The organism is Burkholderia sp. MSMB1459WGS (assembly GCF_001534535.1).
Classification (GTDB): domain Bacteria; phylum Pseudomonadota; class Gammaproteobacteria; order Burkholderiales; family Burkholderiaceae; genus Burkholderia.
In genome coordinates, this window is sequence record NZ_LPMU01000044.1 from 114,132 (window position 1) to 170,616 (window position 56,485).

General features: G+C 67.5%; 52 protein-coding genes, 1 pseudogene and 1 riboswitch (2 of these 54 only partly in view). Of the genes and pseudogenes, 38 read left to right on the forward strand and 15 right to left on the reverse strand.

The features are described 5' to 3' along the window. From andAc to WT97_RS17245, 5 genes are all read left to right on the forward strand, one after another. Positions 1-38, forward strand: partial view of an anthranilate 1,2-dioxygenase large subunit AndAc gene (gene andAc / locus WT97_RS17225; RefSeq protein ID WP_060353908.1) — the final stretch only. 1,234 nt of this gene lie to the left of the window's left edge; the window shows 38 of its 1,272 coding nt (coding positions 1,235-1,272); its start codon lies off the left edge, out of view; its stop codon occupies positions 36-38. Positions 39-52: 14 nt separating this feature from the next. Next, positions 53-529 (forward strand): anthranilate 1,2-dioxygenase small subunit AndAd, encoded by a 477-nt coding sequence (gene andAd / locus WT97_RS17230; protein ID WP_059501316.1) that lies wholly within the window; start codon positions 53-55, stop codon positions 527-529. Between the two features lie 35 nt (positions 530-564). Beyond that, the gene (andAb, locus tag WT97_RS17235) at positions 565-891 is read left to right on the forward strand and encodes an anthranilate 1,2-dioxygenase ferredoxin subunit AndAb (protein WP_006479527.1); all 327 of its coding nucleotides are present in this window, start codon (positions 565-567) and stop codon (positions 889-891) included. Beyond that, entirely contained in the window at positions 881-2,101 is a 1,221-nt protein-coding gene (andAa, locus tag WT97_RS17240) for an anthranilate 1,2-dioxygenase system ferredoxin--NAD(+) reductase (protein WP_060353909.1), read from the forward strand. The genes andAb and andAa overlap by 11 nt, the downstream gene beginning before the upstream one ends. 127 nt (positions 2,102-2,228) lie before the next feature. Then, positions 2,229-3,515 carry a DUF445 domain-containing protein gene (locus WT97_RS17245; RefSeq protein WP_060353910.1) on the forward strand — a complete coding sequence of 429 codons (1,287 nt, stop codon included), beginning with the start codon at positions 2,229-2,231 and terminating at the stop codon, positions 3,513-3,515. 33 nt (positions 3,516-3,548) lie between these two features. Here the strand turns inward: WT97_RS17245 and WT97_RS17250 are convergent, their stop codons facing one another. The 4 genes from WT97_RS17250 to WT97_RS17265 all read right to left on the reverse strand — a co-directional run bounded on the left by WT97_RS17250 (position 3,549) and on the right by WT97_RS17265 (position 5,145). After that, positions 3,549-3,851 carry a HigA family addiction module antitoxin gene (locus WT97_RS17250; protein WP_059501307.1) on the reverse strand — a complete coding sequence of 101 codons (303 nt, stop codon included), beginning with the start codon at positions 3,849-3,851 and terminating at the stop codon, positions 3,549-3,551. A gap of 12 nt (positions 3,852-3,863) precedes the next feature. Beyond that, complete coding sequence (locus WT97_RS17255) at positions 3,864-4,142, reverse strand: type II toxin-antitoxin system RelE/ParE family toxin (RefSeq protein ID WP_059501305.1); 279 nt, start codon at positions 4,140-4,142, stop codon at positions 3,864-3,866. 382 nt (positions 4,143-4,524) lie between these two features. Further along, positions 4,525-4,824 (reverse strand): addiction module antidote protein, encoded by a 300-nt coding sequence (locus tag WT97_RS17260; RefSeq protein WP_006490972.1) that lies wholly within the window; start codon positions 4,822-4,824, stop codon positions 4,525-4,527. A 3-nt stretch (positions 4,825-4,827) separates the two neighbouring features. Next, positions 4,828-5,145: a type II toxin-antitoxin system RelE/ParE family toxin gene (locus WT97_RS17265; RefSeq protein ID WP_257128505.1), complete on the reverse strand. Its 318-nt coding sequence runs from the start codon at positions 5,143-5,145 to the stop codon at positions 4,828-4,830. A 395-nt stretch (positions 5,146-5,540) separates the two neighbouring features. Here WT97_RS17265 and WT97_RS17270 point away from each other — a divergent pair, with 395 nt between their 5' ends. The 12 genes and pseudogenes from WT97_RS17270 (at position 5,541) to WT97_RS34925 (ending at position 22,044) form a co-directional block, all read left to right on the forward strand. Beyond that, positions 5,541-7,181, forward strand: coding sequence for an acetolactate synthase large subunit (locus WT97_RS17270; protein WP_034205314.1), 1,641 nt, complete (start codon positions 5,541-5,543; stop codon positions 7,179-7,181). A gap of 29 nt (positions 7,182-7,210) precedes the next feature. After that, a complete protein-coding gene (locus WT97_RS17275; RefSeq protein WP_060353912.1) occupies positions 7,211-8,644 on the forward strand; it encodes an aldehyde dehydrogenase family protein in 1,434 nt (477 codons plus the stop codon). Positions 8,645-8,882: 238 nt separating this feature from the next. Next, the gene (locus WT97_RS17280) at positions 8,883-10,466 is read left to right on the forward strand and encodes a Na+/H+ antiporter (protein WP_060353913.1); all 1,584 of its coding nucleotides are present in this window, start codon (positions 8,883-8,885) and stop codon (positions 10,464-10,466) included. 474 nt (positions 10,467-10,940) lie between these two features. Further along, complete coding sequence (locus WT97_RS17285; protein ID WP_059501299.1) at positions 10,941-12,074, forward strand: hybrid sensor histidine kinase/response regulator; 1,134 nt, start codon at positions 10,941-10,943, stop codon at positions 12,072-12,074. Positions 12,075-12,198: 124 nt separating this feature from the next. Continuing rightward, complete coding sequence (locus WT97_RS17290) at positions 12,199-13,875, forward strand: methyl-accepting chemotaxis protein (protein ID WP_059501297.1); 1,677 nt, start codon at positions 12,199-12,201, stop codon at positions 13,873-13,875. Continuing rightward, complete coding sequence (locus WT97_RS17295; RefSeq protein ID WP_059501295.1) at positions 13,872-14,384, forward strand: chemotaxis protein CheW; 513 nt, start codon at positions 13,872-13,874, stop codon at positions 14,382-14,384. The genes WT97_RS17290 and WT97_RS17295 overlap by 4 nt, the downstream gene beginning before the upstream one ends. After that, positions 14,381-15,799, forward strand: coding sequence for a protein-glutamate O-methyltransferase CheR (locus tag WT97_RS17300; protein WP_060353914.1), 1,419 nt, complete (start codon positions 14,381-14,383; stop codon positions 15,797-15,799). Before WT97_RS17295 ends, WT97_RS17300 begins: the two co-directional genes overlap by 4 nt. A 46-nt stretch (positions 15,800-15,845) precedes the next feature. Continuing rightward, the gene (locus WT97_RS17305) at positions 15,846-16,556 is read left to right on the forward strand and encodes a chemotaxis protein CheW (protein WP_059501291.1); all 711 of its coding nucleotides are present in this window, start codon (positions 15,846-15,848) and stop codon (positions 16,554-16,556) included. Next, on the forward strand, positions 16,553-18,862 hold the full coding sequence (locus WT97_RS17310) for a hybrid sensor histidine kinase/response regulator (protein ID WP_060353915.1): 2,310 nt from the start codon (positions 16,553-16,555) through the stop codon (positions 18,860-18,862). Before WT97_RS17305 ends, WT97_RS17310 begins: the two co-directional genes overlap by 4 nt. Then, positions 18,859-19,878 (forward strand): chemotaxis response regulator protein-glutamate methylesterase, encoded by a 1,020-nt coding sequence (locus WT97_RS17315; RefSeq protein ID WP_034205305.1) that lies wholly within the window; start codon positions 18,859-18,861, stop codon positions 19,876-19,878. Before WT97_RS17310 ends, WT97_RS17315 begins: the two co-directional genes overlap by 4 nt. A gap of 79 nt (positions 19,879-19,957) precedes the next feature. Then, positions 19,958-20,063: riboswitch (Fluoride riboswitch) on the forward strand. A 78-nt stretch (positions 20,064-20,141) separates the two neighbouring features. Next, positions 20,142-21,362, forward strand: a pseudogene (locus tag WT97_RS17320) (voltage-gated chloride channel family protein); the annotation flags it as partial. 346 nt (positions 21,363-21,708) lie between these two features. Beyond that, the gene (locus tag WT97_RS34925) at positions 21,709-22,044 is read left to right on the forward strand and encodes a hypothetical protein (protein ID WP_257128506.1); all 336 of its coding nucleotides are present in this window, start codon (positions 21,709-21,711) and stop codon (positions 22,042-22,044) included. Between the two features lies 1 nt (position 22,045). On the opposite strand, the gene WT97_RS17330 is transcribed toward WT97_RS34925, so the two are convergent. Continuing rightward, a complete protein-coding gene (locus WT97_RS17330) occupies positions 22,046-23,059 on the reverse strand; it encodes an alcohol dehydrogenase catalytic domain-containing protein (RefSeq protein ID WP_060353917.1) in 1,014 nt (337 codons plus the stop codon). Positions 23,060-23,124: 65 nt separating this feature from the next. On the opposite strand from WT97_RS17330, the gene WT97_RS17335 reads away from it, so the two are divergent. Next, a complete protein-coding gene (locus WT97_RS17335; protein ID WP_257128507.1) occupies positions 23,125-24,069 on the forward strand; it encodes a LysR family transcriptional regulator in 945 nt (314 codons plus the stop codon). A 72-nt stretch (positions 24,070-24,141) separates the two neighbouring features. Here WT97_RS17335 and WT97_RS17340 read toward each other — a convergent pair whose 3' ends face one another. Both WT97_RS17340 and WT97_RS17345 read right to left on the reverse strand, forming a co-directional pair. Beyond that, positions 24,142-24,855, reverse strand: coding sequence for a riboflavin synthase (locus WT97_RS17340; protein WP_060035791.1), 714 nt, complete (start codon positions 24,853-24,855; stop codon positions 24,142-24,144). A gap of 212 nt (positions 24,856-25,067) precedes the next feature. After that, positions 25,068-26,930, reverse strand: coding sequence for an ABC transporter ATP-binding protein (locus WT97_RS17345; RefSeq protein ID WP_060353919.1), 1,863 nt, complete (start codon positions 26,928-26,930; stop codon positions 25,068-25,070). Positions 26,931-27,415: 485 nt separating this feature from the next. On the opposite strand from WT97_RS17345, the gene WT97_RS17350 reads away from it, so the two are divergent. Next, the gene (locus WT97_RS17350; RefSeq protein WP_060353920.1) at positions 27,416-28,297 is read left to right on the forward strand and encodes a Dyp-type peroxidase; all 882 of its coding nucleotides are present in this window, start codon (positions 27,416-27,418) and stop codon (positions 28,295-28,297) included. A gap of 94 nt (positions 28,298-28,391) precedes the next feature. Here WT97_RS17350 and WT97_RS17355 read toward each other — a convergent pair whose 3' ends face one another. Both WT97_RS17355 and WT97_RS17360 read right to left on the reverse strand, forming a co-directional pair. Then, positions 28,392-28,793, reverse strand: coding sequence for an OsmC family protein (locus tag WT97_RS17355; protein ID WP_059501281.1), 402 nt, complete (start codon positions 28,791-28,793; stop codon positions 28,392-28,394). 96 nt (positions 28,794-28,889) lie between these two features. After that, a complete protein-coding gene (locus WT97_RS17360; protein ID WP_060353921.1) occupies positions 28,890-29,813 on the reverse strand; it encodes a LysR family transcriptional regulator in 924 nt (307 codons plus the stop codon). A gap of 485 nt (positions 29,814-30,298) precedes the next feature. Here WT97_RS17360 and WT97_RS17365 point away from each other — a divergent pair, with 485 nt between their 5' ends. The 6 genes from WT97_RS17365 to WT97_RS17390 all read left to right on the forward strand — a co-directional run bounded on the left by WT97_RS17365 (position 30,299) and on the right by WT97_RS17390 (position 36,340). Next, positions 30,299-31,360, forward strand: coding sequence for a helix-turn-helix domain-containing protein (locus WT97_RS17365; protein WP_059501277.1), 1,062 nt, complete (start codon positions 30,299-30,301; stop codon positions 31,358-31,360). Next, on the forward strand, positions 31,309-32,625 hold the full coding sequence (locus tag WT97_RS17370) for an Nramp family divalent metal transporter (RefSeq protein ID WP_060353922.1): 1,317 nt from the start codon (positions 31,309-31,311) through the stop codon (positions 32,623-32,625). Before WT97_RS17365 ends, WT97_RS17370 begins: the two co-directional genes overlap by 52 nt. 80 nt (positions 32,626-32,705) lie before the next feature. Continuing rightward, positions 32,706-33,296, forward strand: a complete 591-nt coding sequence (locus tag WT97_RS17375; RefSeq protein WP_059501274.1) for a phosphatase PAP2 family protein — start codon at positions 32,706-32,708, stop codon at positions 33,294-33,296. A 492-nt stretch (positions 33,297-33,788) separates the two neighbouring features. After that, positions 33,789-34,577 carry an SDR family oxidoreductase gene (locus tag WT97_RS17380; RefSeq protein WP_060353923.1) on the forward strand — a complete coding sequence of 263 codons (789 nt, stop codon included), beginning with the start codon at positions 33,789-33,791 and terminating at the stop codon, positions 34,575-34,577. A gap of 37 nt (positions 34,578-34,614) precedes the next feature. Continuing rightward, a complete protein-coding gene (locus WT97_RS17385) occupies positions 34,615-35,631 on the forward strand; it encodes an NADP-dependent oxidoreductase (protein ID WP_059793958.1) in 1,017 nt (338 codons plus the stop codon). Positions 35,632-35,827: 196 nt separating this feature from the next. After that, on the forward strand, positions 35,828-36,340 hold the full coding sequence (locus WT97_RS17390) for a hypothetical protein (RefSeq protein WP_060353924.1): 513 nt from the start codon (positions 35,828-35,830) through the stop codon (positions 36,338-36,340). 46 nt (positions 36,341-36,386) lie between these two features. Here WT97_RS17390 and WT97_RS17395 read toward each other — a convergent pair whose 3' ends face one another. The 5 genes from WT97_RS17395 to WT97_RS17410 all read right to left on the reverse strand — a co-directional run bounded on the left by WT97_RS17395 (position 36,387) and on the right by WT97_RS17410 (position 40,867). Further along, the gene (locus WT97_RS17395; protein ID WP_034205290.1) at positions 36,387-37,439 is read right to left on the reverse strand and encodes an AI-2E family transporter; all 1,053 of its coding nucleotides are present in this window, start codon (positions 37,437-37,439) and stop codon (positions 36,387-36,389) included. 234 nt (positions 37,440-37,673) lie between these two features. Then, the gene (locus tag WT97_RS17400; RefSeq protein WP_059501268.1) at positions 37,674-38,258 is read right to left on the reverse strand and encodes a YSC84-related protein; all 585 of its coding nucleotides are present in this window, start codon (positions 38,256-38,258) and stop codon (positions 37,674-37,676) included. 65 nt (positions 38,259-38,323) lie between these two features. Then, the gene (locus WT97_RS17405) at positions 38,324-38,710 is read right to left on the reverse strand and encodes a YqjD family protein (protein ID WP_059501266.1); all 387 of its coding nucleotides are present in this window, start codon (positions 38,708-38,710) and stop codon (positions 38,324-38,326) included. Between the two features lie 5 nt (positions 38,711-38,715). Continuing rightward, positions 38,716-39,021, reverse strand: a complete 306-nt coding sequence (locus tag WT97_RS34140) for a hypothetical protein (protein ID WP_156440270.1) — start codon at positions 39,019-39,021, stop codon at positions 38,716-38,718. Further along, entirely contained in the window at positions 38,996-40,867 is a 1,872-nt protein-coding gene (locus tag WT97_RS17410) for an ExeM/NucH family extracellular endonuclease (protein WP_060353925.1), read from the reverse strand. The genes WT97_RS34140 and WT97_RS17410 overlap by 26 nt, the downstream gene beginning before the upstream one ends. A 207-nt stretch (positions 40,868-41,074) precedes the next feature. On the opposite strand from WT97_RS17410, the gene WT97_RS17415 reads away from it, so the two are divergent. From WT97_RS17415 to WT97_RS17450, 8 genes are all read left to right on the forward strand, one after another. Then, a complete protein-coding gene (locus WT97_RS17415; protein WP_027782496.1) occupies positions 41,075-41,428 on the forward strand; it encodes a YciI family protein in 354 nt (117 codons plus the stop codon). Positions 41,429-41,553: 125 nt separating this feature from the next. Beyond that, positions 41,554-41,973 (forward strand): YciI family protein, encoded by a 420-nt coding sequence (locus tag WT97_RS17420; protein WP_011548204.1) that lies wholly within the window; start codon positions 41,554-41,556, stop codon positions 41,971-41,973. A gap of 26 nt (positions 41,974-41,999) precedes the next feature. Then, on the forward strand, positions 42,000-42,416 hold the full coding sequence (locus WT97_RS17425; RefSeq protein WP_034205286.1) for a VOC family protein: 417 nt from the start codon (positions 42,000-42,002) through the stop codon (positions 42,414-42,416). Further along, the gene (locus WT97_RS17430) at positions 42,413-43,681 is read left to right on the forward strand and encodes an RNA polymerase sigma factor (protein WP_059501259.1); all 1,269 of its coding nucleotides are present in this window, start codon (positions 42,413-42,415) and stop codon (positions 43,679-43,681) included. The genes WT97_RS17425 and WT97_RS17430 overlap by 4 nt, the downstream gene beginning before the upstream one ends. Before the next feature lie 228 nt (positions 43,682-43,909). Further along, positions 43,910-44,332: a rubrerythrin family protein gene (locus WT97_RS17435; protein WP_006497294.1), complete on the forward strand. Its 423-nt coding sequence runs from the start codon at positions 43,910-43,912 to the stop codon at positions 44,330-44,332. 111 nt (positions 44,333-44,443) lie between these two features. Beyond that, the gene (locus WT97_RS17440) at positions 44,444-45,781 is read left to right on the forward strand and encodes a heterodisulfide reductase-related iron-sulfur binding cluster (RefSeq protein ID WP_059501257.1); all 1,338 of its coding nucleotides are present in this window, start codon (positions 44,444-44,446) and stop codon (positions 45,779-45,781) included. A gap of 26 nt (positions 45,782-45,807) precedes the next feature. After that, positions 45,808-46,389 carry a DUF3501 family protein gene (locus WT97_RS17445; RefSeq protein WP_059501255.1) on the forward strand — a complete coding sequence of 194 codons (582 nt, stop codon included), beginning with the start codon at positions 45,808-45,810 and terminating at the stop codon, positions 46,387-46,389. A gap of 717 nt (positions 46,390-47,106) precedes the next feature. Further along, positions 47,107-48,048, forward strand: coding sequence for a transposase (locus WT97_RS17450; protein WP_059501253.1), 942 nt, complete (start codon positions 47,107-47,109; stop codon positions 48,046-48,048). Between the two features lie 141 nt (positions 48,049-48,189). On the opposite strand, the gene WT97_RS17455 is transcribed toward WT97_RS17450, so the two are convergent. Next, entirely contained in the window at positions 48,190-49,725 is a 1,536-nt protein-coding gene (locus tag WT97_RS17455) for a mannose-1-phosphate guanylyltransferase/mannose-6-phosphate isomerase (protein ID WP_060035780.1), read from the reverse strand. Between the two features lie 431 nt (positions 49,726-50,156). On the opposite strand from WT97_RS17455, the gene WT97_RS17460 reads away from it, so the two are divergent. From WT97_RS17460 to WT97_RS17480, 5 genes are all read left to right on the forward strand, one after another. After that, the gene (locus WT97_RS17460) at positions 50,157-51,530 is read left to right on the forward strand and encodes an undecaprenyl-phosphate glucose phosphotransferase (protein WP_059793960.1); all 1,374 of its coding nucleotides are present in this window, start codon (positions 50,157-50,159) and stop codon (positions 51,528-51,530) included. Positions 51,531-51,604: 74 nt separating this feature from the next. Continuing rightward, complete coding sequence (locus WT97_RS17465; protein ID WP_059501249.1) at positions 51,605-53,017, forward strand: UDP-glucose/GDP-mannose dehydrogenase family protein; 1,413 nt, start codon at positions 51,605-51,607, stop codon at positions 53,015-53,017. A 30-nt stretch (positions 53,018-53,047) separates the two neighbouring features. Beyond that, complete coding sequence (locus WT97_RS17470; RefSeq protein ID WP_059501246.1) at positions 53,048-53,491, forward strand: low molecular weight protein-tyrosine-phosphatase; 444 nt, start codon at positions 53,048-53,050, stop codon at positions 53,489-53,491. Next, a complete protein-coding gene (locus WT97_RS17475; protein WP_059501244.1) occupies positions 53,485-54,663 on the forward strand; it encodes a polysaccharide biosynthesis/export family protein in 1,179 nt (392 codons plus the stop codon). Before WT97_RS17470 ends, WT97_RS17475 begins: the two co-directional genes overlap by 7 nt. A 50-nt stretch (positions 54,664-54,713) precedes the next feature. Further along, a protein-coding gene (locus WT97_RS17480) for a polysaccharide biosynthesis tyrosine autokinase (RefSeq protein WP_059501242.1) crosses the window boundary here: on the forward strand, positions 54,714-56,485 show its 5' portion. It continues 454 nt past the right edge of the window; 1,772 of the gene's 2,226 nt are visible here — the first part of the coding sequence; the start codon lies at positions 54,714-54,716; its stop codon lies beyond the right edge, outside the window.

The window sequence follows — 56,485 nt, forward strand, 5'->3', positions numbered from 1 at the left end:
AGTTCTGGGTCGGCTACCAGAAGCTGATGGGCTATTGAGGCAGGAGCAGAAAATGACGGAAGACATGAAGACGTGGTTCGAGATTTACATGCTCCAGAACCGCTACATCGGGCATCTCGACAATGATCGGCTCGAACACTGGCCGGAAATGTTCACCGAGGACTGCACGTACGAAATCGTGCCGAAGGAGAACGCCGATCTCGGGCTGCCGGTAGGGATCGTGCACTGCACGAACCAGCGGATGCTGCGCGACCGCGTGGTGTCGCTGCGGCACGCGAACATCTACGAAGCGCATACGTACCGGCACATGACGTCGGGCCTGACGATCGTCGCCGAACGCGACGGCGAAATCGACACCGAGAGCAACTACGTGGTCGTGCAGACCCGCAGCAACGGCGAATCGAACGTGTACCAGGCCGGCAAGTACTACGACACGGTCGTGCGCACGCCCGATGGGTTGCGCTACAAGACCAAGCGCGTGATCTACGACACGTCGCGCGTGCAGACGCTGCTCGCGACGCCGATCTGACCGATCCGACCGATCTGAAGAAGCAAGGAATCGACATGACCGAAGCAACGCTGGCCGAGTGGCATCCGCTCGGCGCTTTCGACGAATTCTCCGAAGACGAACCGGCGGCGCGCGTCGCCGGCCAGAAGCCGATCGCCGTGTTCCGGATCGGCGACGAACTGTTCGCGATGCACGACCTTTGCACGCACGGGCATGCGCGGCTGTCCGAAGGCTATGTGGAGGACGGCTGCGTCGAATGCCCGCTGCACCAGGGGCTGATCGACATTCGCACCGGCGCGCCGAAATGCGCGCCGATCACCGAGCCGGTGCGGACCTATCCGATCCGGATCGTCGACGGACAGGTGGAAGTCAATGTCGGCTGATCCGTTCGTGATCGTCGGCGCCGGCCATGCGGCGCGGCGCACGGCCGAGGCGCTGCGCGAGCGCGACGCCGCGGCGCGCATCGTGATGATCGGCGCGGAGCGCGAGTTGCCGTACGACCGGCCGGCGCTGTCGAAGGATGCGCTGTTGAGCGACGGCGGCGAGCAGCGTGCGTTCATCCGCGATGCCGCGTGGTACGACGCGCAACGCATCGAGCTGCGGCTCGGCGCGCGCGTCGAAGCGATCGAGCGGGACGCACGGCGCGTGCGGCTCGACGACGGTGCGACGTTGCCGTACGCGAAGCTCGTGCTCGCGACGGGCTCGCGCGTGCGGACGTTCGGCGGCCCGGTCGACGCAGGTATCGTGCCGCATTACGTGCGTACCGTGGCGGATGCGCGTGCGTTGCGTGCGCAACTTGCGCCCGGACGCCGCGTGGCGGTGCTCGGCGGCGGCTTCATCGGCCTCGAGGTCGCGGCGGCCGCACGCCAGCTCGGCTGCGACGTGACGGTGATCGACCCGGCCGCGCGCCTGCTGCAGCGTGCGTTACCGGAAGCCGTCGGCGCGTATGCGCGGCAATTGCACGATGCGCGCGGCGTGCGTTTCCGGATGGCGACGCTGCCGCGCGCGATTCGCCGCGCGCCGGACGGCGGCGCCGTCGTCGAAACCGATCGCGGCGACGTGCCGGCCGACATCGTCGTGGTCGGTATCGGCGTCGTGCCCAACGTCGAACTGGCGCAGGCCGCCGGGCTCGACGTCGACAACGGGATACGCGTCGACGCGGGCTGCCGCACGGCCGATGCCGCGATCTTCGCGGCGGGCGAGGTGACGATGCACTTCAATCCGCTGCTTGAGCGCCACGTACGGATCGAATCGTGGCAGGTGGCCGAAAACCAGCCGGCCGTCGCGGCCGCGAACCTGCTCGGCGCCGACGAGCGCTATGCCGAGCTGCCGTGGCTGTGGTCCGATCAGTACGATTGCAACCTGCAGATGCTCGGGCTGTTCGGCAGCGAACGCACGACCGTCGTGCGCGGCGATCCCGCGAGCGGGCCGTTCACGGTGTTCGGGCTCGGCGACGACGGCAGGATCGTCGCGGTGGCCGCGGCGAACCTCGGGCGCGACATCGGTGCGTCGCGGCGGTTGATCGCGGCGGGCGCGGTGCCCGATCCGGCGAAGCTGGCCGATCCGGCGGTCAATCTGAAGACGTTCATGTAGCGGCGGCGCGCGCGGCGCGTGTGCGCTGGGTGCGCCGGGCGTGCCGGGCGTGCCGGGCGCGGCGGCGGGTTTGTCGGTTGCGGCGAAATCGGGGATATTAGCGGCATCGCCGATTCGCCCGTCCTCCATGACGCCAGACAAAGCCCTCGAACTGAAACGAAGCAAGCGCCGTGCGCTGTGGCTGCTGCTGGCGGCCGTCGCGGTGTTCGTCGCCACCATCCTGCTGCCGCGCGGCCCGTGGGTCGACGGCTTCAAGGCGGTGGCCGAAGCCGCGATGGTCGGCGCGCTCGCCGACTGGTTCGCGGTCGTCGCGTTGTTCCGCCGCGTGCCGATCCCGTTCGTGTCGCGCCATACCGAAATCATTCCGAAGAACAAGGACAAGATCGCCGACAACCTCGCGGTGTTCGTGCGCGAGAAATTCCTCGGCCCCGACGCGCTCGCCGCGCAGATCCGCCAGCACGATCCCGCGCAGAAGCTCGGCGCGTGGCTCGGCGAGCCGGCGAATACCGACGCACTCGGCGGCTACGTGACGAAGCTGACGAGCTTCGCGCTGGACATGACCGACGACGCGCGGATTCAGTCGTTCGTCCACGATGCGTTCCGCGCGGTGATCGACCGGGTCGACCTGTCGCAATCGGCCGGCGCGATCCTCGACACGCTGACGAAGGACGGCCGTCACCAGGCGCTGCTCGACGACGCGATCGAACAGGTGGTCGACGTGCTCGACAAGGAAGAGAACCGCGAGGTGATCGCGGGCTTCATCGTCGAATGGCTGAAGACGCAATACCCGAAGGTCGAGAAGATCATGCCGACGCAGTGGTTCGGCGAGAACGGCGCGCGAATGCTCGCGAGCGCGGTGAGCCGCGTGCTCGAAGGCGTCGCCGCCGACCCCGAGCACGAGCTGCGGCAACGCTTCGACCGGACGGTCGTGCGGCTGACCGAGCGGCTGAAGCACGACCCCGCGTTCATCGCGAAGGGCGAGGAGATCAAGCGCTATATTCGCGACGGCGATGCGTTCAACGAGTATGTGCGCGACTTGTGGGACCAGTTGCGCGCGTGGCTGAAGGCCGATCTCGCGCGCCCCGATTCGGCGCTGCACAGGCAGGCCGCGACGCTTGGCGGCTGGCTCGGCGCGCGGCTCGCCGAGAGCCCGGTGCTGCGTGCGTCGCTGAACGAGCACGTCGAGAAGGCCGTGCATGAGATGGCGCCCGATTTCGCCGATTTCCTGATGCGTCACATTCGCGACACGGTGCGCAATTGGGATGCGCGCGAGATGTCGCGGCAGATCGAGCTGAACATCGGCAAGGATCTCCAGTACATCCGCATCAACGGCACGCTGGTCGGCGGGCTGATCGGGCTCGGGTTGTATCTGGTATCGCTCGCGCCGCGCTGGGCGGCCGGGTGGCTGCATTGACGCGGCCACGCGAACGAACGACGGACTGCGTGCCTACGCGTGCGTGCGTTCGCGCGGTTCGACCTTGCGGTCGATCTCGCTGCGCGTCGGCAGCGTCTTGAGGTCGTACGTGGCTTGCAGGTTCAGCCAGAATTCCGGCGACGTATCGAAGTAGCGCCCGAGCCGGTAGGCCGTATCGGCCGTGATTCCGCGCCGTTCCTTGACGATTTCGTGCAACCGCGTTGCCGGCACGTTCAACGCGAGCGCCAGCGCGTTGACGCTCAGTTCCAGCGGAACGAGGAATTCTTCCCGAAGGATTTCGCCCGGATGAATCGGGCGCATTCCGTTCTTGAGCATGCGAAGCTCCAGTCAGTGATAGTCGACGATCTCGACCTGGGCGGGGCCATCGTCGCTCCATACGAAACAAATCCGCCATCGCTCGTTGATGCGGATGCTGTGCTGACCTTCCCGATCGCCTTGCAACGCCTCGAGCCTGTTGCCGGGAGGCGCCCGCAAATCGCGCAGTTCCTTCGCTGCGGCAATCATTTGCAGTTTCCGGGTGGCAACCGTTTCGATCGCGCGGAAGCGCTTGGGCGTTTCTCCTGCGAAAAGCAACTGCGTGTCTTTGCATCGGAACGAATCGATCATTACGGTCAGGGTATTACGTTTAGCGTAATACGTCAATGGGAATGAAATGACTTCGGCGGTGCGCGCGCCGAAGCGTTGTCGCGTGAGATGAACAACAGGAGACCTACCAGATTGGAAATCAATGGAGGTCGACGCGTGACGACAGGCGTCGCCGATGCGTGCCCACCGGTTTCTGTCGTCCCGACGAGTATGGAGGTGTTCGATGCCTTTAAGGGGCCGATATACCATCCGGACGACCGGACGCATCGATGGCACGCAGGCCGGCGGGCTGATCGGGCAAGGGTCGTATCGGGTGTCGCTCGCGCCGCGCTGGGCGGCCGGCTGGCTGCATTGACGCGGGCACGGACGTTGCGCGGGCAGCGCGACGCCGTGCGCCGCCAGGTCACGCGGCAGCCTTGGCGCCGTGCAATTGCAGGCCGAGCGCCTTGATGACTTTCAGGATCGTGCCGAAGCTCGGATTGCCGTCGTGCGACAGCGCCTTGTACAGCCCTTCGCGCGACAGGCCCGCATCGCGCGCGACCTGCGACATGCCGCGTGCGCGGGCGATCACGCCGAGCGCGTGCGCGATGAAGGCCGGATCGTCGCCGGCTTCCTGCAGGCATGCGTCGAAGTAGTCGGCCATGTCGTCTTCGGTTTTCAGGTGTTCGGCCGAATCCCACGGCCGCGTCTTGATCTTGTCCATCGATCACTCCATGTCGAGGTGCGCGAGCATTGCGTGCGCGGCGCGTATGTCGGCCTGTTGCGTCGATTTATCGCCGCCGCCAAGCAGGATGACCCAGATCGTCGCGCGCCGGACGTAGTAGACGCGGTAGCCGGGCCCATGATCGATGCGCATTTCGACGACGGGCGCGCCGGCGGATTTCCAGTCGCCGGGATTGCCCATCGACAGGCGGTCGATGCGCGCCTGGATGCGGCGCTTGGCGATGCGATCGGGCAGGCCGGCAAACCAGGCGTCGAAGACGTCGGTGGTCCGGATGCTGAATGCCGGGGAACTGTAGGGCATGAATTGCGATGTGTCAACCATGGTTCACATGTCTGTCGAGTTGAACATCGTTGCCATTACAGCCCGGCCGGGGCATCGCCGGACGTTTCCCGGCCGTCCGGCCGATCTTTCCGCTGCCGGAGTCGGCCATCCGGCCGAAGCCGGAATTTCGCGAATCCGTCTACAATCGAAAACGTCTTTGCCGCCCGTGCGTGCTTGCCGCGCGCGGGCGGGTCCGTTCGTCCTCCGGCATCCGGAGGCGCCGCCGCGCAGCACGCATCTGGTATTGCGTCTTGCGCGGCGAGCAGTGCCGTGGTCAGTGTCCAGTAGGTAAGGCGTCCGCGTGCCGTAGGCCGGCGCGCGTCCTGAACGCCGCGTGTCCGTAGGCCGGGCAGGCGGCATAACCGAGAGTCCCCATGAAAGCATCGGATCTGTTCGTGAAGGCGCTGGAAGCCGAAGGCGTCGAGTACGTGTTCGGCATTCCAGGCGAAGAAAACCTCGATCTGCTCGAATCGCTGCGGCGATCGAAGATCAAGCTCGTGCTGACCCGGCACGAGCAAGCCGCCGGGTTCATGGCCGCCACCTACGGCCGCCTCACGGGCCGCACCGGCGTGTGTCTCGCGACGCTCGGGCCGGGCGCGACGAACTTCGTGACGGCCGCCGCGTATGCGCAGCTCGGCGGGATGCCGATGCTGATGATCACCGGGCAGAAGCCGATCAAGTCCAGCAAGCAGGGCCATTTCCAGATCGTCGACGTGGTCGACATGATGCAGCCGCTCACGAAGTTCACGCGGCAAATCGTGTCGATCGGCAACATTCCGTCGGCCGTGCGCGAAGCGTTCCGCCGCGCGGAGGAAGAGCGCCCGGGCGCCGCGCACCTCGAGCTGCCCGAAGACATCGCGCACGAAGAGGGCGACGGCAAGCCGATTCCGCGCAGCTACAGCCGGCGGCCGGTGGCGGAGGAGAAGGCGGTCGCGCACGCGGTCGACGCGATCCAGGCCGCGCGCCATCCGCTGCTGATGATCGGCGCGGGCGGCAACCGCAAGACCACCTGCAAGATGCTGCTCGAATTCGTCGACAAGACGGGCATCCCGTTCTTCACGACGCAGATGGGCAAGGGCGTGATCGACGAGACGCACCCGCTGTGGCTCGGCAACGCGACGCTGTCCGACGGCGACTTCGTGCATCGCGCGATCGAGCATGCGGATTGCATCATCAACGTCGGCCACGACGTGATCGAGAAGCCGCCGTTCTTCATGCGCACCGACGACAAGACCGTGATCCACGTGAACTTCCTCGGCGCGCAAGTCGACCCCGTCTATTTTCCGCAGATCGAGGTGGTCGGCGACATCGCGAACGCGGTGTGGCAGATGAAGGAAGCGGTGAGGCCGCAGCCGCATTGGGATTTCGAGCGCTTCGCGATGATCAAGACGCATTTCGACGCGCATCTGGAAAAGGGCCAGCACGATCCGCGCTTTCCGATGTATCCGGTGCGGATCGTGAACGACCTGTACAACGCGCTGCCGCTCGACGGCATCGTCTGCCTCGACAACGGGATGTACAAGATCTGGTTCGCGCGTTACTGGCGTGCGCACGAGCCGAATTCGCTGCTGCTCGACAACGCGCTCGCGTCGATGGGCGCGGGCCTGCCGTCGGCGATCGCGACGAAGATCGTGCATCCGCAGCGCAAGGTGATCGCCGTGTGCGGCGACGGCGGCTTCATGATGAATTCGCAGGAGCTCGAAACGGCCGTGCGGCTGAAGCTCGACATCGTCGTGATGATCCTGCGCGACGATGCGTTCGGGATGATCCGCTGGAAGCAGGAGAACATGAATTTCCCCGATTTCGCGATGACGCTGAAGAATCCCGACTTCGTGTCGTACGCGCAGAGCTACGGCGCGCACGGGCATCGCGTCGAGTCGGCCGACGATCTCGAGCCGTTGCTGCGCGAGTGCTTCTCGTCGCCGGGCGTGCACGTGATCGACGTGCCGATCGACTACTCCGACAACGAGCGCGTGCTGAACCGCGAGATCAAGCGCCTGTCGGCGCAACTCTGAATGCCCCGTTCACAGGAAGGAGTCGTTCCATGTTGAAGGAAACCTATCCGTACTACCTCGCCAACGAAGCCGTCTACGCGAACACCGATCTGGCGGTGACAGACAAGTTCAGCGGCAAGGTCGCCACGCGCGTCGCGCTGGCCGACGCGAAGGCGATCGATGCGGCGATCGCCGCGGCCGTCGACGCCACGAAGCCGATGCGCGAGATGCCCGCCTACCGGCGGCAGGCCGTGCTCGATCATTGCGTCGCGCGGTTTCGCGAACGTTTCGACGAGCTGGCCGAGGCGCTGTGCATCGAGGCCGGCAAGCCGATCAACGATTCGAAGGGCGAAGTCACGCGGCTGATCGATACGTTCCGCGTCGCGTCCGAGGAATCGGTGCGCATCGACGGCGAGATCGTCAACCTCGAGATCTCCGCGCGTGCGCAGGGCTATACGGGCTACACGAAGCGCGTGCCGATCGGCCCGTGCTCGTTCATCTCGCCGTTCAACTTCCCGTTGAACCTCGCCGCGCACAAGGTCGCGCCCGCGCTCGCGGCCGGCTGTCCGTTCGTGCTGAAGCCGGCGAGCCGCACGCCGATCGGCGCGCTGATCATCGGCGAGGTACTCACGGAAACCGACCTGCCGAAGGGCGCGTTCTCGGTGCTGCCCGCGCATCGCGACGGCGCCGACCTGTTCACGACCGACGAGCGCTTCAAGCTGCTGTCGTTCACCGGTTCGCCCGCCGTCGGCTGGGCGCTGAAGGAGAAGGCCGGCAAGAAGAAAGTCGTGCTGGAGCTCGGCGGCAACGCGGCCGCGATCGTCGATGCCGACCAGCGCGAGCGGCTCGACTACGTGGTCGAGCGGCTCGCGTTCGGCGCGTACTACCAGTCGGGCCAGAGCTGCATCGGCGTGCAGCGGATCCTCGTGCATGCCGACCTTTACGATGCGTTGCGCGAGAAGCTGATCGCGAAGACGCGTTCGCTGAAGATGGGCGATCCGAAGGATCCGTCGACGTTCGTCGGCCCGATGATCTCCGAATCCGAGTCGCGCCGGCTGTCGGGCTGGATGGACGCGGCCGTCGCGGCGGGGGCGAAGATCGTCGCGGGCGGCAAGGTCGACGGCGCGATGTTCGAGGCGACGCTGCTGGAAAACGTCGGCCGCGAGCAGGACCTGTACCGGAAGGAGGCGTTCGGTCCGGTCGCGATCCTCGAGAAGTTCGACCGCTTCGACGACGCGCTGGCACGCGTGAACGACAGCGACTTCGGGCTGCAGGCCGGCGTGTTCACCGATTCGCTCACACATGCGCAGCGCGCGTGGGACGAACTGGAGGTCGGCGGCGTCGTGATCAACGACGTGCCGTCGTTCCGCGTCGACAACATGCCGTACGGCGGTGTGAAGGATTCGGGCCTCGGCCGCGAAGGCGTCCGCTACGCGATCGAAGACATGACCGAGCCGCGGCTGATGGTGGTGCGGCGTCGGTAACGCGCGGCAGGCGGCGCGGCGCCGCGACGGCACGCGGGCGGGCGATCGGGCCGGCCCGCGTGCCGTTTTTCATGGCGGCGCGCGGGGCGGCACGGCGCCGCGCGTGTCGTCCGCGTACCCTGCGCGTTCGCCGGAAACAGGCTCGACTACGGGCGTCGCCTCGTGATGTAATCGCGCGAAACTGCCGACCGGGGTACGACGCCGGAACGCGCGAATTCATTCTTCACGAGGTCGATTCATGTCCCCCGTCTCGGCATTCAAGCTGGTTCTGTTGTCATTCCTCGCGATCGTCGCGCTCGAATGCATCGCCAAGCGGCTGCGGCTGCCGCCCGCGGCCGCGCTGCTGATCGGCGGCATCGGCATCGCGTTCATCCCCGGTCTGCCGCCGGTCAACCTCGATCCGGAACTGGTGCTGCTGGTGTTCCTGCCGCCGCTGTTGATGGACGGTGCGTACTTCTCCGTGTGGGAAGAATTCAAGCGCAACGTCGGCGGCATTCTGATGCTGGCGATCGGCGCGGTCGTGTTCACGACGTTCGCGGTCGGCTTCGCCGTGCACTGGGTGGTGCCGGCGCTGCCGTGGGCCGCGTGTTTCGCGCTCGGCGCGATCGTGTCGCCGCCCGACGCGGTCGCCGCGAAGGCCGTGCTCGAACGCGTCGCGCTGCCGCGCCGGCTGATGGTGCTGCTCGAAGGCGAAAGCCTGCTGAACGACGCGGCCGGCCTCGTGCTGTTCCGCTTCGCGGTCGCGGCCGCGCTCACCGGCGCGTTCAGCCTCGAGCACGCGGTCGTGCGCTTCGCGGAGCTCGGGCTCGGCGGCGTGGTGGTCGGCTTCGTGATCGGCAAGCTCGTCGTGTGGTTCCTGAAGCTGCTCGATGACGACTACCTCGTGATCACCGTCGCGGTGATTGCCGGATGGATCGCGTACATCGCGGGCGAAATGGTCGAGGTGTCGGGCGTGATCGCGACGGTGACGGCCGGCATGATCGTCGGCTGGCATCAGCACGAGGTGTTCTCGGCGGCCGTGCGCACGCGCGGCACCGCGTTCTGGCAGGTCATCGTGTTCCTGCTCGAGGCGATGGTGTTCGTGCTGATCGGGCTGTCGCTGCGCGGCGCGATCCATCGGCTCGGCGGCTTCGAGCAGGTGCTCGGCACGATGGTGCCGCCCGTGCTCGCGGTGCTGGCGGCGGTGATCGTGTCGCGCTTCGTGTGGATCTATGCGGTCGAGGCGCTGAAGTGGCCGGTGCGCGGCCTCGCACGGCGCGGGCCGGCGCCCGACTGGAAGGCCGCGACGGTCATGAGCTGGGCCGGCATGCGCGGCGTGGTGACGCTGGCGATCGCGTTGTCGCTGCCCGAGGCGCTGCCCGGCCGCGACGTGATCCTGGTCGCATCGTTCGCGGTGATTCTCGTCACCGTGCTGCTGCAGGGCACGACGATCGGGCCGCTGATCCGGCTGCTGCGCATGCCGCAGCGCGACGAGCGTGCCGCGCACCACCTGAGCGAGCCGCAGACGTGGGCGTACGTCGAGGCCGCGCAACTCGCGGCGATCCAGCCGCTCGTGCGCGACGAGAACGGCGTCGTGATCCATCCACGCCTGCTCGAGCAATACACGTATCGCGCCGAGCTGACCGAACGCACGAAGAACGAGCCCGCGTATCCGGCGGAAGTGCGCGCCGCGCACTACGACGTGGTGCTGGCCGCGATCCGGGCCGGGCGCGCCGAACTGTTGCGCCTGCACCGGTCCGGGCGCATCCACGACGAGATGCTGCACACGCTCGAACGCGATCTCGACCTGCAGGAAGTGTCCGCGCAGCACGCGCGCGGCTAGGGCGGCCAGCTCGCGAATCGCACGGGTCGGCGTTCCGCCGGCCCTGAAACGCGCGCGGGTCGAGCGACCCGTCGCGCGATTTGTCCCCTCCCACCCGCCGATTCGGTGCATTCGAATCCGGCCCTCAATATGACCGACTCCGAGCCTTGCAGCGCATGCAAACCTCGTCGTGGCGGTCCCGCAAACGTTATCGTCTTTCGAATCCGGAAATGATCTGATTTATCTGTTTCCGTCTCTTTCTGCATATTTGGCAAAACTAAACCGGAAGGAGATAGATGCTGTGTTCTAATTTCATTTAGAATCAGCCGGTTATGTTTATTGAGAGAAAGAATGCAGAGGTAATACGGTCGTCGACGGGGAAACAAGCGGCGTCCGAAGCCCTGCAAGGCAGTGCCGACAGGCCAAATCGGCGAAATCAGGCGGGTTTTACAACTGCCAATATAAGATAGTGTCCAAGTCGGATAAACAACTCCTATGAAAGAATCGATTGGAGATTCGGCGTTTGAAACTGTATTTATGAAAGAATCGAGCAGTGATAATGCCTCGGATTGCCTCGAATCGGGGTTATCGGTCCTCCTCGTCGACGACCAGCCGTTCGTCGGCGAGGTGATCCGTCGCGCGTTGCGCAGCGAGCACGACATCGACCTGCACGTGTGCACCGACGCACATCGGGCGATGGCGGTCGCGCGCGACGTGAAGCCGACGGTCATCCTGCAGGATCTCGTGATGCCGGAGATCGACGGCCTCGATCTCGTGCGCGCGTGGCGCGCGGACGCCGGCACCGCACGCGTGCCGATCATCGTGCTGTCCGCGAAGGAGGAGCCGATCGTCAAGCGCGAGGCGTTCATCGCCGGCGCGAACGACTATCTGGTGAAGCTTCCCGACGCGATGGAGCTGACCGCGCGCATCCGCTATCACTCGAATTCGTACCTGATGTCGCGGCAGCGCGACGAGGCGCTCGATTTCCTGTCGCACGACATGCGCTCGCCGCAGACGTCGATCCTCGCGCTGCTCGACGTCTACCGGGCCGAACACGGCGACATGCCGGCGATCATGGAGCGCATCGCCGGCCACGCGCGGCGCGCGCTCGCGCTCGCCGACGGCTTCATCCACCTCACCCGCGCGCAGTCCGAGCGCCGCGCGCCCGAGGTCGTGAGTCTCAACGAGATCGTGCTCGACGCCGTCGACCAGCTGTGGGAGAAGGCGGCCGGGCTCGGCTGCCGGGTGATCGCGCACGTGCCCGATACCGAGTGCGTGACGATGGGCGACCGCATGATGCTGACGCGCGCGGTTGCGAACCTGATCGACAACGGGCTGAAGTACGGCCCGGCCGGGATGGACGTACATTGCACGCTGAGCGGCGACGACGGCGCCTGGCTGATCGGCGTCGAGGATGCCGGCGCCGGCATCGCGCCGGAACAGCGCACGGCCGCGACCGAGTCGTTCGTGCAACTCGAATCCGCGCACGGCGCGGCGCGCAGCGGTTTCGGCCTCGGCCTCGCGTTCGTCCGCGCGACGGCGGCGCGGCATCGCGGCCAGATCCTGATGCGCAATACGGCGCGCGGCTTCATGGTCGCGCTTCGGCTGCCGGCGCAAGCGGAGCGGTGATTTCGCGGCGCGGCCTGCCGGCGCCGCGCCGCCCGCGAGACCCCGATGCGCTCGTGGCGCGCCACCCGGCGCGCAGGCGGGCGCGGATTTTTTCAACGCTGAATTTAGAAAGCCCATAACGAACATGGCCACCGTGACGCCCCGCACGACCAATGAAAGCCTGCATCCGACGATCGGCGCTGCCCGGCTGACGCTCGGCAATCGCATCCTGCTCAGCTTCGGCGTGCTGTTCGTGCTGATGCTGGTGACAGCCGGCGTGTCGTACGAGCGACTGCGCGCGATCAACGCCGAAGCCGTCAGCATCGAGCGCGACTCGCTGCCCGGCGTCTACCTCGCGTCGACGCTGCGCGGCTCGGTCAACGAATCGTTCACGCTGCTGCAGCAGGCGACCTTCGTCGATACCGAACCCGAAGCCGTGCAGCGCGATCTCGCCAGGATTCCCGACGTGCTGAAGGACATCGAGTCGCTGTCGGTGGACTACCAGAACACGACGTTCCGCGACGACGACCGGCAGCGCTTCGCGGCGTTCCGCGGCGCCTACGACCACTACGTGCCGCTGCTGAACGAAGCGGTACGGAAGAGCCGCGCGTCGCGAGACGAAGCGGTCGCCGCCTACGCGAAGGTGCAGCCCGCGTGGACCGAGGTCGTGCGCAACGCGAACGTGCTGGTGCAGGAGAACCGCAAGTTCGCCGAGCAATCCGCGAAGCTGATCCGCGAATCGGTGCAGGACACCGAGATCGTGCTCGCGACCGCGCTGGCGTTCGTGCTGCTGTCCGCGCTCGGGCTCGGCTACGTGCTGTACCGTTCGGTCACCGTACCGATGGCGCGGCTCGTCGAAGTGCACGACGTGATGCGCACCGGCAACCTGACGCGTCGCCTCGACCTGCGCCGTCGCGACGAATTCGGCACGCTCGAGACGGGCTTCAACCGGATGGCCGACGAATTGACCGAGCTGGTCGCGCGCGCGCAGCAGTCGTCGATGCAGGTGACGACGTCGGTGGCCGAGATCGCCGCGACGTCGCGCGAGCAGCAGGCCACCGCGAACGAGACCGCGGCGACGACCACCGAGATCGGCGCGACCTCGCGCGAGATCTTCGCGACGTCGCGCGACCTGCTGCGCACGATGAACGAGGTGGCCGGCGTGGCCGAGCAGTCGGCGACGCTTGCGGGCGTGAGCCAGAGCGGGCTCACGCGGATGGGCGAGACGATGCGCAGCGTGATGGACGCGGCCGGCTCGGTGAACGCGAAGCTCGCGATCCTCAACGAGAAGGCGCTGAACATCAACCAGGTGGTCGCGACGATCACCAAGGTGGCCGACCAGACCAACCTGCTGTCGCTGAACGCGGCGATCGAGGCTGAGAAGGCCGGCGAATACGGCCGCGGCTTCGCGGTCGTCGCGACCGAGATCCGCCGCCTGGCCGACCAGACGGCAGTGGCGACCTACGACATCGAGCAGACGGTGAAGGAGATCCAGTCGGCGGTGTCGGCGGGCGTGATGGGGATGGACAAGTTCTCCGAGGAAGTGCGCCGCGGGATGCTCGACGTGCAGCAGGTCGGCGGGCAACTGTCGCAGATCATCGCCGAGGTGCAGACGCTCGCGCCGCGCTTCCAGATGGTCAACGAAGGGATGCAGACGCAGGCGAACGGCGCCGAGCAGATCACGCAGGCGCTGTCGCAACTGTCGGAGGCCGCGCAGCAGACGGCCGAGTCGCTGCGCCAGTCGTCGCAGGCGATCGACGACCTGACGCTCGTCGCCAACCAGTTGCGCACCAGCGTGTCGCGCTTCAAGGTCGACGCGTGACGCGCGCCGATCCGCAGCACGGCGCCCATGCGCTGTTCCTGATGTTCGAGCTCGACGGCGAGCGTTATGCGCTCGACGCGGCCGGCATCGAAGAGGTGCTGCCGCTCGCCGTCACGAAGGCGGTGCCCGGCGCGCCCGACTGGATCGCCGGGCTGCTGATGCGCGGAGGCCAGCCGGTGCCGGTGATCGACGTGCCGATGCTGGCGCTCGGGCGGCGTGCGCAGGCGCTGCGCTCGACGCGGCTCGTGATGGTCCGCCATCGCGCCGGTCACGCCGATGGCGAGCGCACGATCGGCCTGATCGTCGAGCGTGCGACGCAGACGATGCGGATCGACCGCGCGGCGTTCCGCGCCAGCGGCGTCTCGACCGCGCGCACGCGCTGGCTCGGGCAGGTCGCGAACACGCCCGACGGCGTCGTGCAGCAGATCTCCGTGTCCGACCTGATCGACGACGTTGCCCGCCTGTATCTGTTCGACGGCCTGTCGGGCCACGGGGAGGAATCCGCATGAACGCGTCCGAATCGCGATTTCGCGGCTGGCTGCTGCGCGAGACCGGCATCGACCCCGATTCGCTCGGCAACGATTTCCTGATGCGGGCGCTGACGGATCGCGTGCATGCGTTGCAGGCGGACGGCGAGCGCGTGCCGTCGGTGGCGCGGCCGACCGTGACGCCGGAAGCGCTCGACGCGTACTGGCAGCACCTCAACGCGTCGGCTGACGAACGGCGCGCGCTGATCGAGCTGTTCGTCGTCCCGGAGACGTGGTTCTTCCGCGACCGCGAAGCCTTCGCCACGCTCGCGCGGCAGGCCGTCGAACGGCTCGCCGCGATGCCGGGCCGCGTGATCCGCGTGCTGAGCGCGCCGTGCTCGACGGGCGAGGAGCCGTATTCGGCGGCGATGGCGTTGCTGGATGCGGGGCTCGAGCCGTCCAGCTTCGCGATCGACGCGATCGACCTGAGCGCGCGCGCGATCGAGCAGGCGCGGCTCGGCTGTTACGGACGCAATGCGTTTCGCGGGACGGCGACGGAGTTTCGTACGCGGTATTTCACGCCGACCCGCGACGGCTGGCTGCTCGACGAGCGCGTGCGCGCGTGCGTGCAGTTCAGTCACGCGAACCTCGTCGAACCGGTTGCCGACAACGGCATTCGCTACGACTTCGTGTTTTGCCGCAACGTGCTGATCTATTTCGACCGCGACGCGCAGGATCGCGTGATCCGCTCGCTCGACGCGCGTCTCGCCGACGACGGCATGCTGTTCGTCGGGCCGGCGGAGACGGGCGTCGCGATGCGGCACGGGATGCGCTCGGCGCGCGTGCCGCTGGCGTTCGCGTTTCATCGCGAGTCGGCCGGCGCGGCGGCGGCCGATGCATGCGCGGCCCGGCCGGTTGCGTCGCTGTCCGCGGCAGTGCCGTACCGGCGCGCGGAGCGCGTCACGGTCGCATCGCTCGCCGCGCTGCAGCCGATGGCGGCCGTCGAGCCGCCCGCCTGGCTTGGCGACGTGCGTCAGCCGTTCGCGGCGGCGCCGGCCGTGCCGACGGCCGCAATCGACGCACGGGCCGAGCTTGCCGTGGCAACCGCCGTGGCGGCCGCGCCGGCCTACGACGGCATCGCGCCGACGATCGACGACGCGCCGACGCTGGAGGATGCCCAGGCCCTGGCGAACGCGGGTGCGTTCGACGAGGCCGAGCGCGTGCTCGCGCAGTTCTCGGCGCGCGTCGGCCCGCATGCCGACGCGTTCTACCTGAACGGACTGATCGCGGATGCGCGCGGGCGCGCCGCGGAGGCGAGCGACTTCTACCGGAAGGCGCTGTACCTGCGCCCCACGCATCACGAGGCGCTGACGCATCTCGCGACGCTGCTCGACGTCGGCGGCGATCGTGCGGGCGCGCAATGGTTGCTCGAACGCGCCCGGCGTTCGGCCGGCTGACACGACGACGGGAATGGGACCGACACCGCGATGACCAGAGGAATTCATGAACCGCGCCGCCGCTGCCACTGACGACGCGACGCTCGACGTCGACGATTGCTGGAACCGGATCGGCACACGCGGCGACCGCTCGTGCGAGCGGCTGAACGACTGCCTGCGCTGCCTGAACTGCCCGGTCTACGCCAGTCACGCGGCGAAGCTGCTCGAGCGTCCGCTCGACGTCGCCGAGATGACGGACGTCACGCGCCGGATGAGCGCGTTCGGCACCGCGCATGCGCGCGACGACGACGGCGATACGCGCCATGCGGCGCTCGCGTTCCGGGTGGCCGACGAATGGCTCGCGCTGCCGATCGGCGTGCTGCGCGAGATCGCCGGCACGCGCCCGATCCATTCCCTGCCGCATCGCCGCCATTCGGCCGTGCGCGGGGTGGTCAACATCCGCGGCACGCTGCGCATCGCGATCTCGATCGGTGCGCTGCTCGGCCTCGATGCCGGCAAGACCGGCAGCGGCAGTGGCGGCGACGGCCGTTTCACGCGGCTGCTGGTGGCCGCGCACCAGGGCGAACCGGTCGTGTTTCCGGTCGACGAAGTCGAGGGCGTGCTGCGCTTCGGCGCCTCCGACTGGGTGCCGGTGCCTGCCACGGTCGGGCGCGCGAGCGCCGGCCTGTCGCGCGGCGTGCTGTCGTGGCGCGGCAAGTCGGTGGGGCTGCTCGACGACGATCGTCTGTTCGACGCCGTGACACGGAGCATGCGATGAGCGGCGATGACGACCTGAGCCACCTGTCGCTGCTCGAGCTGTATCGCGAGGAGACGCGCACACAGACCCAGGCGCTGTCGGAGCGGCTGCTCGCGCTCGAATCGGGCGAGCCCGATTCCGTCGCGCTGGAAGCGTGCATGCGCGCCGCGCATTCGCTGAAGGGCGCCGCGCGCATCGTCGGCGTGCCGCTCGGCGTCGAGATCGCCGGGCGGATGGAGGAATGCTTCGTCGCCGCGCAGGCCGGCACGATCGCGCTGACGGCCACGCACGTCGACGTGCTGCTGGCCGGTGTCGATTTGCTGGTGCGCGTCGGCGATCCGCAGGGGCAGCCCGTGTCCCAGACCGAGATCGACGGGTTCGCGGCGGCGCTGACAGGCGCCGACGGCGCGCAGACGATGCAGGCGCCGGCCGCCGGGCCGCCACCGGTGCCGCCGTCGTTGGTGCCGTATCGCGAACACGACGGCGCCGCGAACGAGCCGGTCGGGGCAAGTGCCGCGGTACCGCCGCTCGCCGTGTCGGGCACGGCGCCCGATCCGGTCCAGGCCGGCCGCGTGGCGGGCGCCGGTGCGATGCGCCGCGTGCGCGCCGATACGCTGAACCGGCTGTTGAGCCTGTCCGGCGAATCGCTGGTCGAATCGCGCTGGCTCAAGCCGTTCGCCGAATCGATGCTGCGCGTGAAGCGCGCGCAGCGCGACGCGGCCCGTTCGCTCGACCTGATGTACGAGCAGTACGCCGACGATCTCGACGCCGGCATGCTCGCGTCGATGAACGAAGTGCGGCACATGCTCAACGACCTGCAGCGCTCGCTCGCCGAGCGCATGGACGAATTCGACCGCTTCGAGCGGCGCAGCACGCATATCGCCGAGCAACTGTACGACGAGGCGCTGCAATGCCGGATGCGGCCGTTCGGCGACGCGACGCGCGCGTATCCGCGCATCGTCCGCGATCTCGCGCGTTCGCTCGGCAAGCAGGTGCGTTTCTCGATCGTCGGCGAAGGCACGCAGGTCGATCGCGACATCCTCGACCTGCTGGACGCGCCGCTCGGCCACCTGTTGCGCAACGCGATCGACCACGGCGTCGATTCGCCCGACGCGCGCCAGGCGCGCGGCAAGCCGGCCGAGGCGAGCGTCACGCTCGAGGCGCGCCACAGCGCGGGCTCGCTGCTCGTCAGCGTGATCGACGACGGGCCGGGCGTCGACATGGATGCGCTGCGCGCGGCCGTCGTGCGCCAGCGCCTGACCGACGACGAGACGGCCGCGCGGTTGTCCGATCCCGAACTGCTCGAATTCCTGCTGCTGCCGGGCTTCTCGATGCGCGATGCGGTGACCGACGTGTCGGGGCGCGGCGTCGGCCTCGACGCGGTGCAGGAGATGGTGCGCGGCGTGCGCGGCGCGGTGCGGATCTTCAACGAGCCGGGCGCCGGCATGCGCTTCGTGCTGCAGTTGCCGCTCACGCTGTCGGTGATCCGCAGCCTGCTCGTCGAGGTCGGCGGCGAGCCGTATGCGTTCCCGCTCGCGCATGTGCGACGCACGCTCGAACTCGCGCACGACGACATCGACGTGCTCGAAGGGCAGCCGCATTTTCCGTTCGACGGCCGGCGCGCGGGCCTCGTCGCCGCGCACCAGTTGCTCGACGCGGGCGAGCCCGATGTCGCGCGCGCCACCACCGCGGTGGTGGTCGTCGGCGGCGAACCCGAGCTGTACGGCGTCGCGGTCGACCGCTTCCTCGGCGAACGGATGCTCGTGGTGCAGCCGCTCGACAGCCGCCTGAACAAGATCCAGAACATCGCGGCCGGCGCGTTGCTCGAGAACGGCGACCCGGTGCTGATCGTCGACGTCGAGGACCTGATCCGCTCGGTCGACAAGCTCGTGCGCGGCGGCCTGCTTGCGCGGCTCACGCGCGATCCGCAACTCGCGCTCGCCGACCGGCGTCGCCGCGTGCTCGTCGTCGACGATTCGCTGACGGTGCGCGAGCTCGAACGCAAGCTCCTGGAAAAGCGCGGCTACGACGTGACGGTGGCGGTCGACGGGATGGAGGGGTGGAACGCGGTGCGCAGCGATGCGTTCGATCTCGTCGTGACCGACGTCGACATGCCGCGCATGGACGGCATCGAACTCGTCACGCTGATCAAGAGCGACCCGATGCTCAAGCGCGTGCCGGTGATGATCGTGTCGTACAAGGATCGCGACGAGGATCGCCGGCGCGGGCTCGATGCCGGCGCCGATTACTATCTCGCGAAGAGCAGCTTCCACGACGAGGCGCTGCTCGATGCCGTGCACGACCTGATCGGGGACGCGCACCGATGAACATCGGCATCGTCAACGATCTGCCGCTGGCCGTGGAGGCGCTGCGCCGCGTGATCGCGCTGCGCGCGGACCATCGCGTGCTGTGGGTGGCGACCGATGGCGACGAGGCCGTGGATTTCTGCGTCGCGCATCCGCCCGACGTCGTCCTGATGGATCTCGTGATGCCGAAGGTCGACGGCGTCGCCGCGACGCGCCGGATCATGGCGCGCGCGCCGTGCGCGATCCTGATCGTGACGGCGAGCGTCAGCGCGAACACGTCGTCGGTGTACGAGGCGATGGGCGCGGGCGCGCTCGACGCGGTCGATACGCCGACGCTCGCGCTCGGGCTGTCGACCGATGCGTCGCCGCAGGCGCTGCTCGCGAAGATCGACCAGATCGGCCGGCTGCTCGAAAGCCGCACCGCGGCGCTCGTGCCGCCGGGGCCGGCGCCCGCGCGCGGACAGCCGACGCTCGTCGCGATCGGTGCGTCGGCGGGCGGGCCGACCGCGCTCACCGCGCTGCTGCGCGCGCTGCCGGCCGACTTTCCGGCCGCGATCGTGATCGTCCAGCACGTCGACCAGGCATTCGCGTACGGCATGGCCGAATGGCTCGACGGCTATACGCGGCTGCCGGTGCGCGTCGCACGACAGGGCAGCGTGCCGGAAGCGGGCGAGGTGCTGCTCGCGGCGACCAACGACCATCTGATGCTGTCGCCGCGCGGCGTGCTCGGCTATACGCGGCATCCGGCCGAAACGCCGTACCGGCCGTCGATCGACGTGTTTTTCAACAGTGTCGCGGACGGCTGGCAGGGCGATGCGCTGGGCGTGCTGCTGACGGGCATGGGACGCGACGGCGCGCTCGGCCTGAAGGCGATGCGCGCGAAGGGCTGCTATACGATCGCGCAGGACGAAGCGACCAGCGCCGTGTACGGGATGCCGAAGGCGGCCGCGGCGATCGGCGCGGCGTCGGCGATCCTGCCGCTCGAACAGATCGCGCCGCAGTTGATCGCGCGGATCGCGCTCGCGCCGCGCGACTGACGGCGCACCGGCCACGCGCCGTCGTTTCGCGGCGCGCCGGCGTCTGCATTGCGTGCGTGGCGCGGCGTCGCGTACAATCGCAGCCTGCGGAGATGGCATGCCTCCCTGCGGTCGTTCGCGGCGCGTGGCGCGCGCGGTGCGGCCCTCAACCGCCGGTTTGCCCGGCTGATGATGCCTGCGTGTTCCTGGGTCGTCAGGAGGTCGCAGGCCGTCCATCCGGCATTCTGCCGCCCAGGTTTGATGTTCCGTCGAATCTGGAAATCATGTTTTTCACCACTTCTGCCGATCTTTTCGCGACCCTGCGCTATGTGTGCCGCTGGCTCGCGCTTTCAGCGCTGCTCGGCGCGCTGGCCGGTACGGCATCCGCCGTGTTCCTGATCGCGCTCGACTGGGCGACCGGCACGCGGGTCGCGCATCCGTGGCTGCTGTGGGGGCTGCCGGCCGCCGGTTTTGCCACCGGCTGGATCTACCATCGCTTCGGCCAGTCGGTCGCGCGCGGCAACAACCTGCTGATCGACGAGATTCACGACCCGAAGGCGCTCGTGCCGAAGCGGATGGCGCCGCTCGTGCTCGTCGCGACCGTCGTTACGCACCTGTTCGGCGGGTCGGCCGGCCGCGAGGGCACGGCCGTGCAGATGGGCGGCGCGCTCGCCGATCGCATCACGCACCTGTTTCGTCTCGATCGCGAGCATCGCCGCGTGCTGCTGATGGGCGGCATCGCGGCCGGCTTCGCGTCGGTATTCGGCACGCCGCTCGCGGGCGCCGTGTTCGGGCTCGAGGTGCTCGCGATCGGGCGCGTGCGATACGACGCGCTGCTGGCCTGCGTTGCGTCGGCGATCGTCGCGGACGCCGTGTGCCGTGCGTGGGGCATCCATCACACCGCCTATGCGATTCCGTTCGTGCCGGCCGTATCGGCGACGGGGCTGGCCGCGACGGTCGTCGCGGGCATCGCGTTCGGCGTGGTCGGGAGGCTGTTCGCGTTTGCGACGCATGCGCTGACCGCGTGGTTTCGCCGCGCGATCCGCCATGCGCCGTTGCAGCCGGTGCTCGGCGGCCTGCTGGTCGCCGCGGCCGCGACCGTGCTGAACGTGCCGCAGTATCTCGGCCTCGGCATCCCGACGATCGAGGCCGCGTTTCACGGCCCGCTGCCGCTTTACGATTTCGCGGGCAAGTTCGCGTTCACCGTCGTCACGCTCGCGTCGGGATTCAAGGGCGGCGAAGTGACGCCGCTGTTCTACATCGGCGCGACGCTCGGCAATGCGCTCGGCCAGGTGCTGGCGCTGCCGGTGCCGGTGCTCGCGGGGCTCGGCTTCGTCGCGGTGTTCGCGGGCGCGGCGAACACGCCGATCGCGTCGACGATCATGGCGATCGAATTGTTCGGCGCGGATATCGGCGTCTATGCAATCGTCGCCTGTGTCGTCGCGTATCTGTTCTCCGGACCTGCGGGGATTTATCGCGCGCAGCGCGTGGCGGTGGGGAAGGGGCGCGGGTGGGGGCCGAGTGAGGCGGGGGCCGCGGTCGATGTCGTTCGATCGCGGCGGTGCGATGCGATACCCGGGACGCTGAAAAGAGAGGCATCCAATGACGTCGGACGATTTTCTGAACGAAGCGAAGCGGCTTGCGAGGCCGTGCCGTCAGTACCGCTTCGCGGACGACGGCGAACCTGTCACCGGCTACTGGCATGGAGTTGATGCCGGCGCGTTGTGCATTTCCGTCGAGCGCGATGGCGTCTGGCTGAACGTATATCTCGACGATGGCGGCACGTCAGGCCGCGTGGAGACTTCCTCGCAACCTGTCCGCTCCGCCTGCCCGCTGTGCCGATCCGACGCGATGTCGCTTCCATCGGTCGACGCGGTGTTCCGCTTCGGCTCCGCCGCGATCGGCGCGTACCTCGACGCACACGGCTGGCAGCGCGACTGGGGATTCAACGGTAACTTCAAGGGCGCGGCCGCGCACGACTACGAGCGCGAATGGATGGCGCAATGCCCGCTCTACACAGGCGGCGTGGTGGCCGTCGCGGGCGGATGGAACATGCCGTGGCCCGACGATGACTGGAATGAACTGATCGACCTCGAACTCGTTCTCTGGACGTTCGAGGAATCGGAACCGTGGGTCGAGGTGTTTTCCGATGGAAGCAGGTATTCGGTGATCCAGCGGATCACCTAGCTCACGTGTCGCTGCGATCACCGTGCACCAACACCGCCTTGGCGCCCTCGGCCGATTCGTACCGCATCGCCTCTTCGATTTGATCGAGGCGAAACATGTCGCCGATTTTCGTTCTGAACAACGGATCGTCAATCACCTGTTCCAGGTTGCCGAGCGCGCGGACAAGGTTGTCGGGTTCCTTCACCGTGCGGCTGTCGAAATTGCTGAACCGCTTCATCGTCAGATTTTTTGACATGAATAGGACGGAAGGAATCACGACCGGCGACGCAGCGCCCAGAAAGCCGTACACGTAGACCGTCGGGTTCGGCGGCAGCACCGGCAACACGTGACTGAGCAATTCGCCGCCGACGCCGTCAAAAACGGCTGTCGCGTTCAGTTCCGCCGCGAGCGAAGCAAGCTCGCCCTCGAATCCTTCTCGCGTGACGATCACGTGCTCAACGCCGGACGCGCGCAACGTGTCGCGCGCGGCGTCGCCACGAACCAGAAAGATCGCTTGCAGTTGTCTGTCGCGCACGAGCGCCGCGATCCCACGGCCTGTTGCCGAATTGCCAGCCGTCACGATGACACCCTTGTGCCCGTCCCTTTCGGCTTCGTCGAGAAATGCGTAAGCCGTCATCGCGTTCACGAGCGAGCCGCAATAATCTCGCGCACAAACGTGCTCGGGCAAAATCAGGCACGTGCTGTAGGGCACGTGTGCGCGCTCGGACCACAAGCCGACGCTGCGGGGGCTTCGAGCCAGCGAGCGATAAATCGCCACCTGTTTGCCGAGGTATTTTTGCGGCACACCGTCGCCGACGGAGACGACTCTTCCGGCACCGGATGCGCCCCAGACAGCGTGTTCGCTCAACGGCAACGCAAGACCCGCCGCTGCCGGCCTTGTGAGGAACGTCTTGTCGCCGTGGTTGATGGCTGACGCATCCATGTCGATCAACACATGCTCGGGTGCGGCGTCGAGTGGCGTGGGAATGTCGCGCAGTTCGAGTTCGCGGTCGGGCGTCACACTGAGTGCTTTCATGGTCGGTCGTGTCGGTTGGCTGAACAACCGTGAATCTACGGCGATTTCGATATTGCCGAAACGGCGTGTTCCGACATACCATCAATTCCATTTTGGAATCGCCGGGAAGCCCGCTGATGGATCGTCTGGATGCAATTCGGCTGTTTGTCCGCCTTGTCGAATGCGGCAATTTCTCGGCCGTGGGGCGCGAACATGGAATAGGACAGCCTGCCGTCAGCAAGAAAATCGGTGCGCTCGAAGCTCACCTTGGCGCGCAGCTTCTGATGCGCACGTCGCGCAAGGTCATCGTCACCGATGCGGGGCTCGCGTTCTACGAGTCAGCCAAGCAACTCATTGACGATTTTGACGTGCTCGAAGCGTCAGTGGGCGACCGTCAGCGCGCCCCCAAGGGCGTCGTCAGGGTCAACACGGCGCCGGCACACGGACGGCTGTGCATTACCCCGTTGTTGCCGGAATTCTTCAAGCGCTACCCGGACGTAAGCGTCGAATTATCGGTTTCCGAGCGGCTGGTCGATCTGGTTGGCGATGGCGTCGATCTTGGCATCCGGCACGGGCAGTTGATGGATTCGTCACTCACCGCCAAAAAACTGACCGACGCGGATTTCCTGCTCGTCGCCAGTTCGGACTACGTTGCCGCACGTGGCGAGCCACAGCGACTTTCCGACCTCGATCGGCACGCGTGCGTGGTATTTTCGAAAGATCGCGAGCCGAAACCGTGGGCGTTCAAGGTCAAAAAGGAAACCGTCTCCTACGTGCCGCACGGCTCGCTGATGACGGGCGACGCCGAACACATCCGGGCGTCCGTTCTATGCGACCTTGGCATTGCGCAAGCGCCGTCCTGGTTGTTCGAGGAAGACATTCGATCCGGCAAGGTTCGCGTCCTGCTGCCGCAGTTGCAGCCTGAACGCTTCCCCATCCATCTCGTGTACCCCGCAGGCCGACGCCTTCCGATGCGGGTCCGGGTGCTCGTCGAATTTCTGGTTGCGGCCTTCAAGAACGGCAAGCCTTGACCGGTCGGAGCGCCACGGACGAATAAGCCTGCGTTCCCACGCGACATACCGTGGCACGCAGGTCATCGACCTTTACTGCTTCGGCAGCCGCGCGACATTGCGCGCCAGCAGTTCCTCGATATCGATGCCTTTTTCCGCCAGCAGCGCGGTGACGACGCCGTTCAATTCGCCGAGCGTTTCCTTGACCGATTCACGGATCGTATCGACGACGACCTGGGTGCTGCGCTCGATCTCGATGTTGACCGTGTCGTTGACGCCCTTCGCATCGAACGTGGTCGCGCGGCGCGTTTCGGGAATCAGCCAGACGTCGAACCAGCCTTCGTCGCGATTGACGTCCGACACGGTGAGGCTGCAGCCGTTGATCGCGATGTAGCCCTTCGCGAACACATAGCGCTTGAATTCGGCCGGCACGCCGATGCGGATCATCCGGTTGTGCTCGGACGATGCGACGTGCACGATGGTCCCGGTGAAATCGACATGACCGGACAGCGGATGTCCACCGATCTCCGCACCGTCCTTCGCGGCGCGCTCGACGTTGACCCGCGCGCCGGTCGCGAGCTCGGCCAGCGTGGTGATTCTCAGGCTCGGCAGCATGACGTCGAAGTCGATCAGCGTCGGCGAATGGATGGTCGTCACCGTCAGGCACACGCCATCGACCGACACGCTCGCGCCGATCTCGATATCGTCGGTGAACCGCTCGGGGAATGCGATGCTGAAGGTCCTCAGCTCGCCGTGATCCTTGATGGCGTCGATGGTGCCGACGCCCTGAACAATGCCTGTAAACATGGTCTGCCTTTCGTCGCGAATTGCCTGGCCGACATGATAAGTGATCCCGGCGGCAGACACGCCGTGGCGCGCGGTTGTCCGGCGCCGCCGAGCCGGCGCCGCAGACACAAAAAAGGCCGTGCGCATGGCACGGCCTCGATCCGGAACCGGTTGCCGCTGCATGGCCCGGCGGCGATGACCGCGCCGCCGGGCCAGGTCGCGACGCGCCTGCATCAAACCTCGGCCGGCTCTCCCAGCGGCCCGGCATCGCGATCCGCCGTGCGTCGCGGCGAATCGGCGAGCCCCTTCGCCAGCTCCAGCGCCTGCCGCTCGAACAGCCGGCGATAGATGCCGCCGTCGATGCGGATCAGCGCGTCGTGGTTGCCTTCCTCGATCACCTTGCCGCGATCGAGCACCAGCAGCCGGTCGAGCGCGCGCACGGTCGACAGCCGGTGCGCGACGACGAGCGTCGTGCGGCCGACCATCAGTCGCTCCATCGCCTGCTGGATCAGCAGCTCGCTTTCGCTGTCGAGGCTCGACGTCGCTTCGTCGAGGATCAGGATCGGCGCATCCGCGAGGAACGCGCGCGCGATCGCGACGCGCTGGCGCTCGCCGCCCGACAGCTTGATCCCGCGTTCGCCGACGAGCGTCTCATAGCCGTCCGGCAGCGCGGCGATGAAGTCGTGCGCGCTGGCCAGGCGCGCGGCGCGCTCGATCTCGGCGCGGCTCGCATCGGGGCGCGCATATGCGATGTTCTCCGCGAGCGTGCGGTGGAACAGCACGGGCTCCTGCTGGACGATCGCGATCTGGCTGCGCAGCGAATCCTGCCGCACCTGCGCGATGTCCTGGCCGTCGATCGTGATGCGGCCGCCCGATACGTCGTACAGGCGCTGGATCAGCTTGATGAACGTCGTCTTGCCCGACCCCGAATGCCCGACGAGGCCCACGCGTTCGCCGGGCGCGATCCGCATCGAGAAATCGTCGTACAGCGGCACCGGATGGTTGCCGTAGCGGAACGTCACGTGCTCGAAGCGGATCTCGCCTTGCCCGATCCGGATGGCCGGTGCGCCGGGCCGATCGTCGATGCCGAGCGGCTGGCGTTCGAGCGCGACGAGTTCTTCCATGTCGTTCACCGAGCGCTGCAGGTTGCGGATATGCATGCCGACGTCGCGCAGGTAACCCTGCAGCATGAAGAACATCGTCAGCGCGAACGCGATGTCGCCGACGCTCGCCTCGTCGTTCATCCACAGCCGCAGAGCGACACCGATCATCGCGGCCTGCATCGCGACGAGCATCGCGCCCTGCAACCCGCCGTTGAACGTGCCGCGCACCCACGTGCGGCGCGTGCGCTGCCGCCACTTGCCGATCACGCGCGCGAGCCGCGCTTCCTCGCGCACTTCCGCGCCGAACGCCTTCACCACCGCGTTGCAGCTCACCGCATCGGCGAGCGCGCCGCCCATGCGCGTGTCCCACAGGTTGCCGAGCCGGGCGGCCGGCGCGACGATGCCGAGCGACACCGCGACCGTCACCGCGATGTACAGCAGCGACCCCGCGCCGACGACGAGCCCCATCACGGGCCAGTGCGTGCCGAGCAGCACGGTCGCGCCGACCAGCATCGCGACCGACGGCAGCAGCGCGATCAGCACGGTGTCGTTGAGCAGGTCGAGCGCCCAGATTCCGCGCGTGATCTTGCGCACGGTCGAGCCCGCGAAGCTGTTCGCGTGCCAGTCGGTCGAGAAACGCTGCACGCGGTGGAACGAGGCGGCGGCGATCTCGCTCATCATCTTCAGCGTGAGCGTGATGATGTTCAGGTAGACGCCCTGGCGCAGCACCGTCGCGCCGATGCCGAGCGCGGCGAGCGTGCCGAACGCGACGAGGGCCGAATGCCACGCGGCGGCACGGTCGGTCAGGCCGCTCGACAGCGCGTCGACGAGGCGGCCGGCGAACAGCGGCGTGAGGACGTCGGCGAGCGCGGCGAGCAGCGCGAGGCTCGCGACCGCGGCGATGCGCACCGGCTGCTTGCGCCAGTAACGGAGGGTGAAGCCGAAGACGGCCTGGAATGCATGGCCGCCCAGATGGGAGGTTTTTCTGGTCATGTATCGTTGCCCGGCGCGGCGCGCGACGGGACTTTCCGGTTCGGAGAACGTCGAAAACGCAACAGCCGGGCCGCGCGAAACACGCGGGCGGAACGAAACGGGCTGTCGGGAAAAGCGCGGCTGACGGGTCAGCGGAAAACTCGGGAGCCGGCGCGGACGGCGGGCTGGATCAACTGCGCCGTGAGACCACGTTCGGGAAGGTTGCTGGCATTCGGAACATCTGCACCTCCCTGAAGTGAACGGTTGAAAGGACGCCGAAAAGACGTGTGGCGATTTTATCAGGAGTGTCGCGCGCGCCGCAACGTCTGACGAATGCGGCGTTGCAGCGTCGATACGGTTAGTATTCAGGGTTTTGGCCCCTTTTCGCGTACGTTGCGCGATGGCGGGCACGGGTTGCGGCGGACGCATCGATTACACTTCGGCGTCCGCGGCGCGCGACGAGGCGCGCCTACCCGGATCCATTCCGAACCATTCCCGAGGAAACGATGAGCGACGTTCAGCAAGGCATCCTGGCTCCGATCGATACGGCAGCGCGATACCTCACTTTCACGATGTCGAATGACGGCAATATCGCCGCGGCGCTGGCCGCGCTGCGCGAGATCGTCGACGGACGCGACACGGTCGTCGGCTTCGGGCACACGCTGGCTGCCTATCTCGGACATCCGGTGCCGGGCCTGACCGACTATCCGGCGTTCGCGGTGAACGACCGCACGCTGCCGGCGACGCCGGCCGACGTGTGGGTCTGGCTGCGCTCGGACGACCGCGGCGAGATCGTGCTGCGCGCGCGGGCGATCGAACGCGCGCTCGCGCCGGCGTTCGCGCTGCAGGAGGCCGTCGACGGCTTCCGCTATTCGAACGATCGCGACCTGTCAGGCTACGAGGACGGCACCGAGAACCCGGAAGGCGACGACGCGATCGCCGCGGCGATCGTGACGGGGCAGGGCGCGGGGCTCGACGGTTCGAGCTTCGTCGCGGTGCAGCAGTGGGTGCACGATTTCGACCGGATGGAGCGCATTCCGTCGGGTGAGATGGATCACATCATCGGGCGTCGCCGTTCGGACAACGAGGAACTCGACGACGCGCCCGAATTCGCGCACGTGAAGCGCACCGCGCAAGAGAGCTTCGCGCCCGAGGCGTTCATGCTGCGCCGTTCGTCGCCGTGGTCGGACACGCGCCGCGCGGGCCTCTATTTCGTCGCGTTCGGCTGCTCGTTCCGCGGGTTCGACGTGCAGATGCGCCGGATGAGCGGCGCGGAAGACGGGATCGTCGACGGCCTGTTCCGCTTCACGCGGCCGCTGACGGGCGCGTATTTCTGGTGCCCGCCGATGAAGGACGGCAAGCTGGACCTGTCCGCTCTCGGACTGTAAGCGCCGGGCGGGATCGGCGAACGGGCGGGTCGCGCCGGATGCGCGGCCCGCCCGTTCCGTTTCACGCGGCAGACCGTGCGGCCTGCCGCGTGCGTCAGTTCAACGTCGTGTCGATCCGCGTGCCGCGCTTGATGAATTGCGTCACCGGCGTCTTCTCGCAGATTTCCGCGAGACGCTGGCGTTGCGCGTCGTCGAGCGGGCCGTCGAGCGTCACGACGCGGCGCACGTACTGCACGCCTTCGCGATCGGCATGCAGCTCGGTGCGCACCGTGATGCGCACGGCCGGCCACGCCTTGCGCTGCATGTACATGCGCAGCGTCGCGGCCGTGCATTGCGCAAGCCCGGCCAGCACGAACTCGTACGGCGCCGGCCCGCGATCCTGGCCGCCTTCGCGCGGCGCTTCGTCGCCGGTCAGCGCATGCGTGCCGGCCTGCAACCGGACGACGTAGTCGGGCGCGTCGGCATCGAGGACGGCGGCGGCGTGGATGAGGGACATGGCAAGTCTCCGGTAGCGGATGAGGGAAGAGGGCGCCGTGTGGCGGCGCGCAGCCGCCAGCATACCGTCGCGATCGCGCGCTTGCGTGCTGCGCCGCTACGTGTCGGCGCTGCCGCCGCTGCTGCGCACGAGCGCGGCGATGCGTTCGCGCACCCACCGATGCGCGCGGTCGGTGTCGCGCGACTCGTGCCAGTACGCGAGCAGCGGGAACGGCTTGAGCCGCAGCGGCAGCGGCCGCACGGCGATCGGCAGCAGCGCGGCCATGCGCCGCGCATAGGTGTGCGGCAGCGTGACGAGCAGATGGCCGGCCGCGGCGATCTGGCAGGCGGCGAAATAGTGCTGGCAGGTGAGCCGGATGTCGCGCAAGCGCCCGTCGTTGCCGAGCAGGACGTCGAGCGATTGCGGCGCGCCGAGCGACGACACGGCGATATGCTGCGCCGCGAAATAGTCGCCGCGTCGCAGCGGGTCGCGCGCCAGCGGATGATCGCGGCTCATCGCGACGACGAGCGAATCGTCGAGCAGGTGTTCGGTGGCGATGCGCGGGCCGGTCGGCACGCGGCGATCGACGACGAGATCGAGGTTGCCCGACGCCAATTCGCGTTCGATGTCGGGCACCGCGATGCGGCGGCTGACGAGCCGCAAGCCCGGCGCTTCGTCGGCGAACGCGGCGACGATGCGCGGCAATGCGATGGATTCGAGCACGTCGCGAATGCCGACCGCGATGCTCAGGTCGAGCGTCGCGGGATCGAAGGCGGACGGATCGCGCGCGGTGCCTTGCAGGCCCTTCAGGTGCCGTTGCACGTCCGCGATGATCGACCGCGTGCGCTCGGTCGGCACGACGCGATTGCCCTGGCGCACGAACAGCGGATCGTCGAAATGCGCGCGCAGCCGGTTGAGCGCATGCGTGACGGCCGGTTGCGTCAGATGCAGCGCGCGGGCGGCCGCGCCAATGCCGCCATGCACGTAGACGGCGTCGAGCACGCGAAACAGGTTCAGGTCGAGACGGTGATCGGCGGGCACGGAGCGCGGGCGGCGTGGTGAAGAACGGATCGATTCTAAAGGATGCGCAGACAACCGATGCGCGGGTCGGCATACGCGCCGATCGCACGCGTTCGATGCGTGTCGACGCCGTTCGCGCCGATACGCGAGCGCCCGCTCGACCGCTGCGCAACGCCATCGAACACGCACGTCATGACGCATGACGGCCGCAATGGCCGGCCGCATCGCATACGCAATTCCATGCCGGCATACCGGCGGCGCACGGCAGCCTGTAGTAATCCGCCATCATGCTGTCCCCGTCGGCCATTTGGCGCCAAAGGCACTACCCGTTCGGCTAAGATGCCGTCGCTTCATATTTCGGGATAGCCGTCCTGTCGCACGCATTCAAACCAAATATAAGCCTGACAGTTCGACGGTATTAGAAGAAGTCGAACAAGTCGGGGGCTTGGCCAGTGAATGCAGCAGATCAGCGGTGGGTCGTTATCTATTTGAGTACGGGGTTTTCGTTGGCCCAGGCCGCGCGTCTCGGCGAAGCCTTCAACCTGGCGAATCGCCTGCATGGGTACGGCGCGGATTATCAGCTCAAGTACGTATCCGAAAGCGGGGGACTGTTGCAGTCGTCGTCCGGCGTGAGAATCGCGGCCGAGCCGCTCGGCGACGAACACAGCCGCCGTGCGCTCGCGTTCTTTCATCTTCATGGCGACCTGGTGGCCGTCAACTGGGACGACGCATTGCAACGGCGCCTGACCGACATTCGCCGGCATGCGCGCTGGATCGTCGACGCGATGGATCTGCCCGCGCTCGCCGCCACGCGGCGGCCGTCGTCGATCGACGTGCGGCCGGGCCGGGCGGGGCGCCGGGCCCCCACGACGATCGAATCGCGGGCCGGCGAAACCGACGTGTTTGCCGCCGCGCTCGACATGTTCCGCGCCGACCTCGGCGACAGCGCCGCGCAGGAGATCGCCAGCAACATGATGCGGCCGGTCGAGCAGCGCTATGTGCAGTCGATGTGGGCGTTCCGCGAACTCAGCGCGAGCCCGTCGATCCGGATGTCCGCGCAGCGGCTGCGCGCGCAGAGCGTGAACCGCGTCTCGATCGCGAACGCCGCGCAGGCGGCCGCGATGAGCGAGCGCAATTTCCTGCGGCGCTTCAAGAAGGAAATCGGCGTGACGCCGACCGAGTTCGTCCAGCACGTGCGGCTCGAACGTGCGTGCCACATGCTGATCCATACGACGCTGCCGGCCGACAAGGTCGCGCGGCGCACCGGGTTCGGCAGCGGCGAGCGGCTCGCGAAGCTGTTTCGCCAGCGCCTGTTGATGTCGCCGACCGAATTCCGCGTCGCCGGGCGGGAAAAAATACTCGCGCACGGCACGGCGTCGCCCGGGTCGGACGACGGGGCCGCCGCCGCATGTTGCGACGGCGATGGGCCGGGTTGCGACGCGTGCGCGGCCGAGCGCGGGAAAACGGGCCGGATACCCGTAGAATCGTCGTGTCGCGATCTCGATTCCCGGTTTCCATGCCCTTCCTCCCCACTACCGCCACCGCCCCTTTCTGCCCGTCGGAAGTAAAGGGCAGCATCACGATCGACGCCGCCGCGCCGCGCTGGCGCAAGCTCAGGCGCTTTTTCGGCCCCGGCCTGCTGGTCGCGATCGGCTACATGGATCCCGGCAACTGGGCGACCGATATCCAGGCCGGCTCGCAGTTCGGCTATTCGTTGCTGTGGGTCGTCGCGTTCTCGAGCCTCGCGGCGATCTTCCTGCAGATGCTCGCGGCGCGGCTCGGCCTCGTCGCGGGCAAGGATCTCGCGCAAGCCAGCTACGACCGCTACGGGCGCGTCGGCCGCGTCGTGCAGTGGATCACCGCCGAAGTGTCGATCATCGCGTGCGACATCGCGGAAGTGCTCGGCTGCGCGCTCGCGTTCAAGCTGCTGCTCGGCGTGCCGCTCGCGTGGGGCGTCGTGCTGACCGCGCTCGACACGGTGATCGTGCTCGGCCTGCAGGGCAAGGGGTTCCGGCAGATCGAGGCGATCGTGCTCGGGCTGATCGCGACGATGGCGTTCTGCTTCGTCGCGCAGGTGGCGATCACGCCGCCCGACTGGCATGCGGTGGTCGGCGGGCTCGTGCCGGGCGATCCCGGCCACGACCGCAAGGACGCGATCGTGCTCGCGCTCGGCATCGTCGGCGCGACGATCATGCCGCACAACCTGTACCTGCATTCGTCGGTCGTGCAGACGCGGCACGTCGTCGGCGGCGCGCGCGGCGTGATCCGCGACACGCTCGCACTCGTGCGCATCGATACCTGCGTGTCGCTGTTCGTCGCGATGCTCGTCAATGCGGCGATCCTCGTTGTCGCGGGTGCGGCATTTCATGCGACCGGCCAGCACAACGTGACCGACATCGAGCAGGCGTACCGGCTGATCACGCCGATCGCGGGCGGCGCGGCCGCGCTGTTGTTCGGCATCGCGCTGCTCGCGTCGGGGCAGAGCTCGACGCTGACCGGCACGATCGCCGGCCAGGTCATCATGGACGGTTTCCTGCATACGAAGATTCCGTGCTACCAGCGCCGGCTGATCACGCGCGGGCTCGCGCTCGTGCCGGCGCTGATCGGCGTGCTGTGGCTCGGCGACGGCTCGGTCGGGCAACTGCTCGTATGGAGCCAGGTGCTGTTGAGCCTGCAGTTGCCGTTCGCGATGTGGCCGCTGATCCGCTCGGTCAGCGACCGCGGCACGATGGGCGAACATGCGATCGGCCGCGGGATGCAGGTGGCCGCATGGGCGCTGTTCGTCGTGATCACCGGCACGAACCTGCTGTTGCTTACCGGTGTCGCGGGCTGATACAGCCTGTCACAGGCTGACACAGGTGCGCTGCGCGCTTGCGGTAAACTGCGGCCTTTCGATCGTCCCCGAAGTCCGTTATGTGGAGTGAAATCAGCAACATCGGCGATGCCGCGCTGACCTTGCCGATCGCGCTGACCTGCGCGGCATGGCTCGCGCTGACCGACTGGCGCCTCGCCGCCCGCTGGGGGGTGCTGCTGGCCGCCGGCATGGGCGTCGTCGGCGCCACGAAAATCCTCTATGCCGGATGCGGCATAGAGCTGCCGCAATTCGACTTCCGCGTGATCAGCGGCCATACGATGCTGTCGACGTCCGTGTGGACGGTCGCGCTGTCGATGCTGTGGCAGGCGTTCCGGCCGGGCAAGGCGCCCGGTATCGCGGCCGGGCTGACCATCGGCGCGGTCACGGCCGTCGCACGCGTGTTCGATCATTCGCACACCGTGCCGGAAGTCGTCGTCGGCTGGATGCTCGGCGCGCTGGTCGCGCTGGTGTTCCTGCGCGGCTACGACGGCGCGCGGCAGCGCGCGTTTTCGCCGCGCGTCGCGGCGGTTTGCCTGCTGCTCGTGTCGGGTATCGCGTACGGGCACCGTGCACCGTTCCAGCGGATGATCGACACGCACTCGCCGCAGCTCTGCGCGTTCGTGCGCGCGCCGTCGGGCGACGGATTCTGACGGTCGCCGATGGCGGGCGCTCCGGCGCCGCCTGCTTGACGCCTTCTTGCCGCCGGCGTTCGTCCGGCATTTTCCGGCGGATTGCACGATGCCGCGCCGGATCGTCTTCCCGATTGCGTTCTCGTCCGTGCGGAACGCAACGCCCGTTCTCCCGATGATCGACTGCCGACGCAATCCATCCGAGCGGCTGCGCCGGGCTGTTTGCGCAGGGGCGCCGGTACGTGCAAGTCATGAGCCATGCCTATGACCGGGTATAACGAATATTCATTTCATCGATCGGCAGCATTCGCGTACGCTGGCTGTCGTTTCATCGCAGGCAAGCTGCGCGGCCGGTCCGGCGTGCGTCGCGGCCATCTCGATATACTCGCGGGAACCGTGCATTGCGTCGCCGTGTCGGCGCACCGGCGACCGGCACAGGTCGGCATGGATCATGCACGGAAACCCCGTCGCGGCAGCGTTCCGCGACGACGATTCACGACAGGAGGAGGTCACATGACAATCGTTGCTCCGCGCCTCGCCGGCAAGTGCGCATACATCACGGGCGCCGCGGGCGGCCTCGGCCGTGCGATCGCGCGCCGGATGGTCGAGCAGGGCGCACGCGTGTTCCTGACCGACATCGCGGAAGCGGCGGTGCTCGATGCGTTCGCGCAGGAACTCAATGCGGGCCGTGCGACGCCGGTCGCGTTCGCCGCGACCCAGGACGTGCGCGACGAAGCGCGCTGGCAGGCGCTGCTCGCGCAGGCGACCGATGCGATGGGCGGGCTGTCGGTGCTCGTCAACAACGCGGGCGTCGGCTCGATCGGCTCGCCCGCGCAAATCGAGCTGGACGAATGGCGGCGCGTGATGGCGATCAACGTCGAGAGCATCGTGCTCGGCTGCAAGCATGCGCTGTCGTACCTGGCCGAGAGCCATCCCGCGTCGATCATCAACATCTCGTCGGTCGCGGCGTTCAAGGTCGAGCCGGACTTCACCGCATACAACGCGTCGAAGGCGGCGGTCGCGTCGCTGACGAAGTCGGTCGCGATCGATTGCGCGCGCCGCGAGATCGACGTGCGCTGCAATTCGATTCACCCGGCGTTCATCCGCACAGGGATCGTCGAGCCACTGTTCCAGTCGCTCGGCGAACGCGACGCGACGCGCAAGCTCGCGCGCGGCATTCCGCTGCGCCGGCTCGGCGAGCCGGACGACGTCGCGCACGCGGCCGTGTATCTCGCATCCGACGAGAGCCGCTTCATGACGGCCGCCGAACTCGTGATCGACGGCGGCATGTGCGCGGTCTGACGCGCATCCCGAACCACGACGATTGGAGGAGAACATCATGTCGACACCCGTGAATCGCCAACTGCTGCTGAAGACGCGCCCGGAAGGGCGGGTCGGCCGCGAACACTTCTCGCTCGTCGAGACGCCGGTGCCGGCGCTCGCCGACGGCGAGGTGCTCGTGCGCGTGCTGTATCTGTCGATGGACCCGACCAACCGCGTGTGGATGAGCGACGTGCCGCAGTACCTGCCGCCCGTCGCGATCGGCGAGGTGATGCGCGCGCTCGGTATCGGCCGCGTGGTCGCGTCGCGCCATGCGGGTTTCGCGGAAGGCGAGCTCGTGCAGGGGCTCGTCGGCTGGCAGGACTATGCGGTCGTGCCGGCCGAGCAGGCCGCGCAGCTCGTGAAGCTGCCCGCGCAGTCGGGCCTGCCGCTGCCGACGCTGCTCGGCGCGTGCGGGATGAGCGGGCTGACCGCGTACTACGGGTTGACCGACATCGCGCCGGTGCAGCCGGGCGAAACGCTCGTCGTGTCGGCGGCGGCCGGCTCGGTCGGCTCGATCGCCGGGCAGATCGGCAAGATTCACGGCGCACGGGTGGTCGGCATCGCGGGCGGCGCGGACAAGTGCCGCTACCTGACCGAGACGCTCGGCTTCGACGCGGCCGTCGACTACAAGGCCGACGATTTCCGCCAGCAACTGAAGGCGGCGACGCCGGACGGCGTGCACGTGAACTTCGAGAACGTCGGCGGCGAGGTGATGCGCGCGGTGCTGTCGCGGATGGTGATCGGCGGGCGCGTCGCGTTGTGCGGCGTGATCTCGAACTACAACAGCGGCCGCGCGGCCGACGACGTCGGCGTGCTGATCTCGAAGCGGCTGACGATGCGCGGCTTCCTGATCCTCGATTACCGCAAGAGCCGCGAAGCCGTGCAGACGCTCGCGGGCTGGCTGCGCGACGGCCGGCTCAAGGCCGAGGAAACCGTGGCCGACGGTCTCGAAAATGCGCCCGACGTGCTGAACCGCCTGTTCGACGGCGACCATCGCGGCAAGCTCGTGCTGCGCGTCGATCCGGACGCGTGACGGGCGCGCGACACCGGTCGCATCGGGCTGCTGGGCCGTGTCGACAACGCTGAGTTCGATCAATCCGGCTGCAGTTTAGGACTTGTCCCATATATTGTCCGGGCCGCTCTCCTTACAGTGAATGCCAGCACACGGGCGGCGTGACCGACGCGTCACGCCGCCCGTTTTTCCGGTAACGCGGCAGAGGAGAGGGAACATGCGCAACAACGCGAAGCGATCGGCATCGGCGGCGGCAGTGGGCGCCGGCGTCGTGCGAACGATGGTGTTCGCGCTCGGTGTCGTACTCGCGACGTCGAATGCAATGCCGAACGCGATGGCGGCCGGACAGCCCGCGTCGGATGGCGTCGTGCGGTTCGTCGGGTCGCTCGTCGATCTCTACGACGTGACGCTCGATGCTCCGGCGGCCGTGCAGGTCGACGCGCGGGACGCGGCCGGCGGCGCGGCAACGGCCACGCTCCGGTTCGATGCGCATGGCCGGCGCCTGGCCGGTGCGCAGGTGGCGCTGGTCGGGCCCGACGGCGCGCCGTTCGCGTCGGACGGCGGCGCGGCGGTGCGGGTGACGTGGCGCGATGCGCGCGACGAACGAAGCGTGCCGCTGGCGCCGGGCCGGGTTCATCGCGTCGGCCCGTATGGCGGCGTGATGACGGTCGCGGCGGATGAAGCAACGGGCGCCGCAGCGCCCGTCTTGATCCATATCCGTCATCCGTGACCGGCGGTTTCCGCACGCGTGTGGCGCGCCGGCGGCCGCACGCGCGTCATTCGCCCTGTTCGGCGCGCGCGTAGATGTCCCAGCTCGCCATGAACAGCGCGGCGACGAGCGGCCCGATCACGAAGCCGTTGATGCCGAACAACGCCATCCCGCCGAGCGTCGAGATCAGCACGACCCAGTCGGGCATCTTCGTGTCCTTGCCGACGAGGATCGGGCGCAGCAGGTTGTCGACGAGGCCGATCACGCCGACGCAGAACACGACGAGGATCACGCACTTCCAGACCGAGCCGATCATCAGCAGGTAGAGTGCGGCTGGCACCCACACGAGGCCCGCGCCGATCGCGGGCAGCAGCGACAGGAACGCCATCAGCGCGCCCCACAGCACGACGCCCTCGATCCCGAGGATCCAGAAGATCAGGCCGCCGAGCGCGCCTTGCACGAGCGCGACCGCGATGTTGCCCTTCACGGTCGCACGCACGACCGTCGTGAATTTCGCGAGCAGCAGGTTCTTGTGCTCGTCGTCGAGCGGCAGCGCGCGGCGCACGCGGCGGCCGATCTCGCCGCCGTCGCGCAGCAGGAAGAACACCATGTACAGCATCACGCCGAAGCTCACGATGAACTGGAACGTGTTCTGGCCGATGCTGAGCGCCTGGGTCGCCGCGAACTGGCTGATTTGCGCGGCGCCATCGGTCAGCTTCTTCTGGATGCCCGGAATGTTGGTCAGCCCGTATTTCTGCAGCAGATGCTGGATCGACGACGGCAGTGCGTGAACGATGTCCTGGAAGTACTGCGAATAGTTCGGCTGCGCGGTCTTGATTTCCTGGTACACGTACGCGATTTCCTGCACGAGCGTGCCCGCCACGAACACGAGCGGCAGGATCACGATCAGGATGATCAACGACAACGTGACGAGCGCGGCCAGGTTGCGCCGCTTGCCGAAGCGTGCGGCCAGCCAGCGCTGCACGGGCTGGAACAGGATCGCGAGAATGGTGCCCCAGAATACGGCGCCGAAGAACGGCGCGAGGATCCAGCAGAGTCCGACGGTGACCGCGAACAGCAGGAAATAGAAGAATTTTTGGTGATCTTGTCCGCTATCCATGGGTGACATTCGCGCAGATTGATGCGTGGTTTGATTGAATTTCGTTGCCCTGTGCGCGATCGATTCGCGAACGTCGCGGTTCGCGGCGAAACGCGTTGCGGGGCGGCCCACGCGGAGTATGCCCGCAAAGATGCCGCCATCATAGCCGCTGCGTGAGAGACATGCGAAAACGCCGCGGCCGGGGCCGCGGCGCTGCCGGGAAGCGAACGCGGTGCGAGGCCGCGTGCCGCGTCGTCAGATGTGGAGCTTGGTGACCTTCGTGCCGTTCACCGACAGGTCGCCCATCAGGCCCGCGTTGGTCAGGACCAGCACTTCCACCGGGGCGGTGGCCGTGGTGGTGTCGACCGCGCCGTTCGCGCCGACCTTCACGACCGCGACCGACGCGTCGGCGCCGGCCGACCAGCCGTCCGACTTGCGGAACGAGTCGAGCGCATCCTGCGTCATGAACAGGAACACGACCGCCTTCGACTGCGCGCCGGCCTGCAGCCCGACCGACAGCGACGACGTGTTGTAGTAGCCGACGGTACTGCCGCCGACGCGCAGCGCGCCGTTGCCGGACTGGGCGCCGACGATGAAGCCGGCTTGCAGCACGTTCGGGAACACGAGGACGCCGCGTGCTTTCGAGACCAGATCGCGCGAGCCCGGCACCGTCGAATACAGGCGCGACAGCGTGGCATTCACGCTGGCGTCGATCGACTGGCGTTTCGACGCGCTGGCTGCCGCGCTATCGGGTTTGTCGGAGGTGGTCGTGCAGCCGGCGAGGGCGAGGCTGCCGAGCATCACGGCAGCGGCGGCTTTCATGGCGAGGGATTTCTGCATGGCGGTTTCTCCTTCGTTGTCTGATTGAGAGCGAACGGGGCGGGCGGGGGTGCGGGTGGCCCTGTTCAACGGCGGGAAAGGAGCAGCCCCGCGACGAATGCGAGACCCGCGACGACGCCGGCGGTCTGCCACGGATTGTCGTGTACGACCTGCGACATGCGTTCGGCCGAATCGCGCAGCCGGGCGGCCGCGCTGCCCGACGCGTAGTCGAGCGCGCCGCGTGCTTCGTCGATCCGGGACTGGATGCGTTTGCGCAGGGCGGCGATATCGCCATCGCCGTCGTTTTTCAGCAAATCTTCCAGTTCGTCGACCAGCCCGCGCAGATCGTCGCTCACGTCGGCGTGCAGGTCGCGGGCGGCGGAGCGGGTCGTACGGCCAACGCGTCGGCCGGTGCGGCGGATGTCGGACAGGCCGCGATCCAGCTTGTGTTCGATCGAGTCGGTAAGCGCCATGGTGTTTATCCTCCTTCGATTCCAGGGCTAATTTGAAGATAAGACGAATCCCAGCAACTAGTGTGATTCACCTGATCCGCTTGAGTTTCGAGACAAATTTTCAATTCGTCGGCGGGATCGCCCGAAAGCCCCGTCACGCGGGGCGGGGCGGCGGTTGAAAAAATTTCGCGTCTCGGCCGACGCAGCATGTCGAGCAGCGGATCGCAGTGAAAGCCCGGTAAATATGGCGTTGCCGGGCCATCGGGTAAATAGTGCCGTTGCAGGTCGCGTACTGATGCAATTGCACTAATCGACGACAGATCGAGGCGCATGATTCGTGCCCGGAGCCGATCGCCCACCGCTGCCGTCCAGCGCGACGTCGATGACGACGGGATCGTGGTCCGACGAGCGGTACGCGTCGGGCGCGTAATAAGCCGACCGTCGCGCGGACGTTTTGTAATCGGGCACGGGTTGCAGGACGAGCGGTTCGTCCGCGTTGATGTGCCAGAACTGCACGGCCTTCACGCGTGCGGCGAGCGGCGGCGTGGCAAGCGCGTGATCGAGATTGCCGGCTTCGCCGCGAAATACGTAGCTGTACGCAGCATCGCCGACGAAGCGCGCAACCAGGTTCGCATAGCCGCGCGCTTCGAGCGTGCGAACCGGGTCTTCCTTCGCATAACTGTTCAGATCGCCGATCAACAGCACGCCGTCGGCCGCGACGCCCGTCGGCGAGGTGGCGAGCCAGTCGGCGACGCGCGCGGCCGCCTGGGTACGCGCCGCATTCCAGCAACCCTGACCGTCGGACTGATCGAGATCGGCGCCGCTCGCATGCGGGCAGTTCTTCGACTTCAGGTGATTGACCGCGACCGTGAACGCGCGCGTGCCGCCGATGCGCCGGAACGTCTGCGCGAGCGGCGGGCGGTGCCGGCCGCCGAGTGCGACCGTGGCGGCGCGCCCGACCGGCTCGACCGTGTGGCTGTCGTACAGCAGCGCGACCGCGATCGCGTCCCGGCCCAGCCGCGCGGTGCCGGGATCGACCGCGCGCCAGCCCGCGCCGAGTTGCGCGGCGAGACGTGTCACGGCGCTCGCGTCGCCGTGGCCGTTGTTCGCGATTTCCATCAACCCGATCACGTCGGCGCGCAGCGCGCGCAACGCCGCGACGATCTTCGCTTCCTGCCGCGCGAACGCGGCAGGCGTTTTCGCGCCGCGGTCGGCCGGCGCGTCGAATCCGCCGCCACGGCCGTCGCCGTTGAAATAGTTGAAGACGTTGAACGATACGACGCGCACGTCGGCCTCGGGATGCCGGGCCGGTGCCGCGGTACGCGGGTTCGCGGCGGCATCGAACACCGGTGCCGTGCCAGCCACCGGTTGCAGCCGCCATGCGCCGTGGCGCCACTCGAGCACGCCTTCGACGCCGCGTACCGTGTAGCCCGCGCGCAGCGTGTTGGCCGCGCTCAGCGCGGGCGGCGGATAGCGGACGGTCGCCGGGTCGCGGCGGCTCGAACCGTCGTCGAGCACGATGCGGTTCAGTGCGTTGGCTGCCGTCAGTGCGGCAGCGTCGGCCGGCAATGCGACCTGGGTCGGTACGCGCAGCCGGCCGTGGCTCAGCACGAGGCTGCCGTAGCGGCCGAGTTCGTAGGTATCGCTGACCGTCAGCGTTTGCGGCAGGCGTACGCGCATGGCTTCGTGCGCGGCCAGCACGGCGGGCGACGCGACCGGCAGCACGAGCGTTGCCGGCGTGACCGTCTGGCCGCGCGCGCAGACGGTCACGCGGCCCGACAGGGTGAACTGCGTCCGGCCGTATTTTTCGTCGACCTTGCCGGTCAGATGCACGAGATCGCCGGGTTCGGCGCGCGCGTTCGGCGCATGGACGAACAGGCCTTCCGGAACGCCCGGCCGGCGCTGCCGCTGCGCGTCGGCCTGCTGGACGAAGAAGCCGCCCAGGCCGTCGAGGCCGCCGAACGCCGCGGTGACGACCGCTTCGATCGACGTCGTTTGCCCGGCGAACGGCGACGGGCGGCCGGCGCGGCGGATCTCGGCAATCGCCGTGACCGCACCGCCGCAGCCGCTGCTGACCGGCAACGCGGCGACGGCCGGCCGGGCGAAGGGGGGCGCGCCGGGCACGACGGACAACGCCGCGAACAGCACAACGGCGAACAGGAGGAGCGGGCGTGACATGAGACGGTCCAAAGGATGAAAATCCGACAGTTCGGGACCGCATCCTGAAGGCAAACTGTCAGGCTGCGACCGAAATGGCCGTCCGGCCAGTGCCGGTTGGCCAACGATGCGGCAAGCCGTCCCGCGGCTGTTACGCTTTCGCATCGGCCGTCGCATGCCGCTCGCCCGGCGCATGCCGCGGCGCCCCGTCCCCCACAGGAGAAATCCATGTCTTACATGCTGTTGATTGTCGAACCGACCGAACAGCGCGCCGAGCGCACGCTCGACGAAGGTCAGGCGCTTTATGCGCGAATGGTCGATTTCGCCGAGTCGCTGAAGGCGCGCGGCGTGCTGCGCGGCGTCGAGTCGCTGGAGCGGTCCGAGCGCGGCACGCGCGTGCAGGTGCGCGACGGCGAGACGCGCCTGCTCGACGGCCCGTTCGCGGAGGCGAAGGAGATGATCGGAGGCTTCTTCCTCGTCGACGTCGACACGCGCGAGGAAGCGATCGAGATCGCGCGCCAGTGCCCGGCCGCGCAATGGTGCACGGTCGAGGTGCGCGCGGTCGGCCCGTGCTTCCTCTGAGCGTCGCGACTCGGTATTTACCCTGATTTGTCGTGGCGCGTGTCGATCCGGCCGTCTTCCGCCCGTCGTCCGGATAAGGCGCCGCGGAACGGGCGCCGCCTTCCACCGACGACAAGGAGTAAACGATGCGATTCATGATCATGATCCGGGCGAACGCCGTCAGCGAATCCGACGCGTTGCCGGATAACCGGCTGGTCGAGGCCATGACGGTCTATCACGAGGAACTGGCGAAGGCCGGCGTGTTGCTCGACGCCAACGGCCTGAGGCCGAGCGCCCATGGCTGGCGCGTGCGCTACACGGGCGGCAAGGGCACGGTGATCGACGGCCCGTTCGCCGAAACGAAGGAACTGATCGCCGGCTATACGCTGATCCAGGTGCGTTCGCGCGACGAAGCGCTCGAATGGACGCGCCGGTTCCCCGCGCCGTTCGGCGCCGAGCTCGATTGCGAGATCGAGGTGCGGCCGCTGTTCGAGCTCGACGACCTGACGCCGAGCGACGCGGTCGAGCGGTTCCGCGATCTCCACGTCGGTCGTAGCCACGCCTGAATCCAACCTCACCGGGAGCACCCGTCATGCACAAGATGGTTTTCATCAATCTGCCGGTAGCCGACTTGCCGCGCGCGAAGACGTTCTACCAGGCGCTCGGCTTCGAGGTCGTGCCGGCCTATACCAACGATCAGGCCGCCTGTATCCGGATCAGCGACGCGATCTTCGCGATGCTGCTCGTGCGGCCGTTTTTCCAGACCTTCACCGACAAGACCATCATCGATCCGGCGACGCACATTCAGGTGTTGTCGTGCCTGTCGTGCGACAGCCGTGCCGAAGTCGACGCGATCGTCGCGAAGGCGCTGGCGGCAGGCGGGGCCGCGCCGCAGGCGCCGCGCGAGTACCCGAACATGTACGGCCACGGGTTCACCGATCCGGACGGTCACACGTGGGAACTGATGGCCATGCCGCTGGATGCGTCCGCCCAGGGGCAGGCGTCGTGACGCATGAAGCGACTCATCGTGCGATCGAAGCGGTCTGGCGAATCGAGGCGCCGAAGATCATCGCGCGCGCCGCGCGCGTGGTGCGCGACGTCGGCGTGGCCGAGGAGCTGGCGCAGGACACGCTCGTCGCGGCGCTCGAGCATTGGCCCGTCGACGGCGTGCCCGACAACCCGGCCGCCTGGCTGATGACGGCCGTGAAGCGTCGCGCGCTCGACCGGGTCCGGCAGGAGTCGCTTCATGCGGCGAAGCGCGACCAGCTTGGTCACGAGATGGACGCGCTCGAAGCGCATGTCGTCCCCGATATCGCGGACGCACTCGCCGACGCGCGCGACGACGACATCGGCGACGACCTCCTCCGGCTGATCTTCACGTCGTGCCACCCGGTGCTGTCGACCGACGCGCGCGTCGCGCTGACGCTGCGGCTGCTCGGCGGGCTGACGACGGGCGAGATCGCGCGTGCGTTCCTGACGCCCGAGCCGACGATCGCGCAGCGGATCGTGCGCGCGAAGCGCACGCTCGCGGCGGCGCACGTGCCGTTCGAGGTGCCGGCCGCCGATGCGCGGCCTGCGCGGCTCGCATCGGTGCTCGAAGTGATCTATCTCGTGTTCAACGAAGGCCATGCGGCGACGGCAGGCGACGACTGGATGCGTCCGGCGCTATGCGACGAGGCGTTGCGGCTCGGCCGCGTGCTCGCCGGGCTCGCGCCGGACGAAAGCGAAGTGCTCGGGCTCGTCGCGCTGATGGAGCTGCAGGCGTCGCGCATGCATGCACGCGTCGACGCGCAGGGCCGGCCCGTGCTGCTGCTCGACCAGGACCGCAGCCGCTGGGATCCGTTGCTGATCCGGCGCGGCCTCGCGGCGCTGGAGCGGGCGACGAAGCTCGGCGGCGTGCGCGGGCCGTATGCGCTGCAGGCGGCGCTCGCCGCGTGCCACGCGCGTGCGCGGCAGGCTTCGGACACCGACTGGGTGCAGATCGTCGCGCTGTACGACGCGCTCGCCGAAGTCGCGCCGTCGCCGGTCGTCGAGCTGAATCGCGCGGTCGCGGTGGGGATGGCGTTCGGGCCGGCTGCGGCGCTCGAACTCGTCGACGTGCTGCGCGACGATCCGGCGCTTGCGCGCTATCACTGGCTGCCGAGCGTGCGCGGCGATCTGCTCGCGAAGCTCGGCCGCGCCGACGAGGCCAAGCGGGAGTTCCGCCGCGCGGCGGAACTGACGCGCAACGAGCGTGAGCGCGAATTGCTGCTCAAGCGGGCGATGGATGCATGACGCATGGCGCACGACCCGCGCGGCGCGGCGCGCGTCTTCCCGGCCATGTGCTGCGTTCCGCACCCGACAACCCGACACTATCGCCCGCATTGAAAAAGCCTATTGGGGGATGCGAACGCGAGCGCCTAGATTGAAGAGCACGATGCGCGCCCGGCGCACGCATCGTTCCCCACATATCTGATCGGCCCGGCGTCGCACGCGGCCGCGCCGACTCGAACGGAGGCGCAAATGGCTCAACTCAAGGGCAGCAAAACCGAAGAGAACCTGAAGGCCGCATTCGCGGGCGAATCGCAGGCGAATCGGCGCTATCTGTATTTCGCTTCGAAGGCCGACGTCGAGGGGCAGAACGACGTCGCCGCGCTGTTCCGCTCGACGGCCGAAGGCGAAACCGGCCATGCGCACGGCCATCTGGAATATCTGGAAGCCGTCGGCGATCCGGCCACGGGTTTGCCGTTCGGTTCGTCGCGGCTGAATCTCGAATCGGCGATCGCCGGCGAGACGCACGAATACACCGACATGTATCCGGGCATGGCGAAGACCGCGCGCGACGAAGGGTTCGACGAAATCGCGAACTGGTTCGAGACGCTCGCGAAGGCCGAACGCAGCCACGCGAACCGCTACACGAAGGCGTTGGACAGTCTCGTCGACTGACGGGCCGCCGCAGGTCGCACGGCAGCGCCGCGCGGCCGGCGGTTCGTTCATCGCCGCCCGCACCGCGCGGGCGGTGCGCCTGCGCACACGTACGCCACGCGGGAGCGCCCCATGCCCCACAAGGAAGGCAGTCTCGAAGCCCCGACCCGGCATCCGCTCGACTGGCAGTCCGAAGCGTTCTACGACCAGGCCGAGATCGATGCGGAAATGACGCGCGTATTCGACATCTGCGCCGGATGCCGGCGCTGCGTGTCGCTGTGCGGCGCGTTTCCGGCGCTGTTCGACCTGGTCGACGACACGCCGACGGGCGACATCGAGGAAGTGCCGAAGGCCGCATTCGGCAAGGTCGTCGACCAGTGCTATCTGTGCGACCTCTGCTACATGACGAAATGCCCGTACGTGCCGCCGCACGCTTGGAACGTCGATTTTCCGCACCTGATGCTGCGCGGCAAGGCTGCGCGTTACAAGCGCGGCGAAGCGCCGCTGCGCGACAAGGTGCTGTCGAATACCGATGCGCTCGGCCGTTTCGCGGGCATTCCGGTCGTCACGCAGACGGTCAACGCGGTGAACCGCACGCCGCCTGCGCGCCACGCGCTCGAAGCGGTGCTCGGCGTCGATCGCCATGCGTGGCTGCCGGAATTCGCGCCGCGCACGTTCCGGCGCGCCGCCAGGCGCTCGGACACGCCGCCCGTGCGCGACGGCGAACGCACGCCCGGCAAGGTCGCGATCTACGCGACGTGCTACGTGAATTTCAACGAGCCGGGGATCGGCCACGACCTGCTCGCGATTCTCGCGCACAACGAGATCCCGTACGAGCTCGTCACGCGCGAAGCGTGCTGCGGGATGCCGTTGCTCGAGCAGGGCAATCTCGAGGGCGTCGCCGCGAAGCAGGCGGTCAACATCCCCGTGCTCGAACGCTACGCGCGTGAAGGCTATGCGCTGATCGGCGCGATCCCGAGCTGCGTGCTGATGTACAAGAGCGAGCTGCCGCTGATGTTCCCAGCCGACGCAGCCGTGCGCGCGGTGGCCGACGCATTCTGGGATCCGTTCGAGTACGTGATCGCGCGACATCGCGACGGGCTGCTGAAGACCGATTTCAAAACCGGCCTCGGCACCGTGTCGTATCACGTGCCGTGCCATGCGCGCGTGCAGAACATCGGCCGCAAGACGGCCGATGCGCTGTCGCTCGTGCCCGATACGCGCGTGAACGTCGTCGAGCGCTGCTCCGGCCACGCGGGCACGTTCGGCGTGAAGAAGGCGTTCCATGCGGATGCGATGCGGATCGGCGCGCCCGTGTTCAAGGCGATGGCCGAGCCGCAGCCGGACGTCGTGTCGTCCGACTGCGCGCTCGCCGGCCATCACATCGTGCAGGGCATCGACGAGAAGGGGCTGCCGCAAGCGCCGCTCGCGCATCCGTTGACGTTGCTGCGCCGCGCGTATGGCATCTGAGCCGCCGGCCACCCACGAGGACATCCATGACGCTGACCCGCGACTCCCTGCTGACGCTCGAAGCGTACGCGAAGATCCGCAAGGCCGAGCACGCGCGGCTCGTCGCGTACAAGCGCCGCCGCGCGGTGGCGCTCGGCAATCACCTGCGTTTCCTGTTCGAGGACGAGACGACGATCCGCTACCAGATCCACGAGATGCTGCACATCGAGAAGATCTTCGACGAAGCCGGCATCGCAGCGGAGCTCGACGCGTATCTGCCGCTGGTGCCCGACGGCACCAACCTGAAGGCGACGATGCAGATCGAGTACGAGCACGAGGTCGAACGGCGCGCGGCGCTCGCGCGGCTGATCGGGGTCGAGGATCGCGTGTACCTGCGGGTCGACGGGCACGCGAGCGTCTACGCGATCGCCGACGAGGATCTCGAGCGCGACAACGCCGAGAAAACGTCGGCCGTGCACTTCGTCCGCTTCGAGTTCGATGCGCCGATGCGCGCTGCGCTCAAGGGCGGGGCGGCGCTGTCGATCGGCTGCGATCATCCGGCCTACACGATGCCGCCGCAGCGTATCGACGCGGACGTGGCTGCGGCGCTGGCCGGCGATCTGCGCTGAGGGGCGCCTGCCGCGCCTGCCGGCTCCCGCCTTTCCGTTCCGACCCGAAACCGGCGCGCCGCACGCGCTGGGGGCGGCTGCTCGCCTGTTTCCCCGAAAATGTAACAACCGTGACGGATTTGCATGCGGGGACATAGTGGGCGCGCTGCGTCAGCGTATTTTCATTACTCGCAGAGAAACAATAAAAAGATTGTGCATGGAGATAATTCGATTCTCCGAAAATCGAATGATTTACCGATTCGTGAATATCTTGTTACGAATTTTTCCCTGATTTACCGATCTCGGGAAGCCATTTCGCGGAGTGTCGCGCGTGGGGTCGGAGCAGGCCGCAACGGCCCGTTTCACGGCATTCTTCAGACGCTGCGGAGCCCCGCCAGACGGGCCTTTGCAGCCGCCGGCATAAAGATCTCGCAAAAAAATTCAAGCGTAAATGGATTGCTCGCCCATGGCAGGTTGTTTCAGTGCGTAACATTAAGTCATTGTCATATTGAGATAAACCCTGAGGATGGTATGCTTCGTGCACAAAAATTCCCACATTGGAGTGAGACCGCGATTTGTGCGCCATTGCCGGGAATCGCGGCACCGTGAAAGTGCGGTGTCGCCCGGTATGCACAACGCCGGATAACCATAATGTGCAACCTGGCCGCCCCGCGACGCGATGTGTCGCGACGGCGCCGCCAATCGCAGCCCCGGCCTGGCTGCGTGGAGAGATCGACTATGTTCTTCGATGAGCTTAACGATGAAGAGTGGTTTCGCCTTTCAGCGCTGATCGCCGATGAACCCATCCGGCTGAACCGTCGCGGGCGTCCGCGCGCCGAACCGCGCGTCGTCGCCAACGCGGTGCTCTGGATCCTGACGACCGGGGAAGCCTGGTCAAAGCTGCCTGGTCGCTATCCATCCGGGCCGACGTGCCGCCGCCGCTACGAAGAGTGGCTCGCGAACGGCACGCTGCTGAAGATGATCGACGTGCTGACCCAGTTCAGCGGGCGCACGTTCGCGTATATTCCGCCGCCGCCCGTCGCGGTCGCGCCGGCCCGCCGCGCGGAGCCCGTGCCCGACAACGACCGTCTGCGCGGCGTGTTCTGGCAGAACCCCGAGTCGTGGCAATTGCCGGTTGCGCAGGCAAACGTTTGGCCGGGCGAGGGTGCGTCGCTGAGCACGATGCGGGACGACCAGGTGGACGGCCGCTCCGACGTGTCGTTCACGGTGCCCGGCGCGCCGGCCCCGGAGTTGCGCCATGTGCGGGCGTCGGCGGCGAGCTTCGCCGCGGCCGAGCCGCAGGTCGACGAATATCGTGGCTACACGATCAGCGGGATCGCGCAGCCCGTGCAGAACCTGATGTATCGCGCATGGGCCGAGATCTCGCAGGACGACCGGCGCGTCGAGCGCTCGGGCCTGATCGGCCCGCGCTTCACCGACGCCGAGGAAGCCGAGCAGTACGCGCTCGACTGGGCGCGCCAGTGGATCGATCGCCACGGTGCGAGCGACGCGCCGGCGCGCGAGCCGCAGGGCGAAGTGCTGGCCGGCTTGTCGGCGCTGGCGCGCGCGGAGTCGGACATCAAGCGCTTCATCGCCGAGCGTCGCGCGGGCGCGTTGTCGGAGAGCCGCAACGATCCCGTGCAGTCGGAACGTCGCGAATACGAGTACCGCGTGGGCTGATCGCCGTTGCCGTGCAACGCGCGGGCCGTCGTGCGCCACGACGCCCGCGCGCAAGTCCGGTGTCTCCTTCGGTGTCTCCATGTCTGCCTTGCCCGGGCGCCGCTGTCGAGGCGGCGCCCTTTCGTGCATGACGGCGACGCGTTACTGTCTGCCGTAGGTATCGTCGAAGCGGACGATGTCGTCCTCGCCGAGATACGCACCCGACTGCACTTCGATCAGCTCGAGCGGCATCTTGCCCGGGTTCTCCAGGCGGTGCGATACGCCGAGCGGAATGTACGTCGATTCGTTTTCGGACAGCAGGAACGTTTCGTCGCCGCGCGTGATGCGCGCGGTGCCGCGCACGACGATCCAGTGCTCGGCGCGGTGGTGGTGCATCTGCAGCGACAGTTGTGCGCCCGGCTTCACGACGATGCGTTTCACCTGGAAGCGCTCGCCCATGTCGACCGAGTCGTAGTGGCCCCACGGACGATGCACCTTGCGGTGATCGGTCGCTTCGGAGCCTTGTCGCGCCTTGATGTGCCCGACGATCTTCTTCACGTCCTGCACGCGCGATTTATCCGCGACGAGCACGGCGTCGGGCGTTTCGACGACGACCAGGTTCTGCGTGCCGACGCACGCGACGAGCCGGCTTTCCGAATGCGCGAACGTCGATTCGGCGCCTTCGAACAGCACGTGGCCGCGGCCGACGTTGCCGGTTTCGTCCTTCGGCGAGATCTGCCAGATCGCATCCCACGAACCGACGTCCGACCAGCCGGCGTCGAGCGGCACGACGACGCTCTCGCACAGTTGCGGCAGGCTCGCGAGCGGTTCCATCACCGCGTAGTCGATCGAGTTCGACGGCGATGCGGCAAATGCGTCGCGATCGACGCGGAAGAAGTCGCCGTCCTCCTTGCCCTGCGCGACGGCCCGTTCGCAGGCCGCGTAGATCGCGGGTTCGAGCTGCCGGATCGCCTTCAGCCAGACCGATGCGCGCACGATGAAGATCCCGCTGTTCCACCAGTATTCGCCTGAAGCGACGTACTGCTGCGCAAGTTCGAGGTGCGGCTTCTCGACGAAACGGTCGAGGCGGCGCACGTCGAGGGGGCCGGTTCCGGCGTCGCCGAGCGGCGCGCCGACGCGGATGTAGCCGTAGCCGGTTTCCGCATGCGTCGGCACGATGCCCATCGTCGCGATCTTGCCTTGCGCGGCGCAGTGCACGCCGGCCGCGACGGCCGCGTGAAAGCGCGGCACGTCCGCGACCGCATGGTCGGCCGGCATCACGGTCATCACCGCGTCGTTGCCGCCGGCGACGAGCCGCAGCGCGGCGAGCGTCAGCGCCGGTGCGGTGTCGCGACCGAGCGGTTCGAGCATGATCGTCGCGTGCTTGGCCGTCAGGCGCAGTTGCTCGGCGGTCGTGAAGCGGTGATCCTCCCCGCAGACGATCAGCACGTCGTCGTTGAGCGGATGATCGGCCGTCAGGCCGTCGAGGCGCAGCGCGGTGGACTGCAGCAGCGAGTGATCGCCGAGCAGGCCGATCAGCTGTTTCGGAAAACGCTCGCGCGACATCGGCCACAGGCGCGTGCCGGAACCGCCGGCGAGAATCACGGGCTGCACGGCGAGACGCGTGCCGGCAGCGGGTGCGGCGGGTGCGGCGGAAGTAGAAGGGCGCGTTTCGGCGACCACTGCCGGAGCATTCATGATGACACTCTCCACGGTTGAAGTCAGTGCCTGTCGTTGTAGCATGAAGTAAATCGACAATAAAACCGGACCCAATGCCGGATATCCGCCGCGCATTCGTCCGGGAGAATTTTCCGCGATAGCACCGGCCGGCAATAAAAAAATAAAAAATAATTCCTGTCGCCGGCCGGACACGACCGCCCGCAAAGGGCGATCGGGAAGCATAACGATTCCGAAAAAATCCCCGTTCCCGACCGATTCGGGAAAACCTGCCGATTTAATTAAAAAAGATCGCGGCAAGAATTTCCGATTATTTTTCGAAATACTTGTGCGCTTGAGGAGGAATTTTCTTGTCGCTTCAATAGCGTCATGCAACGTTTGAATCGAATGTGCGGCATGGGCTGCGCAAGGCGCTGTTCGGCAAACGCCTGTTCAAAGAAGAGGAAACAGACATGTTGAGCGTGCTGGCGAGAGTCATCGATATCGCGATGGTCGTGACGGGTGCGCTGATCGCGGCCGCGTTGCACGACGGCAGCATCGGGCTCAGCGACCTGCAGCGCACGACGGTGCTGTTCGACTGCCTGCTGGTCGTCGTGTTCTTTCCGGCCGTCGGCATCTACCAGTCGTGGCGCGGCAAGCGTCTCGTCGGGCTGGTGGTCCGCGTTGCGTTCGCGTGGCTCGCGGTCGAGCTCGCGGGCATCCTGCTGAGTTTCAGCTTTCACCAGTCGGGCGACCTGTCGCGGCTGTGGCTGGGCTACTGGGCGCTCGCGACGATGGCGCTGCTCGCATGCTCGAAAGCCTGCGTGCACGTGGTGCTGCGGCAATTGCGCCGCGGCGGCTACAACCTGAAGGCGGTCGCGATCGTCGGCGGCACGCCGGCGGCACGGCGGCTGATCGCGCAGATGCGGGCGCGGCCGGAAGCCGGCTTCAACCCGGTGTGCGTGTACGACGAAAGCGAGGCGCCGGGCGAAGTCGCGCTCGACGACGTGCGTATCGAGCGGCAGTTCGAATCGCTGGTGTGGCTGGTGCGCAGCCGCGCGATCAGCGAGCTGTGGCTCACGCTGCCGATCACGGAGGAGCGTCGGATTCACGAGATCGTGACGGTGTTCCGGCACGACTTCGTGAACATCCGCTTCATTCCGGACGTGCGCACGCTGTCGTTCTTCAACCAGGAAGTGGTCGAGGTGCTCGGCGTGCCGGCGATCAACCTCGCGGCGTCGCCGATCACCGACGTGCGGATCCTGCCGAAGTTCGTGTTCGACCGGCTGTTCGCGCTGGCGGCGCTCACGGCGCTCGCGCCGGTGATGGTGCTGATCGCGGTTCTGATCAAGCTGACCTCGCGCGGCCCGGTGTTCTTTCGGCAGAAGCGCAAGGGCATCGACGGGCACGAATTCGAGATCTACAAGTTTCGCTCGATGAAGGTGCATCAGGAAGTGGCCGGGCAGGTCACGCAGGCAACGAAGAACGACTCGCGCGTGACGCCGGTCGGCCGGTTCCTGCGGCGCACGAGTCTCGACGAGCTGCCGCAGTTCATCAACGTGCTGAAGGGCGAGATGTCGGTGGTGGGTCCGCGCCCGCATGCGCTCGCGCACGACGACATCTACAAGGATCTGGTCAAGGGCTACATGTTCCGCTACCGGATCAAGCCGGGCATCACCGGGTGGGCGCAGATCAACGGCTTTCGCGGCGAGACCGACCAGATCGAGAAGATGATGGGCCGCGTGAAGCTCGACCTGTACTACATGCAGAACTGGTCGTTCTGGCTCGACATCAAGATCGTCGTGCTGACGCTGTGGAAAGGCTTCACCGGCAGCAACGCGTACTGACATCGACGCGCTGCGTCACGCAGGCATTCCGGTTTTCCGAATTTCGAATCATTGGTCAAGGGGTCCGACACATCATGAATCTGACTATCATCGGCAGCGGTTACGTAGGGCTTGTCACCGGCGCCTGTCTCGCCGACATCGGGCACGACGTGTTCTGTCTCGACGTCGACCAGGCGAAGATCGACATCCTGAACGGCGGCGGCGTGCCGATTCACGAGCCGGGCCTGAAGGAAGTCATCGCGCGCAACCGCTCGGCCGGCCGCCTGCGCTTCTCGACCGACATCGAGGCCGCGGTCGCGCACGGCGACGTGCAGTTCATCGCGGTCGGCACGCCGCCCGACGAGGACGGTTCGGCCGACCTGCAATACGTGCTCGCGGCGGCGCGCAACATCGGCCGCTACATGACCGGCTTCAAGGTAATCGTCGACAAGTCGACGGTGCCGGTCGGCACGGCCGAGCGCGTGCGCGCGGCGGTCGCCGAGGAGCTCGCGAAGCGCGGCGGCGACCAGATGTTCTCTGTCGTGTCGAATCCGGAATTCCTGAAGGAAGGCGCGGCCGTCGACGATTTCACGCGGCCGGACCGTATCGTGATCGGCTGCGACGACGACGTGCCGGGCGAGCGCGCCCGCGAGCTGATGAAGAAGCTCTACGCGCCGTTCAACCGCAATCACGAGCGCACGCTGTACATGGACGTACGTTCGGCCGAGTTCACGAAATACGCGGCGAACGCGATGCTCGCGACGCGCATCTCGTTCATGAACGAACTGGCGAACCTCGCCGACCGCTTCGGCGCGGACATCGAGGCCGTGCGCCGCGGGATCGGCTCCGATCCGCGCATCGGCTATCACTTCCTGTATGCCGGCTGCGGCTACGGCGGCTCGTGCTTCCCGAAGGACGTCGAGGCGCTGATCCGCACGGCCGACGAGCACGGCCAGTCGCTGCAGATCCTGAAGGCGGTGTCGTCGGTCAACGCGACGCAAAAGCGCGTGCTCGCCGACAAGATCGTCGCGCGCTTCGGCGAGGACCTGAGCGGCCGCACGTTCGCGCTGTGGGGCCTCGCGTTCAAGCCGAACACCGACGATATGCGCGAGGCGCCGAGCCGCGAGCTGATCGCCGAGCTGCTCTCGCGCGGCGCGCGCGTCGCCGCCTACGACCCGGTCGCGCAGCAGGAAGCGCGCCGCGTGATCGCGCTCGATCTCGCCGATCACCCGAGCTGGCTCGAGCGCCTGACCTTCGTCGACGACGAGGCGCAGGCCGCGCGAGACGCCGACGCGCTCGTGATCGTCACCGAATGGAAGGCGTTCAAGAGCCCCGACTTCGTCGCGCTCGGCCGCCTGTGGAAGACGCCCGTGATCTTCGACGGCCGCAACCTGTACGAGCCGGAGACGATGAGCGAGCAGGGCATCGAGTACCACCCGATCGGCCGGCCGGGCTCGCGCCAGGCCGTCGCCGCCCGCGTGCCGGGCGCCGCGCGCGCCGGCGCGTAACCCGTTTTCCGTCACTCGTTACGAGACGCCATGTTCCGGAACATCCTGATCGTCTGCCACGCGAACGTCTGCCGCAGCCCGGCGGCGGAAATGCTGTTCAAGTCGCACGCCGCGTCGCGCGGCGGCCCGCGCCCGACGTTCCATTCGGCCGGCGTGCACGCGAACGACGGCGACGGCATCGATCCGGTGATGCGGCAACTGCTGGCGGAGCGGGGCGTCGATGCGACGACCCATCGCTCGCGGCGGCTGTCGCGCCGGATCGTGCGCGACGCCGACCTGATTCTCGTCAGCGAGCGCGATCAGATCAAGGCCGTCGAATCGGTCGATCCGTTCGCGCGCGGCAAGGTCCACCTGCTGGGCAAGTGGGAGGACGCCGAGATCGCGGATCCGCATGGCGGCCCCGAGGCCGACTATCGCGAGAGCTACTCATTGATCGAACGTCTGGTTCAAGGATGGCTGCAAAAACTATGCTGAAACGTCCCATGCGCCCGCTGGCGCTCGCCGTCGCGCTGACGACATTCCTGTCGGCGTGTGCGACCGCGCCCGGCAACTACCTCGACTCGTCGAACCTGAAGGACGACGGCCGGCAGGAAGCGGCCGAGACCTATCCGGTTCATTACATCGACGCCAAAGTGGTGATGGATCAGCTGCAGAAAGCGCAGGTCGACCATCCGCTGCCGCCCGGGCGCTTTACCGATCCGTCGCAGTACACGTATCGCGTCGGCCCGCAGGACATTCTCGGCGTCACCGTGTGGGACCACCCGGAGCTGACGACGCCGCAGGGCCAGTCGTTCTCGAGCGGCGGCAACACGACGCAATCGGTCGCGGGCGCGCTGCAGCAGCCGTATACGACCGCGCTGCCGGGTCAGGCCGATCCGTACGGCCAGACCGTGGCGGCCGACGGCACGATCTTCTTCCCGTTCGTCGGCCGCATTCGCGTGGCGGGCAAGACGGTCGCGCAGATCCGCGACGAGATGGCGTCCAGCCTGTCGCGCTACGTGAAGAACCCGCAGCTCGACGTGCGCGTGCTGTCGTTCCGCAGCCAGAAGGTGCAGGTGACGGGCGAGGTGAAGCAGCCGGGCCCGCTCGCGGTGAGCGACGTGCCGCTCACGCTGGTCGACGCGATCTCGCGCTCGGGCGGCTCGACCGCCGAGGCCGACCTGCAGCGCGTGCGGCTCACGCGCGACGGCAAGCTGTACACGCTCGATGCGAACGGCGTGCTCGATCGCGGCGAGGTGAAGCAGAACGTGATGCTGCAGCCGGGCGACATCGTCAACGTGCCGGACCGCAGCGACAGCCGCGTGTTCATCATGGGCGAGGTCAAGACGCCGGTCACGGTGCCGATGCTCAAGGGCAAGCTGACCATCGCCGACGCGCTGACGGCCGGCGGCGGGATTCTCGACACCGACGCGAACCCGCGCAAGATCTACGTGATGCGCGGGATGCGCGACAACCCGACGAAGCCCGAAGTGTTCCGTCTCGACATGACGCAGCCCGATGCGCTGATGCTGTCGAGCCGCTTCCCGCTTCAACCGCTCGACGTCGTCTACGTCAGCACGGCCGGCTCGGTGCAGTTCAACCGTGTGCTGCAGCAGGTGCTGCCGACGATCCAGACGATCTTCTACATGCGGCAAATCACGCGCTGATAGCCCGCCGGGGCGGCGTCCGCCCCCCGGCACCACTCAAGCGGGAACGAATGGTGAACACGCAAGCGAAACACTCCTACGCGGACCTGACCGCGAAAACCGAGGAAGAGGACGTCGTTCTCGGCCAGTTGCTCCAGGTCATCATGGACGACATCTGGCTGCTGCTCGGTATCGCGGTGATGGTCGTCGCGCTCGCCGGCCTCTATTGCTTCATCGCGAAGCCGGTCTACCAGGCGGACGTGCACGTGCGGGTCGAGGGCAACGACAACACGTCGCAGGCGCTCACGCAGACGCAGACGGGCGCGTCGATCAACAGCGGCCCGCAGCAGGCGCCGACCGATGCGGAAATCGAGATCATCAAGAGCCGCGGCGTCGTCACGCCGGTCGTCGAGCAGTTCAAGCTGAACTTCTCGGTCGCGCCGAAGACGCTGCCGGTGCTCGGCAGCCTCGCCGCGCGCCTCGCGACGCCGGGCCAGCCGTCGCGGCCGTGGCTCGGCCTGAAGTCGTATGCGTGGGGCGGCGAGCTCGCCGACGTCGACTCGATCAGCGTCGTGCCGGCGCTCGAAGGCAAGAAGCTGACGCTGACGGCCGGCCCGAACGGCACCTATTCGCTGGTCGACGCGAACGGCACGCGGCTGCTGGCGGGCCGCGTCGGGGAATCGGCGCAGGGCGGCGGCGTGACGCTGCTCGTGCAGAAGCTCGTCGCCCGTCCCGGCACGCAGTTCACGGTGGTCCGCTACAACGATCTCGACGCGATCACCGGTTTCCAGTCGGGCATCCAGGTAACCGAGCAGGGCAAGCAGACGGGCGTCGTGCAGATCTCGCTCGAAGGCAAGGACCCGGACCAGACCGCCGCGATCGCGAACGCGCTCGCGCAGTCGTACCTGAACCAGCACGTGATCGCGAAGCAGGCGGAAGCGACCAAGATGCTCGACTTCCTGAAGGGCGAGGAGCCGCGCCTGAAGGCCGATCTCGAACGTGCGGAAGCCGCGTTGACGCAGTACCAGCGCACCTCCGGGTCGATCAACGCGAGCGACGAGGCGAAGGTCTACCTCGAAGGCAGCGTGCAGTACGAACAGCAGATCGCCGCGCAGCGCCTGCAGCTCGCGTCGCTCGCGCAGCGCTTCACCGATTCGCACCCGATGGTGATCGCCGCGAAGCAGCAGCTCGCGGAGCTGCAGGGCGAGAAGGACAAGTTCAGCAACCGCTTCCGCAGCCTGCCGGCGACCGAGGTGAAGGCGGTCCAGCTCCAGCGCGACGCGAAGGTCGCCGAGGACATCTACGTGCTGCTGCTGAACCGCGTGCAGGAGCTGTCGGTGCAGAAGGCCGGCACGGGCGGCAACATCCACCTCGTCGATTCGGCGCTGCGCCCGGGCGATCCGATCAAGCCGAAGAAGGCGCTGATCCTGTCGGCCGCCGTGTTCCTGGGGCTGATCCTCGGCACCGGCGTCGTGTTCCTGCGCCGCAACCTGTTCCAGGGCATCGAGGATCCGGACCGCGTCGAGCGTACGTTCAACCTGCCGCTGTACGGGCTCGTCCCGCAGAGCGCCGAGCAGGTGAAGCTCGATGCCGCGGCCGAGAAGGGCGGCGGTCGCGCCCGGCCGATCCTCGCGAGCCTGCGTCCGAAGGACCTGAGCGTCGAAAGCATGCGCAGCCTGCGCACCGCGTTGCAGTTCGCGATGATGGACGCGAAGAATCGCGTGATCGTGCTGACCGGCCCGACGCCGGGCATCGGCAAGAGCTTCCTGACGGTCAACCTCGCGGTGCTGCTCGCGCATTCGGGCAAGCGCGTGCTGCTGATCGACGCCGACATGCGCCGCGG

What these genes read in the sequence shown, in the direction of transcription:
- andAd (WP_059501316.1), top strand. Translation starts at nt 53, where the DNA reads ATGACGGAAGACATGAAGACGTGGTTCGAGATTTACATGCTCCAGAAC.
- andAb (WP_006479527.1), top strand. Translation starts at nt 565, where the DNA reads ATGACCGAAGCAACGCTGGCCGAGTGGCATCCGCTCGGCGCTTTCGAC.
- andAa (WP_060353909.1), top strand. Translation starts at nt 881, where the DNA reads ATGTCGGCTGATCCGTTCGTGATCGTCGGCGCCGGCCATGCGGCGCGG.
- WT97_RS17245 (WP_060353910.1), top strand. Translation starts at nt 2,229, where the DNA reads ATGACGCCAGACAAAGCCCTCGAACTGAAACGAAGCAAGCGCCGTGCG.
- WT97_RS17250 (WP_059501307.1), bottom strand. Translation starts at nt 3,851, where the DNA reads ATGCTCAAGAACGGAATGCGCCCGATTCATCCGGGCGAAATCCTTCGG.
- WT97_RS17255 (WP_059501305.1), bottom strand. Translation starts at nt 4,142, where the DNA reads ATGATCGATTCGTTCCGATGCAAAGACACGCAGTTGCTTTTCGCAGGA.
- WT97_RS17260 (WP_006490972.1), bottom strand. Translation starts at nt 4,824, where the DNA reads ATGGACAAGATCAAGACGCGGCCGTGGGATTCGGCCGAACACCTGAAA.
- WT97_RS17265 (WP_257128505.1), bottom strand. Translation starts at nt 5,145, where the DNA reads ATGCCCTACAGTTCCCCGGCATTCAGCATCCGGACCACCGACGTCTTC.
- WT97_RS17270 (WP_034205314.1), top strand. Translation starts at nt 5,541, where the DNA reads ATGAAAGCATCGGATCTGTTCGTGAAGGCGCTGGAAGCCGAAGGCGTC.
- WT97_RS17275 (WP_060353912.1), top strand. Translation starts at nt 7,211, where the DNA reads ATGTTGAAGGAAACCTATCCGTACTACCTCGCCAACGAAGCCGTCTAC.
- WT97_RS17280 (WP_060353913.1), top strand. Translation starts at nt 8,883, where the DNA reads ATGTCCCCCGTCTCGGCATTCAAGCTGGTTCTGTTGTCATTCCTCGCG.
- WT97_RS17285 (WP_059501299.1), top strand. Translation starts at nt 10,941, where the DNA reads ATGAAAGAATCGATTGGAGATTCGGCGTTTGAAACTGTATTTATGAAA.
- WT97_RS17290 (WP_059501297.1), top strand. Translation starts at nt 12,199, where the DNA reads ATGGCCACCGTGACGCCCCGCACGACCAATGAAAGCCTGCATCCGACG.
- WT97_RS17300 (WP_060353914.1), top strand. Translation starts at nt 14,381, where the DNA reads ATGAACGCGTCCGAATCGCGATTTCGCGGCTGGCTGCTGCGCGAGACC.
- WT97_RS17305 (WP_059501291.1), top strand. Translation starts at nt 15,846, where the DNA reads ATGAACCGCGCCGCCGCTGCCACTGACGACGCGACGCTCGACGTCGAC.
- WT97_RS17310 (WP_060353915.1), top strand. Translation starts at nt 16,553, where the DNA reads ATGAGCGGCGATGACGACCTGAGCCACCTGTCGCTGCTCGAGCTGTAT.
- WT97_RS17315 (WP_034205305.1), top strand. Translation starts at nt 18,859, where the DNA reads ATGAACATCGGCATCGTCAACGATCTGCCGCTGGCCGTGGAGGCGCTG.
- WT97_RS34925 (WP_257128506.1), top strand. Translation starts at nt 21,709, where the DNA reads ATGTCGCTTCCATCGGTCGACGCGGTGTTCCGCTTCGGCTCCGCCGCG.
- WT97_RS17330 (WP_060353917.1), bottom strand. Translation starts at nt 23,059, where the DNA reads ATGAAAGCACTCAGTGTGACGCCCGACCGCGAACTCGAACTGCGCGAC.
- WT97_RS17340 (WP_060035791.1), bottom strand. Translation starts at nt 24,855, where the DNA reads ATGTTTACAGGCATTGTTCAGGGCGTCGGCACCATCGACGCCATCAAG.
- WT97_RS17345 (WP_060353919.1), bottom strand. Translation starts at nt 26,930, where the DNA reads ATGACCAGAAAAACCTCCCATCTGGGCGGCCATGCATTCCAGGCCGTC.
- WT97_RS17350 (WP_060353920.1), top strand. Translation starts at nt 27,416, where the DNA reads ATGAGCGACGTTCAGCAAGGCATCCTGGCTCCGATCGATACGGCAGCG.
- WT97_RS17355 (WP_059501281.1), bottom strand. Translation starts at nt 28,793, where the DNA reads ATGTCCCTCATCCACGCCGCCGCCGTCCTCGATGCCGACGCGCCCGAC.
- WT97_RS17370 (WP_060353922.1), top strand. Translation starts at nt 31,309, where the DNA reads ATGCCCTTCCTCCCCACTACCGCCACCGCCCCTTTCTGCCCGTCGGAA.
- WT97_RS17375 (WP_059501274.1), top strand. Translation starts at nt 32,706, where the DNA reads ATGTGGAGTGAAATCAGCAACATCGGCGATGCCGCGCTGACCTTGCCG.
- WT97_RS17380 (WP_060353923.1), top strand. Translation starts at nt 33,789, where the DNA reads ATGACAATCGTTGCTCCGCGCCTCGCCGGCAAGTGCGCATACATCACG.
- WT97_RS17385 (WP_059793958.1), top strand. Translation starts at nt 34,615, where the DNA reads ATGTCGACACCCGTGAATCGCCAACTGCTGCTGAAGACGCGCCCGGAA.
- WT97_RS17390 (WP_060353924.1), top strand. Translation starts at nt 35,828, where the DNA reads ATGCGCAACAACGCGAAGCGATCGGCATCGGCGGCGGCAGTGGGCGCC.
- WT97_RS17395 (WP_034205290.1), bottom strand. Translation starts at nt 37,439, where the DNA reads ATGGATAGCGGACAAGATCACCAAAAATTCTTCTATTTCCTGCTGTTC.
- WT97_RS17400 (WP_059501268.1), bottom strand. Translation starts at nt 38,258, where the DNA reads ATGCAGAAATCCCTCGCCATGAAAGCCGCCGCTGCCGTGATGCTCGGC.
- WT97_RS17405 (WP_059501266.1), bottom strand. Translation starts at nt 38,710, where the DNA reads ATGGCGCTTACCGACTCGATCGAACACAAGCTGGATCGCGGCCTGTCC.
- WT97_RS34140 (WP_156440270.1), bottom strand. Translation starts at nt 39,021, where the DNA reads ATGCGCCTCGATCTGTCGTCGATTAGTGCAATTGCATCAGTACGCGAC.
- WT97_RS17410 (WP_060353925.1), bottom strand. Translation starts at nt 40,867, where the DNA reads ATGTCACGCCCGCTCCTCCTGTTCGCCGTTGTGCTGTTCGCGGCGTTG.
- WT97_RS17415 (WP_027782496.1), top strand. Translation starts at nt 41,075, where the DNA reads ATGTCTTACATGCTGTTGATTGTCGAACCGACCGAACAGCGCGCCGAG.
- WT97_RS17420 (WP_011548204.1), top strand. Translation starts at nt 41,554, where the DNA reads ATGCGATTCATGATCATGATCCGGGCGAACGCCGTCAGCGAATCCGAC.
- WT97_RS17425 (WP_034205286.1), top strand. Translation starts at nt 42,000, where the DNA reads ATGCACAAGATGGTTTTCATCAATCTGCCGGTAGCCGACTTGCCGCGC.
- WT97_RS17435 (WP_006497294.1), top strand. Translation starts at nt 43,910, where the DNA reads ATGGCTCAACTCAAGGGCAGCAAAACCGAAGAGAACCTGAAGGCCGCA.
- WT97_RS17440 (WP_059501257.1), top strand. Translation starts at nt 44,444, where the DNA reads ATGCCCCACAAGGAAGGCAGTCTCGAAGCCCCGACCCGGCATCCGCTC.
- WT97_RS17445 (WP_059501255.1), top strand. Translation starts at nt 45,808, where the DNA reads ATGACGCTGACCCGCGACTCCCTGCTGACGCTCGAAGCGTACGCGAAG.
- WT97_RS17450 (WP_059501253.1), top strand. Translation starts at nt 47,107, where the DNA reads ATGTTCTTCGATGAGCTTAACGATGAAGAGTGGTTTCGCCTTTCAGCG.
- WT97_RS17455 (WP_060035780.1), bottom strand. Translation starts at nt 49,725, where the DNA reads ATGAATGCTCCGGCAGTGGTCGCCGAAACGCGCCCTTCTACTTCCGCC.
- WT97_RS17460 (WP_059793960.1), top strand. Translation starts at nt 50,157, where the DNA reads ATGTTGAGCGTGCTGGCGAGAGTCATCGATATCGCGATGGTCGTGACG.
- WT97_RS17465 (WP_059501249.1), top strand. Translation starts at nt 51,605, where the DNA reads ATGAATCTGACTATCATCGGCAGCGGTTACGTAGGGCTTGTCACCGGC.
- WT97_RS17470 (WP_059501246.1), top strand. Translation starts at nt 53,048, where the DNA reads ATGTTCCGGAACATCCTGATCGTCTGCCACGCGAACGTCTGCCGCAGC.
- WT97_RS17475 (WP_059501244.1), top strand. Translation starts at nt 53,485, where the DNA reads ATGCTGAAACGTCCCATGCGCCCGCTGGCGCTCGCCGTCGCGCTGACG.